Below are 57,671 nucleotides of genomic sequence, written 5' to 3'. Positions count from 1 at the left end.
ATGGTGAAAGGCTGATTGGCTTGTCGTCGGCCGAACTGGACCGCGATGCCGGAAATGCCGAAATGACCGATTTTGCCGTACTGCCCGAATACCGGGGACAAAACCTGGCCGGCCTGCTGCTCGAAACAATGGAAGAAGACATGGCAAAGCTCTCTTTCAAAACGCTTTACACCATTGCCCGCCTCAACAATCCCGGCATGAACAAAACCTTCATTAAGCAAGGGTATCATTATTCGGGCTTGCTGAAGAACAATACCAATATTTCGGGACAGATTGAAAGTATGACTGTATTTTATAAAAACCTGATGTTATGAACGAACTCAGACACTTGGGCAAGCTATGCCCCTATGCAGGCGAATGCCCGGTTTACCAAGAGGAAATCCTGATTGGAAAGATTTCGCCCTTCCTGATAAAAAATGTGTTCTGCAACCGGGGAATAAAGGGTTGGAAAAATTGCGAACGATTTAAACTGGCCGAAACCGGACAGGCCATTCCGGCAACAGCCACACCATATCAACAACAATAATACGTATGAGAGAAAAAATTAAACTGGAAAAAATTGACAATGACACGGAGCGCGACATCATCCTTCTGTTAAAGGAAAAAGAAAAATGTATGATGGGCGATATTTTGATGAACCTCCGCTTGAGTTACCGCCGGGGCAAACAACATATCAACTCGCTCCTCAGCAAAAACTGGATCAGCAATAAGGAAAAAGCGCCCTATTTCACCCTTCTCATCGACCTGGACTGACACGCTGGATGAACCTGGGAAATTTCACGATCTGACTATCCTTGCAGGCTTGGCGTGGGTTTCTTCTTTCTAACAAAAAAAAAAAACGACCACCGGTAACTTAGAAACTGTTTAAATTTTGCTCATTTTGATTTTTCGGATTACCCCGGACCCTAGAGGGAGCCCGAAAAATCAAAAAATCACCCTTCAGAGGCGGGGTAAATTTTTTGATTTTGGGCGTGACTTTAAATTTTAAACAGTTTCTTTTTCGTGGTGAATGCCCAAAATTCAGCCGGTAAAATATATTTTTTGACAGCAGATTTATCCCTACTTTTGCCCCTCGAAATTACCTGGGGAAAATGAAAAACAAAACCACTCAATACTACGGGGCAGCGCTGCTGGCCATGTTCTTCTGGAGCTTTTCCTTCGTGTGGTTCAAAGTGGCCTACAAAGCCTACGACCCCATGACGGTGGTGCTTTTCCGGCTGTCGCTGTCAACAGCCATCATGTTCGTTTTCGCCAAATTGATTGGCAAGCTGCAACCATTGAAAAAGAGTGATTTTGGATTGATGGTGCTGCTTTCGTTTTTCGAGCCGTTCCTGTACTTTATGGGCGAAAGTTACGGGCTGAAATATGTGTCGCCAACAGTTGCTTCGGTGATTGTAGCAACCATTCCGCTGTTCACCCCAATGGCCGCCTGGTATTTTCACAAGGAAAAAATCAGCTGGGCCAACTTTGCCGGCCTGACCATTTCATTTTTAGGCGTGTCGCTGGTAGTGTTCGACCGCACGCTGGGGTTCACGGCGTCGCCGTTGGGAGTGTCGCTCGAATTTGTGGCTGTGTTGTCAACCATCGGGTATGCCATTCTACTGAAACGCCTGACAAACCACTATAACGGTTACACCATTATCAGTTACCAAAACCTGTTTGGCTCGTTCATGTTTCTGCCCTTCTGGTCGGTTTTCGAAGCCGAAAAGACCTTTCAAACCCCTTTCCATCCCGAAGCATTTGGCGCCATTGTTAAGCTGGCCATTTTCGCTTCTATTCTGGGATTCATCTTTTTCACGTACAGCATTCGCCACCTTGGCATCAACAAGTCGAACATGTTCATCAACGTGATGCCGGTGTTCGTGGTCATTTTTTCCTATTTCATTTTAGGGGATGAGATTAATGCGCAAAAGATTATTGGGGTAACCGTCGTAATTGCCGGCCTGTTTCTGGCACAGTTGAAACGAAGAAAACGCAAAAATGGAGACTATCCGGTATTTCAAACCTGACGAACTAAAAGCCATGACGGCCAACCGCAAGCAGGAGTTCTCTGCTTTGTTTCAAAAACTGAAAAAGAAAAAGCCGAAAAACCTGGATGATGTGGTCCACCGCCTGCACCGGGAAGCGTTTGAACAGTTCGACTGTTTGGATTGCGCCAACTGCTGCTCCACCATCAGCCCGATTGTGACGGACAAGGATGCCGAACGCCTGGCCAAAAGCCAGAAAATGAAACCAGCCGATTTTATTGGCCGTTACTTGTATGTGGATGAAGACCACGATTACGTTTTTCAGCAAACGCCCTGCCCGTTTTTGATGGCCGACAACTATTGCTGTGTGTATGAAAACCGGCCGCGCGCCTGCCGCGAATATCCGCATACCGACCGCAACCGCTTCTACCAAATCCTGAACCTGACCCAAAAAAACTGCGAAGTTTGCCCCATCGTCTTCTCCATTACCAGCGAGCTTACAAAGATGGAGTGGTAATTAGTCATTGGTTATTCAGATTTTTGCTGCCGGAAATAACCGGCGATTTGAATATCACCGCACCCAAAAAGCGCTTTTGGGATTGAAATAAACCCATAACTTTGGGAGCCCAATAAAAGTGGATTTTTGCAGCATGAAGCTCATCTACCTCATTTTATTTGTTTCACTGATAACGACCACGGAAGCCACAGCGCAAATTGGCGGAGAATCGACCTACGAATTCCTCAACCTGGTGAACTCGGCCCGCATGGCGGCGCTTGGAGGCAACCAAATTGCCATCAACGACTCCACCGACCTGAACGTGGCTTACAACAATCCGGCGCTGCTTGCCCCAACTATGCACAACAAACTGTTGATGAACTATGTGGCTTACTTCAGCGGGATCAATTACGGTTATGCTGCTTTTGCCCATAATTTGAAGGAAAAAGGAACCCTGGGTGTGGGCGTTCACTACATCAACTACGGCGAATTTATTCAGGCCAGTGCCACCGGACAAAAAGAAGGCACTTTTACAGCTGCTGAATATTCGCTAAACCTGAACTGGGCAAAAAGGTATGGCAGGTGGCAGGTGGGCGCTACGCTAAAACCCATCCTGTCGTCCTTCGAATCGTACCAATCGGTTGGCCTGGCCGCCGACTTGGGGTTAAATTATGCCAGCCGGGACCAGCTGACCAACTATGCCCTGGTCATCCGGAACATCGGCGCCCAACTTACTACTTACTACGAAAACGGACAGCGGGAAAGCCTCCCTTTCGATCTGCAGCTGGGCTTTTCGAAACGACTGGCCCATGCGCCGCTGCGGCTGTCGGCCACCCTGCAACACTTGCAGCGCTGGAACCTTTCGCAGCCTGACGAAAACGAAACAGCAACAAAAACCATTTCGGAAGAAGAGGGATTTGGAAAGCTATTTCTGCGGCACCTTCTTCTGGGAGTAGAGCTGCTTGCTTCGGAAAACTTCACCGTCCGCGCCGGGTACAACTATCAGCGCCGCCAGGAACTGATGTTTGACGACAAGGCCTCCACCGTGGGCTTCTCCTGGGGTTTCGGCTTCAAAATCAACCGTTTTCATTTCGATTACGGTTCGGCACGCTATCACCTCGCCGCCTCCAGCAACCACATTTCGGTGGCTATCCGGCTGGGAACCGGCTATTAGTAAACCACCAACGGGTTAACCGGACGTTTCTGCCAGCTGATTCCCAAAAAACGGGCGGGTTACGATCAAAAACAATATATTTGTTGACATGAATGAGACGACGAACCCAAAAATAGTGATTGCCATCGACGGGCATTCTTCCTGCGGAAAAAGTACCGTGGCCAAAGAACTGGCCAAAGCATTGGGATACATCTACCTGGACAGCGGCGCCATGTACCGCGCCGTAACCCTGTTTGCCCTGAAAAACGGGCTGGCAGCAAACGGACAGGTAAACGAACCTGAATTAATAGCCCGGCTTCCCGAAATTACCATTGAGTTCCGGCTAAACCCGGCTTCCCGACAAAACGAGACCTACCTGAACGGTGAAAACGTGGAAGAAGAAATCCGCCGGTTGCCGGTTTCCACCCACGTGAGCCCGGTGGCCACCATCCGCGAGGTACGCGAGGCGACGGTAAAACAACAACAGGCAATGGGTAAAAACAAAGGCATCGTGATGGATGGCCGCGATATTGGCACAGCTGTCTTTCCCGAAGCCGAGCTGAAAATTTTCATGACGGCCAGCCCCGAAGTGCGGGCACAACGCCGTTACGATGAGCTGATTGGCAAAGGTCAACAGGTGAGTTTCGAAGAGATTCTGCACAATGTTGAAGAACGCGACCGTATCGACTCGGGCAGGGAAGTCAGTCCTCTTCGCAAAGCTGACGATGCGCTGATCCTGGACAATTCCTACCTGAACCGCGACGAACAACTCGATTGGGCGCTGCAGAAAGCCCGGGAAGTGATCCGTAATTTAGGGGTTGTGAATATTGAATGATGAAAGAGGATTGGTCATTGAGTCATTGACGGTCATTTGTTGTCAGTTGGAAATGGATAACCGACAACCCGAAACTTGAAATTTGAAACTTAGCGAATGGCACATTTTAATTACGAAGATGTTGGTCTGAAAGACTATCAGGAATGCTGGGACTACCAGGAAGAAATTCTGGCCGCGGTGCAAAACGACAAAAAAGAAAAAAAGGCTCCTACAGAAATGAACCGCTTTCTGCTGGTGGAGCACCCGCATGTTTATACACTTGGGAAAAGCGGTGACGAACACAACCTGTTGGTTCACGGCGAATTTTTGAAAAAGATTGAAGCCACCTTCTATAAAATAAACCGGGGCGGCGACATTACTTACCACGGTCCCGGCCAACTGGTGGGCTATCCCATCATCGACCTGGAATATTACCACATCGGAGTGCGCGAATACATCGAAAAAATGGAAGACGCCATCATTGCCACGCTTGCTCATTACGGACTGACCGGCGGACGCAAGGAAGGCGCAACAGGCGTTTGGCTTGATGCCAACATTCCGGCCAAAGCCCGGAAAATTTGTGCGATCGGCGTGCGCGTGAGCCGCTACGTAACCATGCACGGTTTTGCACTGAACGTGAATACCGACATGCGCTACTTCAACTACATCAATCCCTGCGGGTTCCTCACTTATGGGGTCACTTCGCTCGAACGCGAATTGGGGCGCCCGGTGGATATGAACGAAGTAAAAGAAATCGTGAAAACAAAGTTCAATGAAATGTATTGAAATATACAAGTGCATGAGTCCATATGTTCATAAGTTAGTGGATTGATTTCATTCTCACGCTTATGTACCTGTGAACTTTAAACTTATATACTTTCCTGAAAACAATTCAGAAAAAACAAATTATAAAAAAAATGCCATGATTGATTTGGATACTCTCGATGAAAAATTCAGCATTGAAGGCGAAGTTGGCTTTGCCGAGCTGGAAAACGATTTGGTTTTCCTCACTATTTCGAACAAATATGCCGATGCCGACATTTGCTTGTACGGCGGACATGTAACCAGTTTCCGTCCGCACAAAACAATGGATTTGCTGTGGATGAGCCCCGATAGTATGTTCGAAGTGGGGAAACCCATCCGCGGCGGCATCCCCGTTTGCTTTCCCTGGTTTGGCCCCCACAAAAGCGACCCACAAAAACCACAACACGGCTTTGCCCGCCTGATGTATTGGAACGTAGCAGAAACCGCTACCACGCCAACCGGTGAAACCCGCGTCAGGCTGCAACTGTCCTCTTCCGAAGAAACCAAAAATTACTGGCCTTTTGATTTCGAAGCCGAGCTGGACATTACCGTTGGTTCCAAATTGAATGTCTTACTCAAAGTGACCAACACCTCCAACGAATCCTTTGAGTTTGGCAGCGCCCTGCACACGTACTTTTACCTGTCCGGGATCGAAAATATTGGCATTGAAGGATTGCAGGGAACCACCTATTACAACCAGCTTAACCCGGGAAATGAAGTGCAGGAAGAAGCAGTACTGCATATTCGCGAAGCATTGACCCGTCATTATCTGGATACAGAAGCAGCCGTTGTGATTTCTGATCCGGTTTTCCGGCGCCGCATCCTGGTGGAGAAAACCGGCAGCAAGGTTACGACCGTGTGGAACCCCGGGAAAGAAGCTTGCGCCACTATTGGGGATCTTCCGGATGATGGCTACGAAAGCTTTGTTTGCGTGGAAGCTGTAAATGCTTTCAACAACCTGATCTGCCTGGCGCCCGGCGCAACGCACGAAACCTCGGCCATCATCGGATTGGAAGCATAGCAATCCAGTCGCCGAAGATTTGAAATTGGTGAATGATCGCTGGAGAACCGGTCATCCGGTCATTAATTGTCATTTATGGAGATTGATGACCGATCACTTGGCAGTGGACAACTTGAAACTTGGAACCTGGAACTTGAAACTTCTTCATGAACATTTTTGCTGAAAAAAATATTGCGCAGGCCTATGATGCTTACTACCAGAGTGAGCAAGGCCGCGCTATTGATGAGTTGGAAAAACAAGCTATCCGCCAATTGCTGGAGCCGGTTACGCCGGGCGAAATGTTGGAAATTGGCTGCGGAACGGGCCACTGGACCGCGTTTTTCAGCGAGCTTGATTTCCGCGTTACGGCAACCGACGTGGCCGACGAGATGATGAATTTGGCAAAAGAAAAAGCCCTGCCTAACGTTCGGTTCATGACAGCCGACGTCAGGCAGCTGCCCTTTGCAGACTGCACATTCGACCAAGTGGCCGTCATTACAGCACTGGAGTTTTGCGGTGATGTGGAAAAGGCCTTTTCCGAGATAAAACGTGTACTGAAACCCGGTGGCTGGCTGATTACCGGTTGTCTGAATGCCGCATCCACACTCGGCAAAACCAAGCACCACGATCCGGTGTTCCAACATGGCGATTTCATGACAAGCGACCAGTTGACCAAACACTTACTGAAAATCGGCGAACCAACCGTTTTGGAGTGCGTACACTTATCTGCCGATTTCAGACTATTGGATGAAACAGATGAAAAACACACGGCGCCTGGTGTTTTTCTGGCCGCCGCCGTACAAAAACGAAACTGATGCAAATTACTGTTGAAATAAGCTATTACGCACTGATCGATCAGTATGATAAGCCGGTGCTGGAACTGCTGGAGCTCTTAAAAAACCAATCGGGCATCCGGGTGGAAGTTGGAACCATGAGCACCTTACTTTCGGGCGACTACGAGTCGGTAATGACCTTGGTAAACAGCCACATGAAAACCATGATGAAGCAATACCCCTCGGTGTTTAACCTGAAAATTGCAAATGCATGTGCGCTTAAAATTGGTTGATCTTAACTGATTTTTTCCATCGCCTGGCTGACCAACCGTTTCAGTCGGGCGTTTCCGTTCAAGACGCCAACAGAAACCGATAACAGGATAATTGGGTTGGCAATTTTGAAAAAATCCAGCCAGTAGAAACCATTCAGCCACGAAAACATCAGTCCAATTGTAATCCCAAACACCCAGCACACCACGATATGCTTTAGATAACTAATGCAACAAATTAACAGTCCGGGAGAATTCTCATCCAAATAGATCTGGCCGGTAGTAAGCGACCGGAACAATTCAACTAAAATTTGAAACCGCGAAGCAACAGGTGAAATTTTTCGTTTAAAAAGCAACCGGTCCCCGGTCCGTTCGGTTCCATACCGACGTTGGTTCAGCTCCAGTTCAAGCAGCGAAAGTAAATCGTCAGTCATTAATTCGCGGGGGATTTTCTGTCGGAAGGTATAGTTCATAAGGTCCGGTTTGGTATATTTTGAGCTCAGCATATGCAACGGTGTGTATCCGAAAAATCCGTCCCGAACAGATATAATAACGAACATCTAAAGGAAGGATCTGCTGTTTTCTGTTAATCACAGCCGGTGTGAATTCTGTTGCAACCGATTATGCGTTTCGAGTACAGCCCAATATAATAATCAAAAGTCAATAATTCACCAAGATGCCATCATTTTTCCAACACAAAAGTAGTTGGAATTTCTCAATGGGTTTCCTGACGAGTGAACTCCTACGATTGAAAAAATACCAAAGGCAGCTGCAAATATATTTTTACCGGTTGTCGATTTTCTCCGGGTTCAGGTCGTGATTTTGCAGGCGATACCAAGCCAACTGTTCATATTTGGTGCCGGGTTGCCCGTAGTTGGCATACGGATCGATGCTGAGGCCACCTCGCGGCAGAAATTTCCCCCACACTTCGATGTATTTAGGCTCCATCAGTTTTACCAAATCTTTCAGGATGATATTGATGCAATCCTCGTGAAAAGCGCCGTGGTTACGGAAACTAAACAAGTACAATTTCAGCGATTTGCTTTCCACCATTTTTTTCCCGGGCATGTAACTGATATAAATGGTCGCAAAATCGGGCTGTCCGGTAATGGGGCACAAACTGGTAAACTCGGGTGAGTTGAACTTCACCCAGTAATCATTTTCAGGATGTTTATTGTCGAAAGTTTCCAATACATCCGGCGTGTAATCAAACAAATAGTTGGTTTCGCCTCCAAGATGTTTTAAGTTGTCCATATCTGTTAAATTCCAGGTTTCAAATTCCAAATTTTCATGATCGACATTGAAGGCACAATCATAACCTGATTAAAAGCCACCAATCCCCTCACCCATTCCCCAATTTTCTGTCTTTTAAATAATGCCCCAGCCCGTTGCGGCGCAATTTGCAGGCCGGACAATGGCCACAGCCGTCGCCAACGATGCCATTGTAGCAGGTGAGCGTTTCGTTGCGCACCAGATCGAATACCCCCAACTCATCGGCCAGTTGCCAAATTTGCATTTTATTTTTCCACATCAATGGCGTATGGATTTCGTACGGATAATCCATCGACAGGTTCAGCGTTTGGTTGAGCGAACGAATAAACTCGTCGCGGCAATCGGGATAGCCACTGTAATCTGCCTGTCCCACCCCGGTTACCAAATGATGGATGCCTTTCGATTTGGCATACACCGCCGCATAGGTCAGAAACAACATATTGCGGCCCTCCACCAGCGTATTGGGCGGACGGTCAGCAGGTTTGTCTTCCTCCACCTCCATATCGGCATTGGTAAGCGCGTTGCTGGTAATTTGTCCCAGCAAATCCAGTTTATATACATGAAACGGCACGTTGGCTTTTACGGCAATTGCTTCGGCCACCTGCAATTCCAGCTGGTGCTTCTGTCCGTAGTCGAACGAGATGGCCTCAACCTCATCAAATTGCTGTTTTGCCCAAAACAGGCAGGTCGTCGAATCCTGCCCTCCCGAAAACACAACCAACGCTTTTTTGACTTCCTTCATTCTTACGGGAAAAAATATCAGATCTGATTTAAACGGAACGGATTGTACGAAACGTCCTCATCAAACGTATCCACGCCTTCAATTTCCTTTACCTTTTTCACCACCAGCATGGTGAATGGAAGGATGATGATCTCGTAAGCCGTTTTCAACAAGGCCTGTGTCACGATCATCCCAAGGATAACCGGCAGCGGGAAAATACCGGCAAAAGCAACGGTGATGAAGATTAGCGAATCGGCGCCCTCGCCGGCCAGGGTGGAAACCACTGCCCTTAACGAAAAACCTTTGCCACGGGTGAGCAGCTTGAATTTGCTCATCACGAAAGCATTCAGGAACGAGCCCACCAGGTAAGCAGTCAAACTGGCAAACACGATACGCACCGAGCTGCCCACAATCATTTGAAAGGCTTCCTCCCCTTCATAAAACGGAGCCGCAGGCATAGCAATAGCCAGCATGAAGAACAGGGCGGCCATTAAATTCACGCCAAAACCGGCCCAGATAATCAGCCGCGCTTTGGCATAGCCCCACACTTCGGCAATCACATCGTTGATGATGTAGGCGACAGGAAAGATCAGCACACCCGCCGGGGCCGACCACGGTCCGATCATGATAATTTTGGATGCTAAAATGTTGGCGATTAGCAGGGAGGCAGCAAAAAGCACTCCCGTCAACAGGAATAATACTGAAACTTGATTTTTCATTTCACTTGTTTTTTACGTGGTTACCAAGCACACGATGTTAATAATGGCGCAAAGATAATATTTTTTTGAGTTTCAAGTTTCGGGTTTAAAGTTTCCAGACGCACAATTGACAACGAACGCCCCATTAACTAATCGTCAACAACCCCATAACCATTCGCAGGCAACGAAAAACCACAAATGATCCACATCACGTTTTCTGCCGAAAAAATGTTACTTTTGTGGCATTAAAACAGATAGAGCATCTCCCGCGAAAGGTAAGCTTCTCTTTTCGAAAATTAGAAATACATCCACTCACAATATGAAGTTTTACGAATTTGATTTACACGATGATATCCTGGATGCCCTACATGATATGGGTTTTGATGAAGCGACCGAGGTCCAGGAAAACACCATCCCTATAATACTCGAAGGCCACGACCTGATTGCCTGTGCCCAGACTGGCACCGGGAAGACTGCTGCATTTATGTTGCCAATCATTGAAAAGGTTTCGGCCATGCCTTCGGGACAAACCCACGCGCTGATTATTGTTCCCACCCGCGAGCTGGCCATCCAGATCGAGCAGCAGGTGCAAGGATTTTCATACTATGCCGGCACCACCTCCATCTCGCTGTATGGCGGCGGCGATGGCAAAGAATGGGAAGTGCAACGCAAAGCGCTGGAAAGCGGCGTGGACATTATCGTCGCCACTCCCGGCAAACTAATTTCCTTTATCGATAACGATATTGCAAAACTGGGACATGTAAGCCACGTGGTTTTGGACGAAGCGGACCGCATGCTCGACATCGGTTTCTACGACGACATCATCCGCATCTTCAGCAACCTGCCTGCCCACCGGCAAACCGTCATGTTCAGCGCCACGATGCCGCCCAAAATCAAAACACTGGCTTCCAAAGTTCTCACCAACCCGAAAGAATTCAGCACGGCCATCAGCAAACCGGCCGAAGGTGTTTTGCAGGCCGCTTATGTGTGCCACGAATCGCAGAAAATTCCGCTCATCCAAAGCCTGATTACCGGGAAAGACGACTGCCAAAGCATCATCATTTTCAGTTCGACCAAAAGGAAAGTAACGCAAATTGTACGCGCCCTGCAAAAAAAGAAGCTCGATGCGCAAGGCATTTCGTCGGACCTGGAACAAAAAGAACGCGAAGAAGTGCTCATGAAATTCCGTGCCCGCCAAACGCGCATCCTGGTGGCCACTGACGTTCTCAGTCGCGGAATCGACATCAAGGACATTAACCTGGTGGTGAATTTCGACGTGCCCGGCGATGCAGAAGATTATGTACACCGTGTTGGACGTACGGCCCGCGCCAATGCCACCGGCATCGCACTCACCTTCATCAATGAAGATGATATGTACAAATTTCAGCAAATTGAAGCGCTGATCGAAAACGAGGTATATAAGGCTCCCCTCCCCGCTGAACTTGGCCCCGGCCCTGAATGGAAAGTATCGACCCGAAAAAAAGGCGGCTACAAAAAGAACTTCAATCGCAAACCCAACGGTAACCGAAAAAAAGCCCCGCGGACGTAAAAAATCGATTGCCCCAATATATTTCGCGGGTGCTTTCCGGATGTGCCGGATTTCTTAACTTTGAAATGTCTCATGAAGTCACCCGGAGCATCCATACAAATCAAACAAAAAGCCCGCGAACTGGGCTTTCTGAACTGTGGCATTTCAAAGGCGGATTTTTTGGCCGACGAAAAAAACCGACTGGAAAGCTGGATATCACATGGGATGAACGGCGAAATGGATTACATGACCCGCAACCTCGACAAACGCCTCGACCCGCGATTATTGTTCGACGACGCAAAATCGGTCATCTCGGTACTGCTCAACTACTTCCCTTCTCAAAAACAGGAAGATCCCGATGCTCCGGTGCTCTCGAAATATGCCTACGGCACCGATTATCACTTTGTATTGAAAGACAAGCTGAACGAGTTGCTTTCATTCATCCAAACTGAAATTGCCCCGTGCAACGGACGCGCTTTTGTGGATTCGGCGCCGGTACTCGACAAAGCCTGGGCCGCCAAAGCCGGATTGGGGTGGATCGGCAAAAATACCAACCTCATTTCGGTGGAACACGGTAGTTTCTTCTTTATCGGCGAACTGATCGTTGATCTGGAACTGGAACCCGACGACAAAATCGTTCGCAACCATTGCGGTAACTGCACCCGCTGCATCGATGCCTGCCCCACTAAAGCCATTGTCGCCCCCTATGTGGTCGATGCCCGGCGCTGCATCTCGTACCAAACCATCGAGCTGAAAGGCGAACTGGATGAAAACCTAAAAGGAAAATTTGATAACCGGGTGTTTGGCTGTGACATTTGCCAGGATGTTTGTCCCTGGAACCTGAAGTCGGAACCGCACCACGAGCCAGCATTTGAGTCTCACCCTAAATTGTTAAAGCTTTCGCACCGGGAATGGCAGGAAATGAATCAGCCGCTCTTTAATGAACTCTTCCGCAAATCAGCCGTTAAACGAACCAAATACAGCGGCTTAAAACGGAATTTGCAGTTTTTGTACAACACAAACGAAACAAAGGACTATGCATCTGCCGATCAACAATTACCGGAGGAATAAAACCAGATCATAAAAATACATGCAACCCAAACGCTTTCAATACAAAACCAATTTATTTTCAATGAAACGCGGCACGAACGGAGTTTGGGCTGGATTTCCGTTTGATGTGCGCACTGAATTTGGCACAGGTGGTCCTGTACGAATCCAATGCTGGTTTAATGGAGCAAAAAAGACATGCAGCCTTGTACCTATCGGAAACGGCGAACACGCCATCTCTATCCGAAAAGAAATACGGGAAGCAATTGGTAAAGAAGAAGGTGATGAGGTAGAGGTTGTAGTGGAGCAAGATCTTTCTCCGCGAGAATTAGTCATCCCCGACGATTTTCAATGGCTACTGAACGAAGACCCGGAATTGAACAAGCGCTTCGATCGGCTTTCTTTCTCCAATAAAAGCGCCATTATCAACTACATCAATGAAGCGAAACGGCCCGAAACCCGTGCAAAACGAATCCATCTTTTCATTCAGCGTATCCTGGCCGGCTTTTTTCCGGGACAAAAATTGTGAGTGGCTTAAAAATTTTAACCAACAGATTTGAAAATATATTACATTTGCCCGTACAAAATCAACGCGGGAGTAGCTCAGGGGTAGAGCATCAGCTTCCCAAGCTGAGGGTCGTGGGTTCGAATCCCATTTCCCGCTCACTGAAAGCCAGTAGTCATACAATTAGTTGACTGCTGGTTTTTGCTTTTATGATACTTGAACCTATTGGTAGCTCAGCCCAAACCCAAACGGGAAAAGCGGTTTTTCTGAATCATACGGAACATCTTCTTTTTGTCGCAAAACGGCATCCATCGATGAGGGAATTTCGAAAGGCAACCTGGCCCCGGGGTTAAACTCACCGAAAACAACATCCAGTACGGCATCATCCTCAGCGCCAAAATCCACCAGCAAGCCTTTGCTAAGCGCCTTTATTTCGGGAATAACAGCCGGGCGATCCATATACATACACACCACTGTTGGTTTCTGCGCCATCATATTCACCAAGCGGCTGAGTTCCGGCTCCTGAAAATCGAGATATCCCTGATGAAAGAGGCTTTCCATAAAATCACCCGACCGAGGCTCAAATGGGGTTTGCAGGCGAAATAAAGCCACATCGGCTTCCTGCAAGCGGTCCACCACCGTGGCATACCGTGCCAATTCAACCTTATCCAAATTTTCAGCGTAGACTTTTATACCCTTTGATAAAGGTAAAAAGAACTGTCCGTTCTGTTGTTGCTGGTTTTTCAGCAATACGATGGATTTTCGTTGGGCCAGCTTTCCTGTGGCTTCAAACTCCTTGTTATTGACAATCCTGACGGCTTCATCCGGGTCGACAAACGGGTTATCAAACAAACCCAGTTTAAATTTAAGTCGAAGCAACCTGCGCGCCGATTCATTGATCCGGCTTTCAGAAATATCTCCCCGGCGCAACAATCTTAGCAACTGTGCCGTGTTTGTATTGCCTCCAAACTGGTCGATCCCAGCTTCAAGCGCTTTCCGGATCCGCTCTTCCACCGGGAGCTTTTCCAAGCCCCAGTTTTTTGCGCCCATAACTTCATACCCCAGGAATGAAAATCCTTCAATAATCCCCCAGTCGGAGCAAACGACACCATCGTAACCATATTTTTCACGAAGAAGTTCTGTTATAATTTTCCGGTTGAAGCCCATGCCCACGTTCTCGCTGGTCTGATCATGTGCAATGCCGTAATAGGGCATCATCATGGCGGTGTTTGCTTTCATGGCCGCTTCAAACGGGATTAAATGATAATTGAAATTATTGCCGGGATAGCTTTGGTTCTTGCCATAACTGAAGTGCGCATCTTCACCGTTTTCCTGTGGTCCTGCTCCTGGCCAGTGTTTGGTCATACATGCCACACTGCCTGAATCAAGCTTATCGCCCTGAAAACCGTAAATATACGCAGCAACCATTTTTGCCGCGAGGTGGGCATCTTCGCCAAACGTACCGTTAATTCGCGCCCAGCGAGGTTCGGTTGCCAAATCGGCCATGGGGTGCAAGGCCGTATGGATGCCCACTGCCCGGTATTCTTGCCGGGCAATACGGCCAAAATCAACCACCAACGCGGAATCGCCGGCAGCCGCCAAGCCTATCGGCTCGGGCCATTTCGACCAGTTTCCGCCCAACATGCCGGCACCGATAAAATTCGTCAGTCCATGCCGCGGATCGGTACTAATCGTCACCGGGATGCCCAATCGGGTCTGCTCGGCCAGCTTTTGAAGTTGGTTCGACCAGTTGGCCAATTCCCGTGTGCCCGGCACCGTAAACAAATTAAAATGCGTAATCCGCTTATTGATCAGCAATGCAAAGGTTGATGACGGGCTCATCATTCCGGGTTTTCCTTGTAGGCCTCCCCCCGGCTCAATGCCGATGGGCGGATGCCACATCAACCCTACTTTTTCGTCGATTGTCATTTGCGAAAGCAGATCTTCCACGCGGATATCAACCGGCTGTCTGAAATCTTCGTATGGATCGAGTTTCCCGTTCTTGTTGAGATCGCGAAACTCAAAACCGTCATCAACCACCAGCAGTGTTTCCCGAAGCTGCTTTTTTGCCTTATTATTTAATGTCCGGTAGTATGCATTAAAAACAAAAACAGCAATCAGGATCAACGCAAACACTACTATTAAAAAGTAAAACAGGGAGTGGAAGATATTTTTCATGGCAGAAACAGTTGTGGTTTCATTCAACCCAAAAGATAGACTGAATTTGTTGCTTCGGGAAATTATCAGGACTGTTTTACAGAACAAGCCGCAAATTTTATGTTTGTGTGAAGCTGTTATAAATTATTTATGAAATGATTTGATTTTCGGGTGAAAGCTGCAAGCAATTCTTTATCTTTAAAAGAAAAGCTTTGCTCAATGGAACTACCAAAACTTATACAGAACGATGCCTGGCTCGAACCTTACGCATCTATCATCCTATCAAGACATAACGCAGCCCGGCAAAAAGAAGCCGAGCTTACCCAAGGAAGAACACTGAAAGATTTTTCCTGCGGTCATCTCTGGTTTGGCCTGCATAAAACCGATGATGGCTGGGTAATCCGCGACTGGGCGCCCAATGCAACGGCCATTTATTTGATTGGCGATTTCAACCAATGGAAAGAAGAAGAAACGTACCGGCTCAAGGCCATTAACAATGGGAACTGGGAATTATACCTGCATGAAAATCAATTGAAACATGGCGATTTATATGCCTTTTCGATGCACTGGCCGGGTGGGAACGGGAAACGGATCCCTGCCTGGGCAAACAGTGTAACCCAGGACGAGAAAACACTGATTTTCAATGCACAGGTTTGGAACCCCGAAAAAAAGCATCAGTGGCAACATCCTGAATTTAACCGGGGAACGGAAGCCCCCCTCATTTACGAAAGCCATATTGGCATGGCCGGCGAGGAAGAACGGGTACACACCTACAACGAGTTTCGCGAAAACATTCTTCCGCGAATTAAAGAAGCTGGATATAACACAGTGCAAATCATGGCCATCCCGGAGCATCCCTATTATGGAAGTTTTGGGTACCATGTGTCCAGCTTTTTCGCCCCTTCGTCACGGTTTGGCACCCCCGACGAACTAAAAGCGCTCATCGATGCGGCACACGGCATGGGATTGGCCGTCATCATCGACCTTGTACATTCACACGCCGTGAAAAATGAATTGGAAGGCTTGGGCAAGTACGATGGTACACGCTACCAGTTTTTTCATGATGGCGGACGCGGCGAACATCCGGCATGGGATTCGTACTGTTTCAATTACGGCAAAAATGAAGTACTGCATTTCTTGCTGTCCAATATCCGTTACTGGCTCGAAGAATTTAAGTTCGACGGCTACCGTTTCGACGGCGTCACCAGCATGCTTTATCTGGATCATGGACTGGGAAAGGCATTTACCAGCTACAGTGATTATTTCAACCCGAATGTGGACGACGAGGCTGTCAGCTATTTCTACCTGGCCAATAAACTTATACACGAAATAAACCCGAACGCGCTCTCCATTGCCGAAGAAATGAGTGGCATGCCCGGGCTGGCTACCAGCATGGACGATGGAGGGTTGGGTTTCGACTACCGAATGGCCATGGGCGTTCCTGATTTCTGGATCAAACTGATCAAAGAAGTGGCCGACGAAAATTGGGACATGGGACAAATATTTTACGAACTGACCTCCAAACGGCTGGATGAAAAGGTGGTTAGCTATGCCGAATCGCACGACCAGGCCCTGGTAGGCGATAAAACCATCATCTTCAGGCTGATCGACAAGGAAATGTATTTCAGCATGCGCAAGGACCAGCCAAACCTGACTGTTGACCGGGGAATCGCCCTCCATAAAATGATCCGGTTGGCAACAGCCAGCAGTGCCGGCGGGGCTTACCTTAACTTTATGGGCAACGAATTCGGACATCCCGAATGGATTGATTTTCCGCGATTGGGAAATAACTGGTCCTACAAACACGCACGGCGCTTGTGGAGCATTGCCGACAACCCAGACTTGAGGTACCATTGGCTGTCTGACTTCGACCGCACGATGATGCAGTGGATCCGCGATGCGCAGCTGTTGGAAATCCCGGAAGTATATCACCGGTTCGACAACAAACCCGATCAGATACTGGCGTTTCAACGCGGTGATTACCTCATTGTTTTCAACTTCAATCCCACCCGATCGTTCACCGGTTATGGCATTCCGCTGGAGCCATCAAAATACAAAGTGCTGTTTGATACCGACGAAAGCCGCTTTGGAGGGCATGACAGGATTGACCGGAGAATGACCTATTACACCCGCCCATCTGCCGGACTTAGCAGCCAGCATTACCTAAACCTGTACCTTCCGGCACGCACCGGCATGGTCTTAAAAAAGGAACCTTTCAAACGAATTCGATAATGGATCGATACTTTACAAAAGTTGAAATACCCGATATTGGTTGGCGCATCGGCTACCAGGACAAACTGATGCTGATAGGTTCGTGCTTTGCCGAAAACATCGGCGAAAAACTTCAACGCCTGAAATTTCAGGTTGACCTGAACCCCTTTGGCATCCTATACAACCCGATGTCGGTATGTAAAAGTATCCGCCGTCTTATATCAGGGCAAGTTTATCAGAAAGAAGATCTTTTTGAACTGAATGGAATTTGGGGGAGCTTTGCACATCACGGGCAATTTTCCTCCCAATCACCCACCGAAACGCTGGAGAATATCAACCACCAACTACAAACATCCCATCAATTTCTGAAAGAGGCCCACTACCTGATTATCACCTTTGGCACAGCCTGGGTTTACGAGTTGAAAGAAACAGGCGAGGTGGTTTCGAACTGTCACAAGTTTCCGGCTGACAATTTTAAACGGTTTCGTCTCTCTCCGGGTGAAATTGTTGACGAATTCAGAGATTTACTTTCAGAACTCTGGAAATTTAACAGTCATTTAAGAATTCTGTTTTCAGTCAGCCCCATTCGTCACTGGAAAGATGGGGCAACAGGAAATCAACTAAGTAAAGCAACCCTTTTGTTGGCGATTGACCGACTGATTTGCGGTTTCGGAAAGGAGCGATGTGCCTATTGCCCTTCCTACGAAATTGTGATGGACGAATTGCGCGACTACCGCTTCTATGCGCCGGATTTACTACACATCAGTCCGGTAGCCGTTGATCATATTTGGGACAGGTTCAGCCAGTTAATGATCGACAAACCCAGCTTAAAATTGACCAATTATATTATGAAAATAATTAGGGCTTCCGAGCATAAAGTATTCCATCCAAACTCGGATGAACACATAAAGTTTCTGTTATATAACCTAAATGAAATCGAGAAATTAACAATTAATTTCCCTTATCTTAACTTTGAAAATGAAAAAAGACACTTCGAAGAGGAACTGCGAGGAAGCCAATAAGTTCAGCCAAACAAAATGAATATAGTTTCATTATTTTTGCTGACAAATATCATCTAAACCAATCCTAAGCTTTTCTTCCCGAAGTTGATTTTAGGCCTAAAGTCTGAACGGTATGAGCTATTTAAAATTTGACAAAAGTAGTTTGGTTAACCTGGAGTATTCCCTCTCACGCGAGGTCCTCCGGTCGAACAGGGCTGGTTCTTATATGAGTACCACCCTTGCGGGCTGTAATACCCGTAAGTATCACGGGCTTCTTGTTTGCCCTGTCCCCCAGCTGGGCGGAGGCAAACACGTGCTGGTTTCCTCACTGGATGAAACCGTCATTCAGCATGGCGCCGAATTCAACCTGGGCATCCATCAATACGAAGGGGACCACTATGAACCGAAGGGGCATAAATACATCCGCGATTACGAAATGGAAACGGTTCCCAAAACTACCTGGCGGGTGGGAGGTGTCATTCTGACCAAGGAGAGGTTGCTGGTAGAAAACGAAGAGCAGGCACTTGTACGCTACACGCTGGAAGATGCCCATTCGCCAACCACCTTGCGATTTAAACCATTTTTGGCGTTCCGCAGTATACACGAGCTGAGCAAGGCCAACATGTACGCCAACACGAAATTCACCCCGGTTCCCAATGGAATAAAAATGCAACTGTATGAAGGATATCCGGTCCTGCACATGCAATTTTCCAAGGAAGCTGAATTTATTCCGGCACCGGACTGGTACAAAAAGATTGAATACTCAAAAGAACAAGAACGTGGCTATGACTACCGGGAAGATCTGTTTGTGCCCGGTTATTTTGAGGTAGCTATAAAGAAAGGGGAAAGCATTGTTTTTTCGGCTTCAACGTTTGAAGTAAAAACTGCGTCATTAAAGACAAAATTCACCAGGGAACAGAATAAGCGGACCCCACGTAGCTCGTTCCTGAATTGTTTGGCCAACTCGGCCCAGCAATTTATCATGCGCCACGGAAACCAAACCGACATCATTGCCGGATTTCCCTGGTACAACGGAAACACCCGGCAAACCTTCGTCGCACTGCCCGGCCTAACACTGGCTCTGGACGATAAGCAAACATTTGAGGATGTTTTGGATACCCAACTAACCCGACTTAAAGATGGCCTTTTCACGAAAATGGGGAATACCCCGGGCAGTGGGTACGATTCGATGGATGCCCCCTTGTGGTTTTTTTGGGCACTGCAACAATTGGCTTGTAAGCACAACTTATGTGATCAAATCTGGGAGAAATACAGCCCGGCAATGAAACAGATATTGGCGGCCTACAAAAACGGCACTGCCTACAATATAAAAATGATGGAAAACGGATTAATCCGTTCGGATGCCGAAAATGTGGCCCTTACCTGGATGGATTCGTATATCGACGGTAAGCCTGTGGTCAAACGCGATGGCATGCCAGTAGAAACAAATGCCCTTTGGTACAATGCCGTTTGCTTTGCCCTGGAACTGGCCTATACCCAGAACGACAAGTCATTCATTGCAGAATGGGAACCATGGCCTTCGATCATTGCCAAATCTTTCATTCAAACCTTTTGGTGCGAAGAACGTGGCTACCTGGCCGATTGTGTGAAAGACGGACAACGGGACCTTACCGTTCGGCCAAACATGGTAATAGCAGCTGCCCTGGATTATACCCCTCTCGACCGGGAAAAGCAAAAATCCATTCTGAGCATGGCAAAAAAACAGCTGCTCACCCCCCGTGGGTTACGGTCGCTTACTCCCGACAGCCCACATTACGAAGGGCTGTGCGATGGCAGTGTGGCTGCACGTGAAAAAGCCGTCCACCAGGGAACCGTTTGGCCCTGGCTGATCCAGTTTTATGTTGAAGGGTACCTGAAGATACATCAACGAGGAGGATTGCCCCACCTCCGCCAGATTGTTGAGGGTTTTGAACGCGATATGACGGAACATTGTATTGGCACCATCGCCGAAATGTACAACGGGAATCCGCCACACAACGCAAAGGGAGCCATCTCGCAAGCATGGAGCGTAGCTGCTGTGATCAGGGCATTTAAATTACTGGTCAAGTTTGAAGCATAAACACTAATAAAAGAGCGGTATATGAAAGTTTTGATGTTTGGTTGGGAATTTCCTCCTCACATATCCGGCGGGCTGGGGACAGCCTGCTACGGATTAACGAAAGGATTGGCAGAGTTTAACGATGTTGAAGTTATTTTTGTGGTCCCCAAAGCCTACGGGGACGAAGATCAATCAAGCATGCAGCTGATCGGGGCAAATGACGTCCCCATAACCAGAAAAACTGTTCAGTTTGCCGATTTGCAGAAAAAGATTGAATACTATGAAGTGGAATCGGGCATGATTCCCTATGTTGACCCCGAGGAATTCTGGAAGCTAAGCAGTAAAAAATATTCGGAAAAGACCCGGTTCATCGAAACAGACGAAGAAGGGAAATTGGAATTCTCGGGGAAATATGACCAGAATTTGTTGCACGAAATCTATAAATATTCGCTGGTAGCCGAAGTGATTGCCCGCGACAATGATTTCGACATTATCCACGCCCACGACTGGCTAGCTTATCCGGCCGGTATTGCCGCTAAAGAAATTTCCGGTAAACCCCTGGTCATACACGTTCATGCTACCGATTTCGACCGAAGTGGAGGGAGTGTCAACCCGCAGGTTTACGAAATCGAAAAACGGGGAATGGATGCTGCTGACCAAATTATTACCGTGAGCAACCTGACCCGCAAAATTGTCATTGAACGATACGGAATTGACCCGGAAAAGGTCACCACCGTTTACAACGCTGTTGAACCGCTCAGCCAGGAAGAAAAAATCAGGCTAAAAAAAGGTGTAAACGAAAAGATTGTGACTTTTCTTGGGCGCATTACCATGCAAAAAGGCCCGGAATATTTTATCGAGGCAGCCAACCTGGTGCTCAAAAAAATGAACAACGTTCGTTTTGTCATGGCCGGCAGTGGCGATATGATGAACGCCATGGTAAAACGTGCCGCCGCCCTGAAAATCACAGACCGATTTCATTTTACCGGATTCCTGAAGGGGGATGATGTATTCGACATGTTTCGCATGAGCGACGTTTTCGTCATGCCTTCTGTATCTGAACCATTTGGTATTGTGCCGCTGGAAGCCATGCAAACCAATGTGCCTGTCATTATTTCCAACCAATCCGGCGTGTCCGAAATTCTAAAATATGCAGTAAAAATAGATTATTGGGACACCCACGCCATGGCCGATGCCATTTATGGCCTGTTGAATTACCCTTCGATGTGGAACATGTTTATGAAATACGGCAAAGAAGAGGTCGATAACCTGAAATGGAAAAACTCGGCCAAAAATGTCCGCGAAGTTTATGAAAAAGCTATGATTTAACCAGAAAAAACACAAACGATATGAGAGCCATTTGTTTTAATTTCCAGGTACATCAACCTTTCCGATTCCGCAGATACCGTTTCTTTGATATTGGTAACGACCATTACTACTACGACGACTTTTCAAACGAAACCACCCTGCGCAAAGTGGCTGATCATTGCTATTTGCCTGCCAATAACCTTTTGCTTGAATTGATAAAGAAACATAAGGGTAAATTTAAAGTGAGCTTTTCCATAACTGGAACAGCCTTGGATCAGTTCGAACTTTATGCCCCCGAAGTACTTGACTCGTTCCAGGATCTGGCCGAAACCGGGCAGGTAGAGTTCCTGTCCGAAACCTATTCTCACTCGTTGGTGTCGCTGAAATGCAAAGAACTATTTGCTGCGCAGGTAAAAAAACACGACGACCTGATTGAAAGGTATTTTGGCCAACGGCCCAAAGTATTCCGAAATACAGAGATGGTCTATTCTGACGAAATCGGATCCATGGTGGCTGAAATGGGCTTTAAAGCGATGCTAACCGAAGGACCCAAACATATCCTTGGCTGGAAATCGCCCAACTACTTATATTGCAATGCAATAAATCCAAGATTAAAAGTATTGATGCGCAATTTCAGGTTAAGCGACGACCTTTCGTTCCGCTTTTCCAACCAAGCCTGGAACGAATATCCATTGACCCCTACGAAATTCATTAACTGGATGAATGCCAATCCAAAAGATGAAACCATCAACCTTTTTATGGATTATGAAACCTTAGGTGAACGACAACGCGAGTCAACCGGTATTTTCAAATTTCTGGAGGAATTTCCGGCTGCCGTATTTAAACAATCTGATTTGAAATTTGCCACCCCCTCCGAAATAGCAGAGCAATTTCAGCCCATTTCGATGGTCAGCGTTCCTTACCCCATCTCCTGGGCCGATGAAGAACGCGACCTGACTGCCTGGCTGGGAAATGAAATGCAGCAGGAAGCCTTCAATAAGCTGTACGATTTGCATTCACGGATGAACCGCGTAACCGACGAAGAACTGAACAAAGACTGGAACTACCTTCAGGTAAGCGACCATTTCTATTACATGAGCACCAAATTCTTCTCCGACGGAGCAATCCATAATCATGTAAACCCGTATGAAAGTCCCTATGAAGCCTTCATCAATTACATGAACGTGCTCAGCGACTTTGAACTTCGGCTCAATAACTTTGTTCCTGAAAGCAAAGCTGACAAAGATATTGCCGCCCTCACCAAATTACTGGAAGAGAAAGAAGAAAAACTACGTAAATATCAATTGGAAATAAAAAACCTGCAAACGAAAAAAACCACATCCACTAAACGGACTAAAACCGCAACTAAACCTGCAAGGAAAGATTAAGTTAAGCCTAAGTTTATCTTAATTTCAACTGCTGCCATCAAGTTTATGTCGATTTTTTTACTTGATTTACATCTGTTTTAGAAACAGGACCTTGCACTTCATTCCGGACGCGGACTACCTGCTGGCTGTGCAAGAATTAGAATAATATGGTATTGGATAACTAAAAACAATTTGTTGTGGAATTACCGAATTGGAAGAAACTGTTTGTCGAATCAAACATACCCGAAAAACTAGCTCCTCTGAAAGAGTTGAGCAAAAACCTGTGGTGGGTTTGGAACACTGAAGCCCGGGAGCTTTTTCAAAGCATTGATGAGGAAATTTGGGAAGAATGTGCCCATAATCCGGTCGTACTGCTCGAAAAAGTAAGCTACCAGCGCTTTCTCGAACTGGAGGAAGATAAATCATTCATGGCCAGGCTGGATATGGTAACCGGACTGCTAAAGAAATACCTGAAAGATCGTTCAACGCTTCCTGCCCCACAAATCGCCTATTTCAGCATGGAATACGGATTACACGACAGCCTGAAGATATTTTCAGGTGGTTTGGGCATCCTGGCGGGCGATTACCTGAAAGAGGCCAGCGACTCAAAAGTTAACCTGATTGCAGTTGGCTTATTGTACCGCTATGGCTATTTCAAGCAGACTATTTCGATACAGGGTGATCAGATGGCCAACTATGAAGCCGAAGAGTTTTCAAAAATCATGGTGCAACCTGCATTCGACAAGGAAGGAAATTGGGTGGAAGTGGAAGTTGATTTCCCCGGCCGTACTCTTACCGCGCGTGTTTGGGAAGCCAAAATTGGAAGTGTAAGCCTGTATTTGCTGGATGCCGATTATGAAGCCAACCGCGACGAAGATCGATTTGTCACCCACCACTTGTATGGTGGCGACAACGAAAACCGCTTAAAACAGGAAATGCTGCTTGGCCTGGGCGGTATCCGCGCCCTGAAAAAGCTGGGCTACCAGTCCGACATTTACCATTGCAACGAAGGCCATGCTGCGATGATCGGTCTGGAACGTATTAAAGATTTCATGACCGACAAGCAACTTTCCTATGCTGAGGCGAAGGAAGTTGTCCGGGCATCCACGCTATTCACGACACACACCCCAGTCCCTGCGGGCCACGACTCATTCCATCAGGATATGTTCCGCGCCTATATGGAACATTTTACAGGGTGGCTAAACATTGGCTGGGATGAGTTTGTGATGCTGGGGAAAACCAACCCTGCTGAAGATCACTTCAACATGAGCTACCTGGCCGCCAACCTGTCACAGGGAACCAATGGAGTGAGTATGTTGCACGGAGAAGTTTCGAAAGATATCTTAAAACATTTATATGAAGGATTTCTTCCCGAAGAATTGAACATTGGTTACGTAACCAACGGGGTACACTACCCTACCTGGGCAGCCAAGGAATGGAAAGAACTTCACCTGAAATATTTTGGGAAAGATTTTGTGGACAATGAGCTGGATTTTGACCTGTGGGACAAAATTTACAAAGTGCCCGACGAAGAAATCTGGAACCTGAAAAAACAGCTTAAATTAAAGCTGATCGACTACATCAAGCATCGGTTTGCCGATAGCTGGATTAAACGGCACGAAAACCCGAAACTGATTTCGGAGGTAACGAACAAACTCAACCCCAATGCACTGACCATTGGTTTTGCGCGGCGTTTTGCCACCTACAAAAGGGCTCACCTGCTGTTCCGCAACCTGGACCGACTTTCCCGCATCGTAAACAATCCGGAAAAACCGGTCCAATTTATATTTGCAGGAAAAGCCCATCCGGCCGATAAAGCAGGCCAGGATTTAATTAAATATATAGTTGAAATTTCCAAACGTCCTGAATTCCTCGGAAAAATCTTGTTTGTTCAAAATTACGACATGAACCTGGCAAAAATGCTGCTACAGGGTGTTGATATTTGGCTAAACACGCCTACCCGTCCACTGGAAGCCTCAGGCACCAGCGGCGAAAAAGGCGTGATGAACGGGACCATCCACTTCTCGGTACTGGATGGCTGGTGGGTAGAAGGCTACAAGGAGAATGCCGGCTGGGCCCTCCCACTCGAACGTACTTACGACGTGCAAGACTTCCAGGACGAACTGGATGCAGAAACGATCTACAATATCTTCGAAGATGAAATCATTCCGGCTTACTACGATCGGAACGAAAAAGGAATCTCCGAGAAATGGGTTTCTTACGTAAAAAATACAATTGCCCAGGTAGCACCAAACTTCACCACCAGCCGCATGATCCGCGACTATCAGGAACGGTTCTATTACCCTCAGGCCGAACGCACAGCCCGGTTAGTTGCCAATAATTTTGCCCTGGCACGTGAAATGACCATTTGGAAAGCCAAGATATCCAAAGCCTGGGACGCCATCGAAGTAAAAGAAATTCAAATTACCGATGGCCTTACCAATGTACTCCGTATCGGCGAAGAATATCCGGCTAAAGTGGTACTCGATTTAAAAGAATTGTCACCGGAAGAGGTTGGACTGGAAATGGTAATTACCGAAACCAATTCCACCGGCGAACCACTCCTGGTTGAATCACTGGAATTTAAAGTCGATCAGCAGGAAGGCACCCAGTGTACCTACCAGTTGAATTTGCACTTAATGGATCCGGGTGCTTACGGTTATGGATTACGCATATTCCCCAAAAACGAGAATCTGCCCCACCGGCAAGATTTTAAGTTGATGAATTGGATCTAACACAAAGCCTCATAAATTGAAAAGCAGCTCTTTCCGGGCTGCTTTTTTTATTTATGATCACAGATCTACTTTATTTTTCCTGGCAATTTTTGACTCACGCTTAAAACATTACCATTAATAGCGTGTAGTGCCTGCATCCGTTTTTCATCAAATCAAAAACTATTTTTTTCAAATATTTTGCTCCGAAAGCTCCCGGCACACATTTGGGGTCTATCAAAATAAAATTAAATTTGTCGTTCACCATAAGAAAACCGACATGGCTGTTGAAAAAAACCTTGGATCAAAAATCAAGCAAATACGGATATCCAAACAGGTAAGCCCGGAACAACTGGCAGAACGGACCAACTTGGATGTTAAGCTGATCAAAAAAATTGAAGATGAAAAAGTTGTTCCCTCACTGGCTCCCCTCATCAAGATTGCCCGCGCGTTAGGCGTACGGCTGGGTACTTTTTTGGACGACAGCGACCAACTCGGGCCAGCCATTGTTCGTTCAGGCGGTCAGGAAAAAGGTGTCCGTTTCACCTCACAGGGAAGTGAAGCCCGGGAGCACCTGAACTTTTTCTCACTTGCATTCGACAAGGCCGGACGACACATGGAACCTTTCATCGTCGAAATTGAACCCTCTGAACAATCCGACTACATGCTTTCATCGCATGAAGGCGAAGAATTTATTTATGTTCTGGAAGGCCAAATCGAAATCAACTACGGGAAGGATGTCTATTTACTGAACCCCGGAGACAGTATCTACATGGACTCCATCGTTTCGCACAACGTCCATGCGGCCAATAAGCAACCGGCAAAAATACTGGCCGTGGTTTATGCCCCATTTTAACACAACAAGAACCGAAAACCATGCAGTTACTCGATTATACCCTCGGCGGAATCCTGGAAAAATACGCCTTCGAAACGCCCGATCAGGAATTTATGGTTTATCCCGACCGGAACCTACGGTTCACCTACAGTGAATTCAACGAACGGGTAAACAAGCTGGCCAAAGGACTTATGTACATAGGTGTTGGCGAAGGCGACAAGGTAGGCATCTGGGCCAACAATGTACCCGACTGGCTTACCTTTATGTTTGCTTCGGCTAAAATTGGCGCTGTCCTGGTGACTATCAACACGAATTACAAGCTGGCCGAACTGGAGTATTTGGTTAACAATGCCGATCTACATACCTTATGTCTCATTGGCAATTTCCGCGACAGCGATTATGTAAACATGGTTTTCGAACTGGTGCCCGAGCTGAAAAGCCAGCCCCGCGGAAACCTGCGCTCGGCCAAATTTCCGGAACTGAGAAACGTGGTATTCATCGGCCAGGAGAAGCACCGCGGTATGTACAATACAGCCGAGCTGATCTTGCTGGGCTCGCACCTGGATGATCTGGAGCTGGAAGAAGCAAAAAGCAAAGTAAACACCCACGATGTGGTGAACATGCAATATACCTCAGGGACCACCGGATTCCCCAAAGGGGTGATGCTCTCGCACCACAACATCCTGAACAACGGCTTTGCTACCGGCGAATGTTTACGTTACACCGCTGCCGACCGTCTGCTGGTTTGTGTCCCCTTCTTCCATTGTTTTGGCTGTGTGCTAGCCCTTTGCGCCATTATCACTCACGGCGCAACAATGGTCATCACCGAAGATTTCGACCCGCTGATGGTACTGGCCTCCATCGAAAAAGAAAAGTGCACGGCCCTCTACGGTGTGCCCACCATGTTTATCGCCGAACTGAACCACCCGATGTTCGACATGTTCGACCTGTCGAGCCTTCGGACAGGTATTATGGCCGGGGCGCTTTGCCCCATCGAAACCATGAAGCAGGTGATGACCAAAATGCACTGCAAAGACATTATCAGCGTGTATGGCCTTACCGAAACCTCACCCGGCATGACTGCCACCCGGACGCACAACCCGCCTGAGGTACGGGCTACAACCGTTGGTTTTGAATACCCTAACGTGGAAGTGAAAATTTTTGATCCGGAAACCGGCGAAGAATGCCCCGACAATGTGCAGGGAGAAGTGTGTTGCCGCGGCTACAATGTAATGAAGGGCTACTACAAAAACGAAGAAGCGACCCGAAAAGCCATCGATGCTGAGGGTTGGCTCCACTCGGGCGACCTGGGCGTTCGCAACGAAGACGGATTTTACCGCATCACCGGCCGGATCAAGGACATGATCATCCGCGGAGGCGAAAACATCTATCCGCGAGAAATTGAAAACTACCTGTTCCAACTGCCGCAGATTGAAGCAGTGGAAGTGGCCGGCATCCCCAGCCCCAAGTACGGCGAACAGGTGGGCGCCTTTATTAAACTTAAAAAAGGTCAAATCCTCACAGAAGAAGAAGTACAGGAATACTGCCGCGGACAAATTGCCCGCTACAAAATCCCGAAATATGTTTTCTTTGTGGATGGCTTCCCCATGACCGCCAGTGGCAAAATTCAGAAATATAAACTAAAAGACCTCGGCCTTCAACTCCTGAAAGAACAAGGGATTGACGTGATTTGACACCCTAGTCCTTATATAATTCAGATAATACACCCAGACGATACAAATCACAAAAGCCTGACCGCAATGATCAGGCTTTCATATTTTCAATAAATATTTCATTTCCTCAAAAAAACGGATACAACTAAAAGAAACCCAGCTCCAGGCGGGCTTCTTCGCTCATCATCGATTTATCCCAGGGCGGCTCGAAGGTAAGTTCCACCTCGGCATCGGCAACCCCTTCAACCGAGAGGGCAGCCTGCCGGGCATCTTCCACCAGCATATCGGCCACCGGGCACCCCGGCGCAGTAAGTGTCATGATGATGCTGGCCTTGTTGTTTTCGTCCACATCCACATTATAAATAAGGCCCAGATCATAAATATTTACCGGGATTTCCGGATCATACACATCTTTCAGTTTCTCAATAATCAGGTCTATTCTGTTATCCATCTTAGTTCCTCCTTATCCTGCAATTCTGTTGTATGCAACAGCGTAAAGTTTAATTTGTTTAATCATGGCCACCAGTCCGTTAGACCGGGTCGGCGACAAATGTTGTTTCAATCCGATATCATCCACGAAATGCAGATCGCTCTCCATAATTTCCTGCGGTGTATGGCCCGAAACAACGCGTAACAACAAAGCAACCAAACCTTTAACAATAACAGCATCGCTCTCTCCCTGGAAATAAATCTTTCCATCCTTAAATTCGGGGACCAACCACACGCGCGATTGACACCCTTTAATCAGGTGCTGATCATTTTTCAATTTCGGGTCCAGTTCCTTCAGGTCGTTACCCAATTCAATCAGGTAGCTGTATTTATCCATCCAATCTTCAAATGCCGAAAACTCTTCATTTATTTCGGCCTGTACCGTTTCAATCGTCATGTCTTCTCCTTTATAAGGACACAAAGGTCGCAAAATTTTTATGAAAGACTCGTCATTTGCCACCCCGAGATAGCAAAATTTAAGAAAAAGACAATTCCTTTCCTGTGTTTTGAATGATTCTAAATTTATGACCGCCTCCCGTTTTTACCCCCGGTTTCATTATCTTCAAGCAGCGAACAATAAATACCACCTTAAATTTTGAAGATATGTATTCAATAGCAGGATCACAAACCGAGAAAAATTTGCTGAAAGCATTTGCCGGCGAGTCACAAGCGAAAAACCGTTACGAGTTTTTTGCCAAGCAGGCCCGTAAAGAAGGCCTGGAACAAATAGCTGCCCTTTTTGAGGAAACAGCACTAAACGAAAAAGCTCATGCCAAACGTTTCTTCAATTTTCTGGAAGGCGGAATGGTTGAAATTACGGCCAGCTACCCGGCAGGCATGGTAGGCTCCACACTGGAAAACCTGCAAGCCGCGGCAGATGGTGAGAACGAAGAATGGACCGAATTATATCCGGAATTTGCCCGCGTGGCCGAAGAAGAAGGGTTTAAGCAAATTGCCGTGGTTTTTAAAACCATCGCTAAAATTGAGCAACACCACGAGGCCCGTTACCGCAAACTTTATCAAAACCTGGAAGAAGGAAAGGTTTTTGAGCGCGAAGGAAAAGTAACCTGGAAATGCCGCGTGTGCGGGTTCCTCCACGAATCGGCCAAACCACCGAAAAAATGCCCGGCATGCGAACACGAACAGGCCTACTTTGAACTGGAGGCTACAAACTATTAACCACCAGCATAAAATCTTCGGTTAATTCTCTACCCTGAACTTATCCTGATGTTTATCAACAACATCAAAACAGAAGGGATAAGTTCAGGTTAAGTTTTTCTGAATCTTTCCGAAAACTGTATTTCTTTCATAATACTTGCTATTTTTGCAGTCATATTATGGAGCAGATCAACCACTTATTATCCCAACGATTTCCGTTTTTCGAAGACGAACTGCGGGATGAAATTGAGCAATATGGCCAGGTGCAGGAAATCGGCAAAGACGATGAGATCCTGCGTGAAGGCCAGTACATTAAATCGTTCCCGATGGTGCTGGAAGGCAGCCTGCGGGTTATCCGCCATGACGACGAAGGTAACGAATTACTGCTTTATTTCCTGAAACCGGGAGATGTATGCAGCATGGCGCTCACTTGCTGCATGGGTCAGCAACAAAGCAACATTTCGGCCCTGGCCGATGAAAATAGTGTGCTTCTGCGCATCCCGATCGAATGCCTGGACAAATGGATGATGCAATACCCATCCTGGAAAACTTACATGATGTATGCCTACCGAAAACGTTTCGACGAGCTGCTCGAAACCATTGATGCCATTGCCTTTATGGACCTGGATCAGCGTTTGGAACTGTTTCTCCGGTCACGTTTTAAGGCAACCGGCGAAAAAATATTTTCAGGTACCCACCAGGACATTGCCTACCAGCTAAACACGTCGCGCGAAGTGGTTTCACGCCTGCTGAAAAAAATGGAAGAAAAAGGTCTGGTAAAACTCGGACGCGCTGAAATCGACTTTTCAGGACTGATAGCCAGGGAACTTTAATACGGGGGACAACTTCTGCCCAGCCACAAAAAAACCGGAAATTCCGTGGTTGGTTTTCCGGTCTTTGCCGTTAGGCTGCTTTCAACAGTTCAATACATAAACCCCGTTTCATTAACATTACTGATTACGAAAGATAAATCAGGATCAATAACAGTAGCAACAGTAAACCTACTGCAAAAGCAATCAAATTTCCCTGTTTCTGAGATTTTTCAGCTTTGCCCATATCGTGCCGGTATTTTAGTATTTAGACGTTTGTTTTACGCATAGTAACCGGTTTGAGATTGAAATTTTCGCCACTATTTTTTCACCTCTCCTGATGTCATTATCTAAAGAAACACCGTAAAGATTGAAGCCAAAAGCAACTTCATATATTCAGGCAAACAAAATGCAATCGATTGCAGAGGATCTTATTTGATTTCAATCTTAATTTCCAGAAAAACAGGTATAAAAACCCACCCTTCATGTTTTACAGCATGAAATATTTTTACCTTTGCGCCCGAAAAACTTAAGGGCACTTATGGCTTATTTAAACAACGTGATGATTATCCGGCACGAGCTGATGGCCCGGCTGGTAAAAATGTTTCAGGCAGGCGAACTCGAATCAAAAATCAACGCGCTCCCGGTAGAGCTCTACCCGAAAGACCGGACTCCTCGTGGCCGTTGCTGTATCTACAAAGAAAGGGCAATCACCCGCTACAAAATGCTGCCATTGCTGGGCTTCGAAGTTCCGCAAGACGATATTGACCTGTACTCACTGGAAAAATATGCACACGAAGCACTAGCGCGCGAAAAGCAGTCGGACACCATCCTGACGGTGGTTGACGAAGCCTGTACCGGATGCGTGCAGGCAAACTACGTGGTAACCAACTTATGTCGTGGTTGCGTGGCCAGTCCGTGTGTTATGAATTGCCCGAAAAACGCCATTCGCTTTACACCCAGCGGCCAAACCGAAATTAAGGCCGACCAATGTATCAACTGCGGACTGTGCCAAAAAGCCTGTCCTTACCACGCCATCATTTACATGCCTATTCCTTGCGAGGAGGCCTGCCCGGTTGGAGCCATTAAAAAGAATGAGCGCGGGTTGGAAGAAATTGATCCAGACAAATGTGTTTACTGCGGAAAGTGCATCACCGCTTGTCCGTTTGGGGCCATCTTTGAGCTGTCGTCCATTATTGATGTATTACGTGCCATCGAAAATAAAAAGCAGGTAATTGCCATGGTTGCCCCGTCCATTCTGGCACAATATGCCGAAACGCCCGGAAAAGTGTTTGCCGCCATTCAACAAATTGGGTTCAGCCAAGTGGTTGAAGTGGCCCGCGGCGCCGAAAAAACAGCTCGCCACGAAGCCGAAGAGCTAAAAGAAAAACTGGAACAAGGCGAATCGTTCATGACCACATCCTGCTGCCCGTCGTATGTCGAAACGGTTCGCAAACATGTGCCCGGCTTGCTGCCCCATGTTTCGCACACACCGTCACCCATGGCCTACACTGCCGAAGAATTGCGCGAAAAATACCCGGATGCCAAACTGGTATTTATTGGCCCCTGCGTTGCCAAACGAAAAGAAGCCCGAGATTTGGGTTCGGTTGATTTTGTGCTGAGTTTCGAAGAGCTGGATGCTATTCTGCTCGGAATGCAAATTGAACCCGAGAAGATGGAGGGCATCGCGGTGGACAATTACACGAAAGAATCGCGCGGGTTTGCTCAAAGCGGCGGCGTTTTGGGGGCTGTACTGGCCGAAAAGAAAATCGAAAATTTCAGCTACGAGCAAATTGACGGTATCGACCGGGCCTCCATCAGAACCTTAAAAATGATGGAAAAAGGAAAAGCAAATTCCCAGTTCTACGAAGTGATGGCCTGCGAAGGCGGATGTATTTCCGGGCCAGGCGCCTACATAAAATCAGCCAAAGCCAAAAAGAATTTCATCAACTCGATGAAATCGTTGTAAACTGAAATTAACGTACTTATAACGTACAAAAGCAGCAAGGCCGGAAGATCCCGTTTGAATTCCGGCCTTGCTGCATTCAGAACCGGATACAAATCAGCGGGTGCACCGGCAAGGCTCTGAAAATAGCCCTGGCCTCGGCCTCGGAGATATGAACCCGGATTTCAGGCTGATATTCGGGAATTTCAAACTGAACCGTTTGCCGAAGATCTTGCGTTATCTTATGTAAGTCTTGCCAAAACCAAAATTTCCGTCCAACCCACCAGTTGCTTTTCAGGTATTGGTCAGTCCCTTCAATTTTAAAAAGAACACCATTATCCAGGGTCAGCATCCAATGTACGGCTTCAACTTTTGCCGAATCGATTTTGGCAACCACCTCAGTGCGCACCTCGCTGGTATCTTTTGGCGCTTTCTTGATGGTGATCGGCGCCTTCACGATCGTTGAGTAATTACTGCCCCCTTGGGCCTGTGTGCCAAATAAATGATGATAGGCTCCCGGATTAAGCTGATAAAAAAACGCGTCGGCGGCAAAATCAATGATCTTGACGGATTTCAACACCACCCCCTTCAACTCCAGCTGTAAGACACTGTCTTTCAGGTTGACCGACAAACTGATCGAATCGGTCCGGGCAATCTGAACGCGGGTTTCCAGCCAGGCTTTTTCCTTATACAATTCAAACCAGGCCGAATCGACCGGCTGCGTATTGACAGCCGATAATTTGACATCCACCTGTTCGTTGATCGCTTCCATCTTCTGACGAACAGCCAACACCGACAAAACGGCATACTGAAGCGCAATCACGATAAAACCGAACAGGATCAGAACCAACACATAATTTTGGAAGGGAACTGGTTTCCTCCGGGTATATTCCTGTAAATCCATATCAATAAATAAATACTTTTGCCCCTATGGGCAAGGTTTGGTAAACAGCTTCCAAATCTTCATCATTCATCCGAATGCAACCATGCGTAACCGGCTGCCCGAGAAAACGTTTATACAGCGTTCCGTGGATCAGGTACCCGCTGCCGAGGCTGAGCGCATAATCTCCCAGCACGCCATACTCGTACCGCGAGGGATCGTTGGCCGAAGGGACAGGCAGCCCTTCTTCCACAAAGGCCCAATCGGGCTTTCGCCACACCGGCGAGGTTATTTTTCCTTTTATGGTGAACACGCCTTTGGGGGTTTCGAATACCCAGTTCTTTTCGTCGTTCAGTTCGAGCTTGACATAGCTTCCGGTTGAACAGAGCCCATTGCGAATTAATTTTTTATCCTTGTACAAAAAGAAAGTATTGTCCGAGGTGTTCACGATCAGGTAAACGCCTCCGGGGGTCATGCGATCAATCTTTTTTTGCAGGCGGCCAATGTCGGCCTTTAAGTCCTTCAAATCAGCAATTTCCTGTCCGACGGGTTGTTCCTCTTTTTCTTCCTTCGCGAAAATTAGGTTGCTATTTTTTAACCACGGAACAGCCACTAACATCCACCAAGCAAATAACAGCATCGCCCCCGCAAGAATCAACCAAAAAGCAATTCTCCCTTTTCTCGTTTTTGCAGCAGGCAATCCCGGATCCTTTTTTATTGAGCCAGTTTCTTCTTCCATCATCCTTCTGTTAATTTCAGTAAATCTCACTTAACGGTTTAAGTGATCCAACAATAATAACCGGCGTTCCCACAGCCACTAACCGGAACAAGGCATCCATATTCTCATTGGTCAAGGCAATGCAGCCATCGGTCCAATCCACTCCTTTTCCTCCGTGACCATGAATCTCGATTAATCCGCCGATAGCCGCACCGGCCGGAAGGCTCCCGTTCTTTTTCCCGGCAGCAAAACGTCGCTTATCATTATCGTTCGGATAGTCTAACAACAAAGCCCGGTGAAATTTGGTACGGGCTCCTTCTTTCTTTTGGGTTACCCGGTAAATGCCTTCGGGTGTAGCTTTATCGCCTTTTCGCCGTTTATCCCCCATCCAGTTTATTCCAAGTTCGGCTTCAAATTGCCGGATCGCTTTGCCGTTTTGATAAACCACACACTGATGGGCCAGCTTATCCACCAAAATGACTTTTTTCCCCCCTTTTGACAAACGGATGGCCTCAGCGCCGTCTTTCTTCCACTGAGGATAATGGGCAAACCAGGCTTTCAGTAGCGATTCTGCCCGTTCATTCGAGCTTTTTATCAATTTTTCAGCCTGTTGGCAATGCGTTTTTGCCTCTTTGTAGCGGCCACTTTCATCAGCGATTTTGGCTTCCGCCAATTTCATCTTTCCCTTATTATGCTCATTGATCACACTCCGGGAGAGTGGCAATTTTTTGTAAACGCGTTCATAGTGCAACACCTGTTTCCCCAGTTCAGCAATGCTATTTTTCACCTGGCTGTTGGTGTTTTTCACCTGGTGTACAGAATGCGCCGCCGCATCAGCTGCCTTTTCAGAAGAAAGCATTGCAAATTGTTGCACCTGGCTAAAATCGCGGTTTAAGAAAAACCGTTCGTTTTGCCGGGACCAGTTTACCATGGCCGAATCGTATAGTTGGCGGGCTTCGTTATAAACCGAAGGGGCATACACTTCGGCTTGGGCCTTTTGGGCAGTGTTCAGCGCTTCACGGGCAAGCCTCAATTCATGCCGGGGAGGTTCCGGCGCCAGCAAGATGGCCACTCCACCGGCAGCAAGCAGAACTATCAACACCCCCAGAATCCACCAATACTGCTTTCTTCGTTTCTTACCCATATCCTAAGCACATGACAAAAAATCCCCGGAGAGGCAAACTCCGGGGAATCTTTTCTGGTTATAGCTTATGTTCGAACTTCTATTAACGTCTGCTTTTTGCGTATTTGGCAATCACCTCGTTCAACTCGGTATTGATGGCCACTGCTTTTTCTTTGGCAGCCTTCACTTTGTCCAACGCAGGAATCAGATTATCATTGGCAACCAAAGTAGCCACTTCGCCAACTGAAGTTTCGATCAGGCTGATGTCGCTTTTAATTGCTTCCAAAGCAGCAGCGCCTTCTTTCCCTTTCGGAGCTTTGGTAACCAAATCGTTGTTTTCCAACAGAATTGAACTTACTTCAGCTTGCAGCGCTTCAATTTCCAGCTTCACTTCAGCTTTGCGGGTTTCAGCCTTGGCCTGAGTTTCAACGGCCATTTGGTTAACCACCACCAATTGCTCTGTTACTTTGCTGAAATTTTTGAAAAGTTTTGCATTTTGTGCTTCAACATTTTCATTTACAGCATTCATCGAATCCTGAAGAGCTGCAAAATCCTCAGCAACATACACATCAGCACCTGCTGCTTTCGCAGCTTCAATAGCAGCGTTGGCTGCATCAATTTCGGCTTGCGGAGCTTTTCCGCAGCTACTGAACACGACAGCAATACATACAGCTGTCACAACAAGCATCAACTTTTTTTTCATCGTTAACTAGTAAAATTTGTTTTTTTATTTTTATTCCAATCGCATTGATTATTTTCGTTTCAGTAAGATCAAATGTGGTTGAAATCTTCATTTAGACGGAGCAATGTGACGAAGTAACGCGGGCAACAAAAAATTTTAGAAAAATTTCAATTTCAGCTAAGATTCAGTCTGTCAATAAACCGAAATGCATAAAGAAGAACGAAATAAGATCACTGACGAAGAACTCATCCGGCTGATCGTTCAGGAAAAAGAGACCGGACTGTATGAAGTGCTTTACCACCGGTACTTTCACAAGGTGATGGACAAATGCCACAGTTTTATCAAAGACCGGGGACAAGCAGAAGATTTTGCCAATGATATTTTATCGAAGGCTTACGAGAAGCTGCCCGGCTTTAAAGGAAACGCCTCATTCTCGTCCTGGCTTTACGCGATCACCTACAACTATTCGATTGATTATTTGAGACTGAAAAAGAAACTTCACTATCCAAACTGGAACAGCCAACACGAAATTCCTGACATTATTGATGAATCAGAAGCTGACCTGCAAGATTTGAGCTACGACAACCTGATGAAAATACTGGAAATGATCCACCCCGAAGAAAAAGCCCTGCTGTTGATGAAGTACCAGGACAACCTTCCGGGAAAAAAAATTGCCCAAACCCTCCGGATTAGTGAAGATGCGGTAAAGATGCGCCTCAAACGGGCCAGGACCCGTGTAATTTACCTGTACAAAGTTCAGTTCGAAAAAGATTTGTAATGAAGTTTTGTTACTATTTCGGAGTTGAACGTCCATATTGAAAACAATTTACGCAACAAACGGAAACAATGGATATAAAAAATTTCTTTCATAAAATACTGAGCGGCAATAAAGCCATAGTGGTGCCAACAACGATAAAAGAAGCCTTCTCGGGCCGGTTTAACAGTCCGCTAAATACAGAATGGGCCAAAGTTGGCGACCAATATGAGGCCGTTTTTTACAAAGACGAGCTGGAACACATTGCCCGGTACAATGTCGCCGGGGTATTACAAAGCCTGAAAGTAAACCTGCAGCTCGACACCGTCCCGCAACCCATTCGCGAAACAGCCCGACAGCATGGCGAACTGATGAATGCCATCACCATTCAACGTGCGAATGAAACGACCTACGAATTGATTGTACGCGATGATCAGCTAACCCGATTTACCCTGCTTTTAAATTCGAACGGGGAAGTAATTGAAAAAGAAAAGCTTTAAATCTGCACCTAAAAAATTACCGGCAAACTTAAAAAAATGCTTGCAGGGATTTCAAATAAAATACTATATTTGCACCCGCAAGCAAAATGGTGGTTATAGCTCAGTTGGTTAGAGCGTCGGATTGTGGTTCCGAAGGTCGCCGGTTCGAGCCCGGTTTTCCACCCTGAAAGGATGTCAGCAACGGCATCCTTTTTTTATGCCCAAATTTGGCTTCATGCCTAAAGACCTGTTCCTCCCCCATTCAAAACCGGATAAATTTTGCGAAGTTTGCAACACGATGTCAACCGATCTGTACGCCGATGTCATATTACCCCTGCCCCTTGGTGATCAGTTTACCTACCGGGTGCCGCCCGAATTTCAGGCCAGCATCAAAGTTGGCATCCGGGTGATTGTACAATTTGGGGCCCGCAAGTTTTTCTCAGCACTGGTTTACAGGCTGCACACCAACATGCCCGTCGGCTCGTTCGACATCAAAGATATTGACGCCGTTCTGGACCAGGAGCCCATTGTAACCCAAGCCCAACTGATTCTTTGGGAATGGCTGGTGGATTATTATTGCTGCACCCTGGGCGAAGTTTACAAAGCGGCGCTGCCATCGGCACTGAAATTGGAAAGCCAGACAAAAATCAGCTTTAATCCCCACTACGACATGCCGGTTGACCTCTCGGGAGAGGAAGAAGCGCTTTTACTGATGCTGCAAGGGCACGGACAGGCCAACATTCAGGACATCAACCGGTTTATAGGAAAGCGGTCGGCCTTTTCCACGCTAAAAATCCTGCTTGAAAAGAACGCCATCCTGGTAGAAGAAAAAGTAGAAGAAAACTACCGGCCCAAAACGGCGCCGTTTATCTTCCTGCATGCCAATGTCCTTACCGAATCCGCTATTGCCCAAACACTGGAAAGCTTGAAAAAAGCCAGGAAACAACTAACGTTGTTTGAGTTTTTCCTGTCGGAAACGCTTTATCATGCCGAGCCAAAAGCCAGCATGGAAAAGAAAGAACTGCTGGAACGAAGCCAATCGGGCGAAGGCATTTTGAGGGCGCTGATCGATAAAAACATCCTGCGCACCGAAGAGATTGAAATTGGCCGTCTGGATTTTTCGCACGATCAGGAACCGGTTATTTTCGATCTGAACGAGGCACAGGAAGTGGCACTGGAGCAAATCGGCCAACAACTGCGGGGCCTGAAACCGGTGTTGCTTCACGGCATCACCTCCAGCGGAAAAACCGAAATTTACATCAAACTGATTGAGGAACAACTGGCAAAGGGAAACCAGGTGTTGTACCTGGTTCCCGAGATTGGCCTGACCACGCAGCTGATCACCCGCATGAAACGTGCCTTTGGCGACAGGGCCGGCATATACCACTCCAAGTTCAACGACGCCGAACGCGTTGAAATTTGGTTCAACACACTGCACGACAAAGAGCAGTCGTTTCAACTGGTGCTGGGCGCACGCTCGGCCGTTTTCCTGCCCTTCCGCAAGCTGGGACTGATTATCGTGGATGAGGAGCACGAAAACAGCTACAAGCAGTTCGACCCGGCACCCCGTTACCATGCGCGGGATGTAGCCGTTGTGCTCGGTCAAATCCACCATGCCCCGGTAATTTTGGGCACAGCCACCCCTTCGTTCGAAAGTTATTTCAACGCAAAAACGGGGAAGTACGCGCTGGTTGAGCTTACCGAGCGCTATAAAAACATCAGCCTGCCCGAAATGGTGATTGCCGATGTGCGGGAGGCCACGCGCCGCAAACAAATGAAATCGCTGCTCACACCCGAGTTGTTCGAGCAAATCAACACGGCGCTGGCAAACGACGAGCAGGTAATCTTGTTTCAGAACCGGCGCGGCTTCGCCCCCTACCTGCAATGCGCCACCTGCGGCTGGATTCCCAAATGCCGCCATTGCGACGTAAGCCTGACCTACCACAAACACCGTGGGGCAATGATTTGCCACTACTGCGGACATACGGAATCCTTGTCCGGAAAATGCGGGGAGTGCCACTCGGAAGAAATACGTACCCGTGGGTTTGGAACCGAGAAAATTGAGGAAGAACTCAGCCTGTTGTTCCCCGAAGCAAAAGTAGCCCGCATGGATTTGGATACGACCCGGGCAAAAAAAGGCTACGAGCGATTGATCTATCAATTTGAAAATAAACAGATCGACATCCTGGTTGGAACGCAAATGGTAACCAAAGGACTTGATTTTGACAACGTCAGCGTGGTGGGCATTTTGAATGCAGACCAGTTGCTGAATTATCCTGATTTCCGTTCATATGAACGTTCGTTTCAACTGATCACGCAGGTTAGCGGTCGCGCCGGACGAAAAAACAAACAGGGACGGGTAGTCGTCCAAACCACGCAGCCGAAGCACCCGGTGTTGCACGAAGTGGTTGCCAACAACTTCACGCAACTGTTTAACCGGCAAATGGCCGAACGAAAACTGTTTAAATATCCGCCGTATTTCCGGCTGGTCAAGATCGTCATCAAACACAAAAACCAGGAACGCCTCAATCTGGCAGCCAGCCAGCTGGCAACCCTGCTGCGGAAAAATTTCGGCTTTAACATCCTTGGGCCCGAATACCCGGTCATCAGCCGCATCCAAAACTGGTTTCAGAAAGAAATCTGGGTGAAACTGGAACGCGACAGCAAGCTCGGCCAGTCGAAAAAACAAATCATGGGCGCTGTCAGCCAAATAAAATCAATGCCCAATCACGGGAACCTGATCATCCACGCGGATGTAGATCCCATGTAAGTTTAGGCTTTCGGCAAACTCCCCACGCTGATTGTTCCCGTTGAAAATTTACTATTTTTGCACCACGAAAACAGAAACAATGTACTGAATTGAGGAGGCAAACTAATACGAAAACAATCAATGCATTAGCCTGAATTCCAATATAAATTTTCAACATTGAAATCATTTTCTGCATAAAATATTAACTTTGGAACTCAGCAAAAATCAGGATTAAACATATGGGAAAAGTTATTGCACTCGCGAATCAAAAAGGAGGGGTCGGGAAAACAACCACAGCCATCAACCTGGCTGCCAGTTTGGCTGTTTTAGAAAAGAAGGTATTGATCATTGACGCTGATCCGCAGGCAAATGCCACTTCCGGAATCGGGTTTGATGTCAAAAACGTAAAAACGAGCATCTACGAATGTATTGTAGATGATCTCGACCCGCGGAAAATCATTCTCAACTCCGAAATCAACGGACTGGACCTGATCCCTTCGCACATCGATCTGGTTGGCGCCGAAATTGAAATGCTCAACCTGCCCAACCGCGAGAAAGTGCTTGGAACGGTCATCGAAAAAATACGAGATGATTATGATTTCATCCTGATTGACTGTTCGCCGTCGCTGGGGCTGATTACCGTCAACGCCCTCACGGCTGCCGACTCGATCATCATCCCCGTGCAGTGCGAATATTTTGCGCTCGAAGGGTTGGGAAAATTGCTGAACACAATTAAAATCATTCAGACCCGTTTAAACCCTGAACTGGAAATTGAAGGATTTTTGCTTACGATGTACGATTCACGCCTGAACCTGTCGAACCAGGTATTGGAAGAAGTAAGGACCCACTTTGGGGATATGGTGTTTGATACGCTGATCAGCCGCAACATCAAACTGAGCGAAGCGCCCAGCTATGGTTTGCCGGCCGTACTTTACGATGCCAGCTCCAAAGGGGCCAGCAGCTATATGGAACTAGCCCGCGAACTCCTTCAAAAGAACGATTTGACCATCCTAAAAAATTCAGAAAAAGTAATCGAATAATAAGACCAGGAACAATTATGGCTAAAAGGAATGCATTGGGCAGAGGTTTAGGAGCATTGATTGATGATGCAGCAAACCAGAACGAACATGGTTCGTCCATCAATGAAATTGCTGTTGAGAATATTGAGGCCAATCCCTTTCAACCACGAACAAATTTTGACGAAACAGCGCTGAGCGAGCTGGCTGCCTCCATCAAGGAACTCGGCATTATACAGCCTATTACATTGCGCAAAGTCCACGATGGGAAATACCAGATTATTGCTGGTGAACGGCGTTTCCGGGCGTCGAAGCTGGCCGGGCTGAAAACCGTTCCGGCCTACGTGCGCCTGGCCGAGGATGAAGGCATGCTCGAAATGGCACTGGTTGAAAACATCCAGCGCGAGGACCTGGACGCCATTGAAGTGGCCCTGTCGTACCAGCGACTGATTGAAGAATGCCAGCTGACCCAGGAAACCCTCAGCGAACGCGTTGGCAAAAAACGTTCGACCATTTCCAACTACCTGCGCCTGTTGAAACTGCCCACCCTCATTCAAAAAGGCATCATCGACAAAACGATTTCCATGGGCCATGCCCGTGCGCTGGTCAATGTCCCGAATACCGAAGACCAGTTATCGATTTACGAACTGATTCTCACGGACGACCTGTCGGTACGCAAAGTGGAAGAGTTGGTCCGCAACCTGGAAAACAAGCAGGAAGAACCCGACGAAAAAGCGCCGAAACCTGCTAAACCCAAATACCCGGCCGAGTTCGGCGAATTGAAAGAACACCTGGGCAAGTTTTTCAACACCAAAGTTGATTTTTCACTCAACGAAAAAGGAAAAGGCAAGATCGTTATCCCATTTGGATCAACCAAAGACCTGGAACGGATCATGGGCATTCTGGACAAACTCAATGGCTAAACGATTGCAAACAAACAGAAACTTGAAACCGTTACAAATAGGTGCATTGCTCCTCCTGTTGCTGACAACAGGATTTTGTGCTTCGGCCCAGGAACAGCAGGTTGCCGACAGTTTGGTCAGTTCGCTCGAAGAACCGGCACACTCCCCGCGCAAAGCAACCATCTACTCGGCAGTATTGCCCGGACTGGGACAGGTGTATAACAAAAAATACTGGAAGGTGCCGCTGATTTATGCCGGTTTCGCCGGTTTTATTTATGCCATCGACTGGAACAACGATTACTTTGTGCTTTACCGGCAAGCGTATGCCGACATTTTGGATGACGATCCCAACACCAATTCATTTTTGGACCTGGATATTGAAGGACACTGGGATTTTACCAATGCCAGCCAGGTGCAGCAATTTGCCACCCGGCTGAAACGGGCCAAAGATTACTCGCGCCGCAACCGCGACCTGGTAATCATTGCAACGGCTGCTTTTTATGCGATTAACATCATCGATGCAACGGTAGATGCGCATTTTTTTAATTTTGACATCAGTGATGATTTGACCATGAACTGGGCTCCCGGCCCCATGTTTTGCAGCGGTCAGCCACTGGCAGGAATTCATGTAAGTATTAGATTTTAAAGAAGGATTAGAATGAGAAAGATTCAACTAGCACTGGCAATAATCGCCCTGACAACCGGACAGGTACTTGCCGGAAAATTACCCAAAGATAGCGTCCCTAAAATTAAGCGAATCGAAGTAGTGGCACTGGACACCCTAAATGGCTACCAGTCGGTTTATGCCTCGCCGGATGAAAACCTGAACGACCTGTTTGGCGCTCAAATCGACAGCCTGGCCAATACATGGTATATCCAAAACACGTTCAACATCGACTTTGATGTGGACCCCGAACTGTCGGAGCTGGTTTCGCTTCCCGATTCCATTTACATCCAACGCTTGCAAAGCATCGAATCATACATTGATCTGTCGTACAACAAAACCGTAAAGAACTTTATCGAACTTTACACCCAGCGCAAACGCGACCTGACAGAGATGATGCTCGGGTTATCAGCTTATTACTTCCCGATGATGGAAGAAAAACTGGACAAGTACGATTTGCCGTTGGAATTGAAATACATGGCCATTATCGAATCGGCACTGAACCCGACCGCCCGCTCGCGTGCCAATGCCGTAGGATTGTGGCAGTTTATGTACGGTACGGGCAAAATGTACAAGCTGGAAATCGGTACTTTTGTTGACGAACGCCGCGACCCGGAAAAAGCCACCGAAGCCGCTGCGAAATACCTGAGCGATTTGTATAAAATTTATCAGAACTGGCACTTGGTGATCGCTGCTTACAATTGCGGCCCGGGGAATGTAAACAAGGCCATCCGCCGCTCGGGTGGTGCTCGCGATTATTGGTCAATCTACTACTATCTCCCGCGCGAAACCCGCGGTTACGTGCCGGCTTTCATCGCTGCAGCCTACGTGATGAACCACTTCGCACAACATAAAATACAACCCCGATTTCCTGATTTCCCGATTGTTACCGACACCATTCATGTACAGGACTACCTGCATTTCAAACAGGTTTCTGAAGTAATTGGAATTTCTACCGAAGAGTTGCAGGCGTTGAACCCACAATACCGGATGGACATTATCCCCGGAAAGCCGGGCAAGCGCTACGTGTTGCGCATTCCTGCCGAACGCGTGGGCGATTACATCGACAACGAAGAACAAATTTTTGCTTACAACCGGACGACTTATTTCCCAAACAACGAAATCCTGGTTCCCAAGGAACGCAGCTCCCACCACCCGTCTGACATACAGGGAAAAGATAAAATTTTATATACCGTAAAATCGGGCGACAACCTGGGATACATTTCGCAATGGTTCCGCGTCAGGGTGACCGATTTGCGCTATTGGAACAACATCTACAAGAACCTGATCCGTGTGGGGCAAAAACTGGCTGTTTATGTACCCCAAGGCCAGGCCGACCATTATGCCAATATCAACAGCATGTCGTTCAGCCAGAAACAGGAATTTGCCAAGCAGACACCGGTCACCAAAGCCGTCAGCGCCAGCGCCAATGTAAGTTACGATGGATCCGGCCTGGTACATTACACTGTTCGACGGGGTGATACGCTGTGGTCAATTGCACGTCAGTTCCCCGGGGTTTCCAACCAGGACATCATGCGGCTGAATAATATGAAAAATGGTAACATCCTGAAAGTAGGCCAGAAACTGAAAATACAGCCCAAAAGCTAGGCGCCGCCAGAGAAATCGCTTTTAGGAATTAAATGCCATTCTTTGTATTAGAAGATGTTAAACTGCTCTTTTTAGGTCGTCACCAGCCGTCCGGCCACTGCATACCGTGGCCTTACACGCCGGATAAAATCCGAAACGCCCTAAAACGGGAAAGCCACGTACGGTCACGACACGTCGTGACCTCGTGACCAACATGCCATAACCAAGAGGAAAGCCCACATTAGCTTATCCTGCGCCTACCGGAAATGCCTCAGGCATTGGAAGCTTTTGAGGCACATGTGTATGGAAAGGGTGAACTATATTTTAAAAGCGATTTCCCTGTAAGCGCCGCCTGTCATTTGCAGATGCCCGAATTTAGCCTTACTTTTAGAAGTGGCTAAACTAATTTTGCATGAAACCTGCCCGGGCATTCTTTTTCCTTTTCTCGGTTCTGTCCTTGTTCATCCTGCTTTCGTGGCTGATCAACGACTTGCGCAAGCCCGTTATCGTTCCGGCACATCCTGAAATTGCAGATCTTTCCCCGCCCCCGGCCCCGGCAATGTCAGACTCAAGCCAGACTGTCGTGCCAGCGCGCCAGGATTCAACCGTTGAGCAAAACGGGAAAAGCCCGCTTCCGGAGCATACGGATGGCTTTCTCTTTTCGGCAGATGATACCGTCCGCCTTCAGCCTTTCCGGAAGAAATTGAAAGACCTTCAACACGAACAGCAGCCGGTGCGGGTATTGTACTTCGGTGATTCGCAAATTGAAGGAGACCGCATCACCGCTACGTTACGCGACCAATTTCAAGGCCGCTTTGGAGGGGCAGGTCCCGGCTTAATAGCTGCCGACAAGTATTACCATACAGGGCACCAACTCATCATGAACCGGTCGGATAATTGGAAATTAGCCGATTTTATGGACCGCGAAGAACTCAATCCAAGCTTGCTGTTTCGACACGCCAGACTAACCGCAGGCGATGGCGAAGGCTGGTTTCGGATCAACCGCCTCAAATTTTCAAAATCCAAGCCGGATTTTTCGGTGCTGAAATTGTTTTTCCTGTCCACCGGGCTTTGTCACATCAACATCGAAGCAGACGGTGTACCGACCGACACGGTGATTTCCAACACCCCGAACCAGCTACAGTGCATACGGATTCCTTTTCAACAAACCCCCAACGATCTGCGAATCCGCTTTTCACCCAGCGACAGCCTGACGGTCACCTCACTGTCACTGGAAAGTCCGACCGGACTGCTTGTTGACAACATATCGCTCCGGGGGCTCTCCTACCCTACGTTCACCCGTTCGGACAGGCAAGCCCTGAAAAACATGCTGGACGAAATGAATCCCGGCTTGTTCATCCTGCATTTTGGCGTAAACCTGGTACCCTGGCCATCCGAAGATTATGCGCTCTTCCGACGAAGTTTCACCCGCCAAATCCGATTTCTAAAGGAGCATTGCCCTTCGGCCCCCATTCTCATCATCGGCGTATCGGATATGTCCCAACGGGTGGAAGGGGCTTTTGTTTCGTACCCCAACATTCAACAGATCAAACAACTTCAACACGAAATAGCTGCTGAAACCCATTGTGTTTTCTTTGATCTGGAAGCCTATATGGGAGGCCCGGGCAGTATGGTTGACTGGGTAACTGCCCAGCCCCCGCTTGCCCGCACAGACTACACCCACTTCACCGGCGAAGGCGCTAAAAAAATAGGACTGGAACTGGCCCGTCTTCTGCTGGAAGAACGAGAACAGGAACAGGAGCAACATACGACAACATGGAACAGCAGGTAAAAAATATACTGGAAAGCCTGCTGTATTACCAGCCGGATAAGCCGCTGTTTTACACCGGGCTCGCGTTCTGGCTGGCCTTCACGGCCTTCGTGGGGCTGTATGCTTTCATCTACCGAAAAAACCGGCTGCGGAACAGTTACCTACTGGCCATCAGCTGGTTTATCTACTACCGGATGAACGGCGCCTTTTTGCTGTTGCTCCTGTTTTCGTGCCTGGCCAACTACGGTTTTGCCCGGATTATAGGTCAAACACAAAGGAAGAAGCTTTGGCTCGTGCTTTCCGTTTCCTTCAACCTGCTTTTGCTGGGCTATTTCAAATATGCTTACTTCTTTACCGAAACGGCCAACCAGCTATTCAACACCGAATTGCAGGTCGTTAACTGGCTGGGGTGGTGCCTGAACCAGGTGGTAGCCGGTTTTGCCGATACGCACACCATCTTGCTGCCCATTGGCATCTCGTTTTACACCTTTCAGGCCATCAGCTACCTGGTGGATGTGTTTACCAAAAAGGTCGAGGCGGTGCGCAATCCACTCGATTTCAGTTTTTACCTCAGCTTCTTCCCGCAACTGGTGGCAGGCCCCATTGTCCGCGCGGCCTCCTTCATTCCCCAATTGTATCAACAGTACCGGCTCACAAAGGCTGAATTCGGCCATGCTGTTTACCTGATTACCAAAGGGATGTTCAAGAAGCTAGTGATTGCCGATTTTCTGGCCCTCAACTACATTGACCGGGTATTCGATGCGCCGCTCTCCTTCTCGGGGCTTGAAAACCTGCTGGCCGTGTATGCCTATTCGATCCAGATATATTGCGACTTTTCGGGATACACCGACATCGCCATTGGCCTGGCCCTGATGCTGGGGTTCAAAATCCCCGTCAACTTTAACGCACCCTACCAGGCCACCAGCCTGACCGACTTCTGGCACCGCTGGCACATCTCGCTGTCGCTCTGGCTGAAAGACTACCTCTACATTCCGCTGGGAGGCAACCGGCAAGGGATCGCAAATACCTACCTCAACCTAATGGTTACCATGATTCTGGGAGGACTGTGGCACGGCGCCAACCTGCGCTTCCTGATTTGGGGGGCCATCCACGGAGCAGGCTTGGTCGTTGAAAAAATCATCCGGAAACTTTTCCCGGCAGGAAGTAAAAATGCCCGCTGGAAAAAAGCCGTTGCCATTTTCCTGACCTTCCAACTGGTTAGTTTTGCCTGGATCTTCTTCCGGGCCAACAACCAGATGGGCATCGCCCAATTCTTCTACCAACTGAGCCACCATTTTACGCCACAGGTTTCAGCTGACGGCCTGCAAGCCTACGCGCCAACAATTGGTATTTTTCTGCTCGGGCTGATCCTAATCTGGTTTCCCTGGCAGTGGAAAGAGCAAATACGCGGGCGTTTTATCCGGTTGGCGCTCGCCTGGCAGATCATCGCTGTAGTAATCATATTACTCATCATCTCACAAGTCGCTCAATCCGCACTTCAGCCCTTTATTTACTTTCGTTTTTGAGCCACGAAGAAATATTTCACCGGAACATAAAATATCAGGTCAAAAGAGCATCAGCAATCCAACAATTTGCTAGATTTGGCGCGCTCAACCAAACTAATTTTGGTGATCACCCCCCTATGTACCGGAAAGTTCAACGCGTGCAAAAAGTTTTAAACGACGTTGTTTTGCACACTGAAAAGTTCAGCAAGTCAGGAGGCCTGTCGTGTCCGTCAGGCTGTCACTTGTGTTGTTTGAAGAAGGACATTTCGGCCACGCCGCTCGAATTTTTGCCGCTGGCCTATCACCTGTTCCGAAACGGGCAGGCCGAAGCGTTTTACGACCGCTTGGAGCAACTACCGAATGATAACCTGTGTTCCCTTTTTTCGGCCTTGGGACAAACAAACGGAGGATGCAGCCAGTACCGCTTCCGGGGACTAATTTGCCGCCTGTTTGGCTACTCGGCCAACCTCGACAAGCAAAGCCAAACCCGGCTGGTGACCTGCAAAACCATTAAAGAATCGGAAAGTTATCGTCAACTGAAACCGGCACAACTGACCAAAGCGCCCAAAGCCACCGATTATTACATGCGGCTGGCGGCTATAGATTTTTCGCTGGCCAACGAACATCGCCAAATCAACGAGGCGATCCGTCGCGCGCTGGAAATTGTCATGACCTACTACCAATACCGGGCCAGACGCCGCCGCGCCTGATCAAATAGAAATCCTTGGATCGCATAGTCCGGCTGTGAGTAACTCCCGTAAAACGGTTTCCGTCATCTCACTTTTAAACAGAAACCCGGCTCATCCGAATTCGCAGAAACATCATTCAACGCAGCTGAATCGGCAATCCGATCCAGCCAACCGACGACGTTGGCAGATACGGAAGAGCAGAGGTTTGCTTTATTTCGGAATTCACCTGGCGACTTCGAGTCACCTGGTGAATAAGAGTCCCTGTCCTTCTCTTGTTTGAGCAAAGCGGTAACAAGGAAGGTCGCTGTTGCCCTTTCAGGGCAGTACTCCACTTTTCATATCGACTTACACGGCGTTGCCGCGGGCTGTTGCTTGCAGGCCGTTGGCCTGACCAGCCCGCTGCTTTTCTGCTTCTCCGCACCAAAGGTGCAACAGCACTAAGGCAGGGCAACGCCCTGTTATTACAGCATGACGCGTTTACCAAAGCCTTGAAAGGGCAGGAGCATGAAAAGATAAAATATTATTCAGCTCATTAGGATTGTAAATCCATCATTAACAAGGAGAAAGCTCTTTGACAAAGCTTTGAATGGAGCGTTGGCTCGTGGGGCTTTGGCAATGTGCTTACAAAATGCGTAGGCTCTTAAATCGGTGGTAAACCCAACTCTTTCAAAAATTCATTGTGTTTATCTGTGTTCGTTTTTATACTCTCATTTATTGATTTCAATTTCTCGTTTATCGCTTTCAAATCAATTTTCTCTTCAACTTCTGCTGTACTTACATATCTTGAAATATTCAAATTATAATTATTCTTTTCAATTTCTTCCATCGAAACCTTACGGGCATAACGTCTTATTTTATCAGGACGATATTTATAGGTTTCAATGATTCTTTCAATATGTTTTTCATCCAGAGTATTTTGTCTCTTGTCCTTAACAAAATCTTCGCTTGCATTTATAAAAAGTACATCATCTTCCTTTTTACATTTTTTCAAAACCAAAATACAAACAGGGATTCCTGTTGAATAGAATAAATTTGCTGGCAAACCTATTATTGTATCAATATTATTGTCTTTTAATAGTTTAGTGCGGATTTTTTCTTCGGTACCGCCACGGAATAAAACACCATGAGGTAAAATAATAGCCATTGTGCCATCATTACTTAGAAAATGAAATCCATGTAATAGGAAAGCAAAATCGGCTGCTGATTTTGGAGCTAACCCAAAACTTTTAAAACGAAAATCTTCGACTAAAGTGTCATTAGGTTCCCAACGCAAACTAAACGGTGGATTAGCTACAATTGCATCAAATTCAATTTTCTTTGATGGGTTCATTTCGTTTAGCAAATTCCACTGATTAAGCAACGTGTCACCATGAAAAATCTCAAATTCGGTATCTTTCATCCCATGCAACAGCATGTTCATTCGGGCAAGGTTGTAAGTGGTAATATTCTTTTCCTGACCATAAATTTTACCAATGCTGCCGTTATTCTCTTTAATTCGTTTACGTACATTTAATAATAGAGAACCCGAACCACAGGCAAAATCTAAAATTTTATTTAGTTTCTTTTTAGGCCCGGTTGGGCTTGCGGGATTATGACTGTCTAAAGTTACTATTTCTGAAAGGATGGTGGAAACTTGCTGAGGGGTATAGAATTCACCTGCTTTTTTGCCTGAACCTGCTGCAAACTGACCAATCAAATATTCATAAGCATCGCCGAGAGAATCACTACTTGTGGGAAATTCGGATATACCTAAAGCAATGGTCTGAATAATGGAACAGAGTTTATCGTTTCTATCGGATTCGCTTTTGCCTAATTTCTCTGAATTTAAGTTTATTTCTGAAAATAAGCCCTGAAAAGAATCATCGAAGGAATAATCCTCAATGTAACGGAAACCCCTTTCTAAAGTTTTTAAAAGGTCTGGATTTTGAGTTCGTGCCAGTTCGGTTATATTACTCCACAAATGCTGTGGTTTAATAACGTAGTGAACCTTTTTGCGCATTTGTTTCTCAAATTCTTCTATATCGTCTTTGTTTTCATCATACCATGTTTGTAATGGTGGCGGCACAAATCCGTCAAGTTTTTTATGTTCCGGTTTGCTTTCAGGGTAATCTTTGCCTAATTCCTTTTTTGCAGATTCCTCGTAATTGAAGGATAAATATCTTAAAAACAGGAATGAAAGCATATAATCACGAAAATCATCTGCATTCATTGCACCACGAAGCTGGTCGGCTATTCTCCAAAGGGTTTTCCCCAATTGTTGATGGTCGTTTTTTATCATTCTCACTAAAATTTGAAATTATATTTAACCAACAGCTTGTCAAAAACTTCCTCGAAAGTTTTTATCTCAAAATCATTCATTTCACTAATTTGCGGGAAAAATACTTTTTTGTGAGACAATGAATTAAGCATCGTTATTGTTTCTTCGGGCTTATCAACTTTAATTTCTTCAAGTACAAACTTGATTTGGCTTTTCCCTAAAAATGATACAATGTTTTCTAATAGTTGACGCAAAAGGACGAAATGAAATGTGTACAGTTGTGTCTTTTTTGCTTCGTCCAAGACTTGAAAAAGATGCAAATGAAATAGAAACACCTCTTTTTTGAATTCATTCAACTCTAACTTACCATCGTGCCTTTTTAACATGAACGATTTGGAATTTTTCTTATATCTATCGCTTTTTTCACCATTATTCAAACGGTCAAAAAGTATAGAGAATAAACCAATATGATGAGTGGTAACAATAATTTTCTTTTTACTGCCAAAATTCTCCTCCGCTAATCGGAAAATAGTATCTGCGGTCAGAAAAATGTTGTTATCATCCAAACTTGATACAGGGTCATCAATAAAGAAATGTGCATTTTGCACATCAGCCCAACCCTCTACTTTAAATAATGCCAAGAAAAAACACCAGATAAAAATCCTTTCTTCTCCTCTTGAAATTTTAATAGTTTTATCTTCATCGCCAACAAGGAAAAAGGAGACTGACTCTATACCAATTTCAGGGTCAGTATGCTGATTAAATTTAAAGTCATAATAAGGATTATATTGCAACAATTCTTCTTTTACATTGTCCTCAGTAAGCAGACTGTAGAACTTATTAAGACTACTTGGTTTAATATCTAATTTTATGTTTTCATTGTCGTTTTCCTCATCATTATCCCAAACAAAAAGGTCTTCGCTAAAGGCATTGTAATAAACACCAGCGTGATTTCCTTTGTTTTCAGCTTTAGTAACGTCTTTATAGGCTACCGATAATCGTGTTTTTCCTGTAGCGTTAAATGCGTAGATAATAGTTATATACTCATTGACATCTTTTAACTGCTTTGCGACTTCTTTAATATTGCTCATTTTTTACTTTATTTTTTGGAAATAACCCTTGCATTAAACCTTTTTTATGTAATTCCAATTGTTCTACCTTATCAGATTGAGCAACAATTAAATCATCTATAGTTAAAATACACGAGGAAATTTTTTGCTCTTCAGCTTTTGAAGGAGGAACTTTTACAAAAAGCGTTTCAAAAAAATCTGTAACAGAAACATTTAATAAACCGTGATTACGGGCTCCCTCTTGTGCAATTCTTTCTATTTCCTCATTAAAAACCCCTGATTCAAAGAAATGCTCAAAATATTCATGGCTAAAACCTTGTTGACATTTAAAACATATATAAAGTGTCGATACCACACCTAGTTCATATTTATTTAATTTTTTTATTGCACCCATTGGATAATCTTTCGAATAACTTTTGTTATATGCAAATTCATCCTTCTTAATCAAGTAATAATTTGAAACATCTCTAGACGCAATATTTTTGCTAAAAAAGTCTTCTTGATTTACCAACCCTTTTTGTGCGGAAATTGTAAGAATATTTTTATTGTTTGCAACATTTTTACGAGTTACTCTTTGAAATGCTTTGTTAAAAGGTATTTCTTTCCAATCAGAAGAGTTCCTAAATTCATCAAATCGTAATTTTGGTGTTTTTTGACCTACTTGTGGAAAAAGATTTTGCATAAGACCTTTCTTATACTCCTTAAGAACTTGGAGTTTTTCTTTTTGAACATCCATAAGCTTATCTAAAGTATAAAGACAAAATGCTATTTTTTGCTGTTCTTTTAACTCCGGATATAAAACAGGAATCTCCATTAAAATAGAATCCGTTATGCTAATTCTATCATATCGAGCACCAGTATTTGCAACTTTTCTTATAGATTCATACCAATGATTTGACTTAAAATAGTATTCGTAAAATGAGTTTTCTTTCTCATTAAATCTAAAAACTGTATATAAAGGAGACATTGCTCCTGTAATATTTAAATTGTTTTTGGAAATAGGACCAACAGGTGCAACAACAGAAATTCGGGGATTGTAAACATAGTCACCTGGCTCAACCACATAATAATTTTCTAAATTGTTTTTATCAGCAATATCCTTATCAAAATATTCTCTTTGGTCAACTATTCCATCAATTGCAGAATTCGTAAAAACTTTTGTAATTAAACTGCCAGTGTTTTTTTTCACTATCCTTTCTGCCAGATTTTTAAGAGCTGTTTCAGACCAAGGCTTTGCATTCTTGAATTCGGGAAATCGCAATTCGGGTACTATTTTATTCTCTTTATTCATACGCTGCTAATCCAGATATTTCACGCCCTTGGGCTAATTTCCTTAATTCTTTCACCAAATCTTTCATCAAAGCGGCTTCTGCTTTACTACGTTGTTTCCATCCCAATTCCAATGGTTCCATAAGGTCGGTCAATTTTTCACCATCGAAAATCATTCGACTCATAATGTCTTCTACAAATGCCTTTAGGTCTGCTGTTTGCAAACCATGCTCATTAGCGATTTTTGCCAATTCTTTATCGTGTTTTTTTATTTTAAAAGCATCGTAACCTTTATGCAGTATTTCAACCTCGTGACCTATTGTCCAATCGAGACTATTTATATAATCAGTTAAATCCTCCTGTTCATCCATCAAGTTAGCATTTGCACAAAGCAAGCGAATAACCTGCTCTTTCGTCATTTTCTGTGTAGCAGGTTTCTGTTGGGTACTGTCGGCAATCAGATTCATTATATAGTCGTAATCAATAACAGCCGAAGCAAAAAGCACAAATTCAAAATCGAGCTGTTGAATATCAGGTGGAGCATTATCCCCTTCTATTTGCTGTATTTCCCTTAATTGTTTTGCTGTTTCGATATATGAACTTTTAAATTCAAGCAAGCTTTCTTTAGGCAGTATTGCTTCAATTTTTTCTTTTTGAACTTCGTCCAAATCGGTGTATTGGTCAAGTTGGGTTTTTAGACGTTGTACCTCTTTAAAACTTTTTACAAAAGCAATACGAGCCGCATCGCCTTTCAGGTTATAGACAGCTTGTGGTTCGTTCACTAAATTATTTTCAGTCATAAAGATACCAAGTGCTTCAACTGCTTTTTGGTATTTTTCAATTACAACAGGTGCCGGGTCAACTAACCAAACAGTAACAGCTTTATCAGCTTCTTTGCCAGAAAAAAGCGTAATCGCTTGATTTACGGCCTCCTGTTGCGAACGGAAATCTAAAATATTTCCGTAAGGCTTAGTATCATTCAACACACGGTTGGTACGTGAAAAGGCTTGAATCAATCCATGAAATTTGAGTTTTTTGTCAACATACAGCGTATTAAGGTACTTTGAATCGAACCCGGTAAGCAACATATCCACTACAATAGTAACGTCAATTTTATTTTTGTGTGGATAATCTTTATTGCTATATTTTTGGTCTTTAATACGGCTTTGTACATCCTGATAATATCCATCAAATTCATAAATAGTGTGATTCGTGCGATATTGCTTATTATAATCAGCTATAATTGATTTTAATGCCTCCTTTTTCTCTTCGGGGTTCTGTTTGTTATCCTCTTTTTCTTGTGTTAAGTCCTCTTGTATTTGTTGAATATCCTTGTTTCCTTCGGCTGGTGGTGAGAATACACAGGCGACATTTAGGGGAGTGTAGTCAGGATTTGCAATTTGCTTCTGTTGTTGTATTTCTTTGAAAAGCTGATAATACTTAATTGCATCGTTAATTGAAGCTGTTGCTAAAATGGCATTGAACCTTCGCTGATTAGTAGCTGCATCATGTTTTTCAATGATTGCTTCAACCACTGCTTGCTGTGCAATTTGTTCGCCTGGTTTTGGATTTTGATTGCCTTTGCCTTTAAAGTAATCAATGTGAAATTTTAAAACATTCCTATCCTCAATTGCATTTGTTATAGTATAAGGATGCAAAAGCTTTTCAAAAATAGAATCTGTCGTTTTGAAGGTTGCATATTCACCTTCCCTGATATTGTAGGTAGCATTTTCTTCAAATATTGGTGTACCTGTAAAACCGAATAACTGGGCATTCGGAAAGAAATCTTTGATTGCTTTGTGATTCTCTCCAAACTGCGAACGGTGGCATTCATCGAAAATAAAAACAACACGTTTTTTACTCAACGGTTCTAAACGCTCTTTATAGTTACGAGCATTGGTCCCATCCAATGCCAGTGCAAGTTTTTGTATAGTAGTAACAATTACCTTATCGGCATAGTCGGTAGAAAGTAATCGCCGTACCAATGTTTCGGTATTGGTATTTTCTTCCACACTGCCTTCCTGAAATTTATTGAACTCTTCACGAGTTTGTCGGTCAAGGTCTTTTCTGTCAACTACAAACAGGCATTTTTCAATATCTGGATTATCTTTAAGTAATGTAGATGCCTTGAATGAGGTCAATGTTTTGCCACTACCAGTGGTATGCCAGATATATCCATTCCCTCTGTTTTGATGAATACAATCAACAATAGACTTTACTGCATAAATTTGGTAAGGTCGCATCATGAGAATTCTCTGTTCACTTTCGACCAAAACCATATATTTGCTAATCATCTCACCAAGCGTACATTTGGGAAGAAATTTCTGAGCAAATGTTTCCAGATGAGTTATTTTATTATTGTTCTCATCTGCCAATTGATATATTGGTAAAAATTGTTCATCGGCGTTAAATGCAAAATGTTGATTCTTATTATTGGCGAAATAATAAGTGTTTGTTTTATTACTCACAATGAATAACTGCATGAAGCATAATAGAGAATTACTATATCCATTACCCGCTTCATTTTTATAATCAACAATCTGCTGCATGGCTTTTCGTGGCGAAATATCCAAATTCTTTAGCTCAATTTGCACCACAGGTAAGCCATTAATCAATAAAATTACATCATATCGTTGATGGCTATTTTCAGTATTGATTCGCAATTGTCTAATAACCTCATAGTCATTTTTACACCAGTCTTTGATATTTACCAAAGTGTAATGCAACGGCGAACCATCTTCCCTTTGAAAGTAATGTCTTTCACGCAGCAGTTTTGATGCAGTAAAAACATCAGGATTGATGATTTCATCACGTAGTCGTAGAAACTCACTTTCAGTCAGATGAACACGGTTGAGGGATTCAAATTTAGATTTGAAGTTTTGCTCAAGTGTTTTCCTATCAACTATGTCTGGTCGATAGTTATACTTAAGTTCCTCTGTGAGTTGAGTAACTAAATTTATTTCTATTTGATTTTCTTTTGTCATTAATCTTCTTTCAATAAATCTTTAGGATTCACATCTAATATTTTTGCTATCTCATAAAGTACTTCAAGTCTTGGTTGTTGTCTGTTTTGCACATAAGAGTTCACCATATTATAACTCTTGCCCAACTTCTCAGCTAACCAAGTCTGCTTGATGCCTTTTTCTTCAAGCACTTCTTTAATTCGATTCATTTCTATCAAATTATTTTCAGCTAAAATATATATTTATCTCAAAAATCAAGATAAAATTATCAAGTTGTTCGTTGTGGGTAAGCAAAATTGCACTCTTTGGCAAAGCTTTGTTCTCAGCGTTGGCTCGTGGGGCTTTGTCAATGTGTGCAATGTGGGTGGGATTTCCTTCTTATCTAATCGAGAACCTGTTCTTATTCCCACGTCACCGCTCTGCTAAGACGAGAAGGTGGTCGCTTCCAATCCGTCGTCTGACAGACTGTCTTTCGTCTATCTTTAGGCCATCTTTCACACGGTAAAGTAGCGGTCGTTGGAATAAGCCGAGCCATCAGCGCGCTGAAAATACAGGTAGAGGTGGAGTTGCCTGTCGCCCCAGTCGGTGGGTAAATCGAGGCTTGCAACACCGTCGGCACGTGAAGCTCCCGTGTTTAACGGAGATTTGTACCCCGGATTGTAGGCAAAAACCATTAGCTTATCGCTGGCCATTTCAGCCTGGCTAAGCCGATTGGTACTCCAGCGGAACTGTACCTGTGCCGGATTCTCCGGGTTTCGTTCCACGGTCAGGTTTTGGGGAAGCGGCACCGGCCCGGTTGAGAAATGCAGCAGGCTGTAATCGCTCACTTTTCCGGTTTGATCAAAAGCAGGCATATTGGCCTGTACAAACAGGTTAAAACCCGTGTGCCTCACCGTGGCTGACAAGTTCCAGATGGGCACCACTACCGTTTCCTTGTACCACCGGTAATGCCAGGTTACCGCCCGAAACCGGACCCGCTGACTTTGCTGTTTACTACTCCAGCTATCCTTTTTCCGGGGTGATGGAGCCATCCGGACAATCATCTCGTCGCCATAGCGAACAAATACGAGCGTATCACCCAGCTTGCCGCTAAGTTGAAGCCCTCCCAGTGTTTTTGCCTTTGCCATACTGTTCCTTTACAGATCGGTTACTAATCCTTTGCAATAATTACTACTAAATTTCATCATTTATACAGTATTTCTCCTTTAAAAGTTATAATAAGCTAGGAGAAATGTAGGAGAAAATCAGGAAAAATAGCAATGGATCTGTATAGGATCCCTGTATCATCTCCGTTAGCAGATGCTTGCACAACGTTTTGGAGGATGCCGGAGGCATCAAATGTTTATAGGAAAAAGGGGGCTGGCTTCCGGTTCGACCCCCGCGGGGTCGCATGTCTTCTATCGATGGATTTGCTATAAACATGTAATCCCTGCCGGGATTATACGGACGTAAACGTTGTTGCCTTTTCCTCTCCCTTGTTTGAGCGAAGCGGGAACAAAGAAGAGTTGGAGGATGCCGGAGGCATCAAATGTTTATAGCAAGAAGGGTCCAGCTTTCGGTTCGACCCCTGCGGGGTCGCATGTCCTTCATCAATGGATTTGCTATAAACATGCAATCCCTGCCGGGATTATACGAACGTAAACGTTGTTGCTTAGTACTGGTCTGATTCTATTATTTGGAATTTTTTCTATCCCTCGTCACCGCTTCGCTAAGAGGCGGGAGAGATCCGCTGGCGCGATTTTGTAACGCGGGTCCGCAGGCGGGGCGGTCATGCTGAACTTGTTTCAGCATCTATGGCCATTTGCCGCTTCTGCAATTCCCGA

Annotated in this window: 52 protein-coding genes and 2 tRNA genes (1 of these 54 running past the window's edge); 37 read left to right on the top strand and 17 right to left on the bottom strand. The window is 45.9% G+C overall.

Annotation, left to right across the window (positions count from 1 at the left end):
* The 11 genes from ablB to N2K84_RS11760 form a co-directional block, all read left to right on the top strand.
* Positions 1 to 314, top strand: the end of a protein-coding gene (ablB, locus tag N2K84_RS11810) for a putative beta-lysine N-acetyltransferase (protein ID WP_282592022.1). Its footprint begins 547 nt before the window's first position; 314 of the gene's 861 nt are visible here — the last part of the coding sequence; its start codon lies off the left edge, out of view; its stop codon occupies positions 312 to 314.
* Positions 311 to 526 carry a hypothetical protein gene (locus N2K84_RS11805; RefSeq protein WP_282592021.1) on the top strand — a complete coding sequence of 72 codons (216 nt, stop codon included), beginning with the start codon at positions 311 to 313 and terminating at the stop codon, positions 524 to 526. Before ablB ends, N2K84_RS11805 begins: the two co-directional genes overlap by 4 nt.
* Before the next feature lie 5 nt (positions 527 to 531).
* Positions 532 to 753, top strand: a complete 222-nt coding sequence (locus N2K84_RS11800; protein WP_282592020.1) for a hypothetical protein — start codon at positions 532 to 534, stop codon at positions 751 to 753.
* A 338-nt stretch (positions 754 to 1,091) separates the two neighbouring features.
* Positions 1,092 to 2,009: a DMT family transporter gene (locus tag N2K84_RS11795; RefSeq protein WP_282592019.1), complete on the top strand. Its 918-nt coding sequence runs from the start codon at positions 1,092 to 1,094 to the stop codon at positions 2,007 to 2,009.
* The gene (locus N2K84_RS11790; RefSeq protein ID WP_282592018.1) at positions 1,981 to 2,484 is read left to right on the top strand and encodes a YkgJ family cysteine cluster protein; all 504 of its coding nucleotides are present in this window, start codon (positions 1,981 to 1,983) and stop codon (positions 2,482 to 2,484) included. The genes N2K84_RS11795 and N2K84_RS11790 overlap by 29 nt, the downstream gene beginning before the upstream one ends.
* A gap of 133 nt (positions 2,485 to 2,617) precedes the next feature.
* Positions 2,618 to 3,637 (top strand): type IX secretion system protein PorQ, encoded by a 1,020-nt coding sequence (gene porQ / locus N2K84_RS11785; RefSeq protein WP_282592017.1) that lies wholly within the window; start codon positions 2,618 to 2,620, stop codon positions 3,635 to 3,637.
* 88 nt (positions 3,638 to 3,725) lie between these two features.
* Positions 3,726 to 4,451 carry a (d)CMP kinase gene (gene cmk, locus N2K84_RS11780; protein ID WP_282592016.1) on the top strand — a complete coding sequence of 242 codons (726 nt, stop codon included), beginning with the start codon at positions 3,726 to 3,728 and terminating at the stop codon, positions 4,449 to 4,451.
* A 96-nt stretch (positions 4,452 to 4,547) separates the two neighbouring features.
* Complete coding sequence (lipB, locus tag N2K84_RS11775) at positions 4,548 to 5,216, top strand: lipoyl(octanoyl) transferase LipB (protein WP_282592015.1); 669 nt, start codon at positions 4,548 to 4,550, stop codon at positions 5,214 to 5,216.
* Positions 5,217 to 5,352: 136 nt separating this feature from the next.
* Entirely contained in the window at positions 5,353 to 6,255 is a 903-nt protein-coding gene (locus tag N2K84_RS11770) for a D-hexose-6-phosphate mutarotase (protein ID WP_282592014.1), read from the top strand.
* 146 nt (positions 6,256 to 6,401) lie between these two features.
* Positions 6,402 to 7,049 (top strand): class I SAM-dependent methyltransferase, encoded by a 648-nt coding sequence (locus N2K84_RS11765; protein WP_282592013.1) that lies wholly within the window; start codon positions 6,402 to 6,404, stop codon positions 7,047 to 7,049.
* The gene (locus tag N2K84_RS11760; protein ID WP_282592012.1) at positions 7,049 to 7,300 is read left to right on the top strand and encodes a thiamine-binding protein; all 252 of its coding nucleotides are present in this window, start codon (positions 7,049 to 7,051) and stop codon (positions 7,298 to 7,300) included. Before N2K84_RS11765 ends, N2K84_RS11760 begins: the two co-directional genes overlap by 1 nt.
* A gap of 2 nt (positions 7,301 to 7,302) precedes the next feature.
* Here the strand turns inward: N2K84_RS11760 and N2K84_RS11755 are convergent, their stop codons facing one another.
* From N2K84_RS11755 to N2K84_RS11740, 4 genes are all read right to left on the bottom strand, one after another.
* Positions 7,303 to 7,749, bottom strand: a complete 447-nt coding sequence (locus N2K84_RS11755; protein WP_282592011.1) for a hypothetical protein — start codon at positions 7,747 to 7,749, stop codon at positions 7,303 to 7,305.
* A 310-nt stretch (positions 7,750 to 8,059) separates the two neighbouring features.
* Positions 8,060 to 8,530 (bottom strand): preQ(1) synthase, encoded by a 471-nt coding sequence (queF, locus tag N2K84_RS11750; protein ID WP_282592010.1) that lies wholly within the window; start codon positions 8,528 to 8,530, stop codon positions 8,060 to 8,062.
* 88 nt (positions 8,531 to 8,618) lie between these two features.
* Positions 8,619 to 9,290: a 7-cyano-7-deazaguanine synthase QueC gene (gene queC / locus N2K84_RS11745; RefSeq protein ID WP_282592009.1), complete on the bottom strand. Its 672-nt coding sequence runs from the start codon at positions 9,288 to 9,290 to the stop codon at positions 8,619 to 8,621.
* A gap of 17 nt (positions 9,291 to 9,307) precedes the next feature.
* Positions 9,308 to 9,988: a queuosine precursor transporter gene (locus N2K84_RS11740; RefSeq protein ID WP_282592008.1), complete on the bottom strand. Its 681-nt coding sequence runs from the start codon at positions 9,986 to 9,988 to the stop codon at positions 9,308 to 9,310.
* Positions 9,989 to 10,286: 298 nt separating this feature from the next.
* Here N2K84_RS11740 and N2K84_RS11735 point away from each other — a divergent pair, with 298 nt between their 5' ends.
* The 4 genes from N2K84_RS11735 to N2K84_RS11720 all read left to right on the top strand — a co-directional run bounded on the left by N2K84_RS11735 (position 10,287) and on the right by N2K84_RS11720 (position 13,206).
* Positions 10,287 to 11,516 carry a DEAD/DEAH box helicase gene (locus tag N2K84_RS11735; protein ID WP_282592007.1) on the top strand — a complete coding sequence of 410 codons (1,230 nt, stop codon included), beginning with the start codon at positions 10,287 to 10,289 and terminating at the stop codon, positions 11,514 to 11,516.
* Positions 11,517 to 11,588: 72 nt separating this feature from the next.
* On the top strand, positions 11,589 to 12,566 hold the full coding sequence (gene queG / locus N2K84_RS11730; protein WP_282592006.1) for a tRNA epoxyqueuosine(34) reductase QueG: 978 nt from the start codon (positions 11,589 to 11,591) through the stop codon (positions 12,564 to 12,566).
* Positions 12,567 to 12,627: 61 nt separating this feature from the next.
* Entirely contained in the window at positions 12,628 to 13,071 is a 444-nt protein-coding gene (locus N2K84_RS11725) for a YdeI/OmpD-associated family protein (protein WP_282592005.1), read from the top strand.
* A 63-nt stretch (positions 13,072 to 13,134) separates the two neighbouring features.
* Positions 13,135 to 13,206: transfer RNA gene (locus N2K84_RS11720), tRNA-Gly, on the top strand.
* A gap of 63 nt (positions 13,207 to 13,269) precedes the next feature.
* On the opposite strand, the gene N2K84_RS11715 is transcribed toward N2K84_RS11720, so the two are convergent.
* Positions 13,270 to 15,225, bottom strand: a complete 1,956-nt coding sequence (locus N2K84_RS11715) for a glycoside hydrolase family 3 protein (RefSeq protein ID WP_282592004.1) — start codon at positions 15,223 to 15,225, stop codon at positions 13,270 to 13,272.
* A gap of 198 nt (positions 15,226 to 15,423) precedes the next feature.
* On the opposite strand from N2K84_RS11715, the gene N2K84_RS11710 reads away from it, so the two are divergent.
* The 8 genes from N2K84_RS11710 to N2K84_RS11675 all read left to right on the top strand — a co-directional run bounded on the left by N2K84_RS11710 (position 15,424) and on the right by N2K84_RS11675 (position 28,390).
* Positions 15,424 to 17,436, top strand: coding sequence for an alpha amylase C-terminal domain-containing protein (locus N2K84_RS11710; RefSeq protein ID WP_282592003.1), 2,013 nt, complete (start codon positions 15,424 to 15,426; stop codon positions 17,434 to 17,436).
* Positions 17,436 to 18,437 carry a GSCFA domain-containing protein gene (locus N2K84_RS11705; RefSeq protein WP_282592002.1) on the top strand — a complete coding sequence of 334 codons (1,002 nt, stop codon included), beginning with the start codon at positions 17,436 to 17,438 and terminating at the stop codon, positions 18,435 to 18,437. Before N2K84_RS11710 ends, N2K84_RS11705 begins: the two co-directional genes overlap by 1 nt.
* Before the next feature lie 112 nt (positions 18,438 to 18,549).
* A complete protein-coding gene (locus tag N2K84_RS11700; protein ID WP_282592001.1) occupies positions 18,550 to 20,496 on the top strand; it encodes an amylo-alpha-1,6-glucosidase in 1,947 nt (648 codons plus the stop codon).
* A 21-nt stretch (positions 20,497 to 20,517) separates the two neighbouring features.
* Positions 20,518 to 21,804 carry a glycosyltransferase family 4 protein gene (locus N2K84_RS11695; RefSeq protein WP_282592000.1) on the top strand — a complete coding sequence of 429 codons (1,287 nt, stop codon included), beginning with the start codon at positions 20,518 to 20,520 and terminating at the stop codon, positions 21,802 to 21,804.
* A 20-nt stretch (positions 21,805 to 21,824) separates the two neighbouring features.
* Positions 21,825 to 23,171 (top strand): glycoside hydrolase family 57 protein, encoded by a 1,347-nt coding sequence (locus tag N2K84_RS11690; RefSeq protein WP_282591999.1) that lies wholly within the window; start codon positions 21,825 to 21,827, stop codon positions 23,169 to 23,171.
* A gap of 176 nt (positions 23,172 to 23,347) precedes the next feature.
* Positions 23,348 to 25,885 carry an alpha-glucan family phosphorylase gene (glgP, locus tag N2K84_RS11685; RefSeq protein WP_282591998.1) on the top strand — a complete coding sequence of 846 codons (2,538 nt, stop codon included), beginning with the start codon at positions 23,348 to 23,350 and terminating at the stop codon, positions 25,883 to 25,885.
* A 256-nt stretch (positions 25,886 to 26,141) separates the two neighbouring features.
* Positions 26,142 to 26,717: a helix-turn-helix domain-containing protein gene (locus N2K84_RS11680; RefSeq protein WP_282591997.1), complete on the top strand. Its 576-nt coding sequence runs from the start codon at positions 26,142 to 26,144 to the stop codon at positions 26,715 to 26,717.
* A gap of 20 nt (positions 26,718 to 26,737) precedes the next feature.
* A complete protein-coding gene (locus N2K84_RS11675; protein WP_282591996.1) occupies positions 26,738 to 28,390 on the top strand; it encodes an AMP-binding protein in 1,653 nt (550 codons plus the stop codon).
* A 124-nt stretch (positions 28,391 to 28,514) separates the two neighbouring features.
* Here N2K84_RS11675 and N2K84_RS11670 read toward each other — a convergent pair whose 3' ends face one another.
* Positions 28,515 to 28,820, bottom strand: coding sequence for an iron-sulfur cluster assembly protein (locus N2K84_RS11670; RefSeq protein WP_282591995.1), 306 nt, complete (start codon positions 28,818 to 28,820; stop codon positions 28,515 to 28,517).
* 12 nt (positions 28,821 to 28,832) lie between these two features.
* Positions 28,833 to 29,255 carry a SufE family protein gene (locus N2K84_RS11665; RefSeq protein ID WP_282591994.1) on the bottom strand — a complete coding sequence of 141 codons (423 nt, stop codon included), beginning with the start codon at positions 29,253 to 29,255 and terminating at the stop codon, positions 28,833 to 28,835.
* Positions 29,256 to 29,461: 206 nt separating this feature from the next.
* On the opposite strand from N2K84_RS11665, the gene rbr reads away from it, so the two are divergent.
* From rbr to N2K84_RS11650, 3 genes are all read left to right on the top strand, one after another.
* Positions 29,462 to 30,037 (top strand): rubrerythrin, encoded by a 576-nt coding sequence (rbr, locus tag N2K84_RS11660; protein WP_282591993.1) that lies wholly within the window; start codon positions 29,462 to 29,464, stop codon positions 30,035 to 30,037.
* A 158-nt stretch (positions 30,038 to 30,195) separates the two neighbouring features.
* Positions 30,196 to 30,849, top strand: a complete 654-nt coding sequence (locus tag N2K84_RS11655) for a Crp/Fnr family transcriptional regulator (RefSeq protein WP_282591992.1) — start codon at positions 30,196 to 30,198, stop codon at positions 30,847 to 30,849.
* A gap of 517 nt (positions 30,850 to 31,366) precedes the next feature.
* Positions 31,367 to 32,794, top strand: coding sequence for a monomeric [FeFe] hydrogenase (locus N2K84_RS11650; RefSeq protein ID WP_282591991.1), 1,428 nt, complete (start codon positions 31,367 to 31,369; stop codon positions 32,792 to 32,794).
* Between the two features lie 76 nt (positions 32,795 to 32,870).
* Here N2K84_RS11650 and N2K84_RS11645 read toward each other — a convergent pair whose 3' ends face one another.
* The 4 genes from N2K84_RS11645 to N2K84_RS11630 form a co-directional block, all read right to left on the bottom strand.
* Entirely contained in the window at positions 32,871 to 33,674 is an 804-nt protein-coding gene (locus N2K84_RS11645; protein WP_282591990.1) for a hypothetical protein, read from the bottom strand.
* A 1-nt stretch (position 33,675) separates the two neighbouring features.
* Positions 33,676 to 34,392 (bottom strand): L,D-transpeptidase, encoded by a 717-nt coding sequence (locus N2K84_RS11640; RefSeq protein ID WP_282591989.1) that lies wholly within the window; start codon positions 34,390 to 34,392, stop codon positions 33,676 to 33,678.
* Positions 34,393 to 34,405: 13 nt separating this feature from the next.
* Positions 34,406 to 35,512 carry a L,D-transpeptidase family protein gene (locus N2K84_RS11635; protein ID WP_282591988.1) on the bottom strand — a complete coding sequence of 369 codons (1,107 nt, stop codon included), beginning with the start codon at positions 35,510 to 35,512 and terminating at the stop codon, positions 34,406 to 34,408.
* Positions 35,513 to 35,594: 82 nt separating this feature from the next.
* Positions 35,595 to 36,194: a hypothetical protein gene (locus N2K84_RS11630; protein WP_282591987.1), complete on the bottom strand. Its 600-nt coding sequence runs from the start codon at positions 36,192 to 36,194 to the stop codon at positions 35,595 to 35,597.
* Positions 36,195 to 36,378: 184 nt separating this feature from the next.
* On the opposite strand from N2K84_RS11630, the gene N2K84_RS11625 reads away from it, so the two are divergent.
* The 11 genes from N2K84_RS11625 (at position 36,379) to N2K84_RS11575 (ending at position 48,310) form a co-directional block, all read left to right on the top strand.
* Positions 36,379 to 36,951, top strand: coding sequence for an RNA polymerase sigma factor (locus N2K84_RS11625; protein WP_282591986.1), 573 nt, complete (start codon positions 36,379 to 36,381; stop codon positions 36,949 to 36,951).
* Between the two features lie 68 nt (positions 36,952 to 37,019).
* On the top strand, positions 37,020 to 37,427 hold the full coding sequence (locus tag N2K84_RS11620; protein ID WP_282591985.1) for a hypothetical protein: 408 nt from the start codon (positions 37,020 to 37,022) through the stop codon (positions 37,425 to 37,427).
* Between the two features lie 88 nt (positions 37,428 to 37,515).
* Positions 37,516 to 37,591 (top strand) — tRNA-His (locus N2K84_RS11615).
* Positions 37,592 to 37,641: 50 nt separating this feature from the next.
* The gene (gene priA, locus N2K84_RS11610; RefSeq protein ID WP_282591984.1) at positions 37,642 to 40,176 is read left to right on the top strand and encodes a replication restart helicase PriA; all 2,535 of its coding nucleotides are present in this window, start codon (positions 37,642 to 37,644) and stop codon (positions 40,174 to 40,176) included.
* Positions 40,177 to 40,394: 218 nt separating this feature from the next.
* Positions 40,395 to 41,195: a ParA family protein gene (locus tag N2K84_RS11605; protein WP_282591983.1), complete on the top strand. Its 801-nt coding sequence runs from the start codon at positions 40,395 to 40,397 to the stop codon at positions 41,193 to 41,195.
* Between the two features lie 17 nt (positions 41,196 to 41,212).
* A complete protein-coding gene (locus N2K84_RS11600; protein ID WP_282591982.1) occupies positions 41,213 to 42,094 on the top strand; it encodes a ParB/RepB/Spo0J family partition protein in 882 nt (293 codons plus the stop codon).
* A 22-nt stretch (positions 42,095 to 42,116) separates the two neighbouring features.
* On the top strand, positions 42,117 to 42,719 hold the full coding sequence (locus tag N2K84_RS11595) for a DUF5683 domain-containing protein (protein ID WP_282591981.1): 603 nt from the start codon (positions 42,117 to 42,119) through the stop codon (positions 42,717 to 42,719).
* A 12-nt stretch (positions 42,720 to 42,731) separates the two neighbouring features.
* Entirely contained in the window at positions 42,732 to 44,345 is a 1,614-nt protein-coding gene (locus N2K84_RS11590; protein WP_282591980.1) for a lytic transglycosylase domain-containing protein, read from the top strand.
* Positions 44,346 to 44,736: 391 nt separating this feature from the next.
* Entirely contained in the window at positions 44,737 to 46,116 is a 1,380-nt protein-coding gene (locus N2K84_RS11585) for an SGNH/GDSL hydrolase family protein (RefSeq protein WP_282591979.1), read from the top strand.
* The gene (locus N2K84_RS11580) at positions 46,101 to 47,621 is read left to right on the top strand and encodes an MBOAT family O-acyltransferase (RefSeq protein ID WP_282591978.1); all 1,521 of its coding nucleotides are present in this window, start codon (positions 46,101 to 46,103) and stop codon (positions 47,619 to 47,621) included. Before N2K84_RS11585 ends, N2K84_RS11580 begins: the two co-directional genes overlap by 16 nt.
* A 137-nt stretch (positions 47,622 to 47,758) precedes the next feature.
* On the top strand, positions 47,759 to 48,310 hold the full coding sequence (locus N2K84_RS11575; RefSeq protein WP_282591977.1) for a YkgJ family cysteine cluster protein: 552 nt from the start codon (positions 47,759 to 47,761) through the stop codon (positions 48,308 to 48,310).
* Positions 48,311 to 48,929: 619 nt separating this feature from the next.
* Here N2K84_RS11575 and N2K84_RS11570 read toward each other — a convergent pair.
* The 6 genes from N2K84_RS11570 to N2K84_RS11545 form a co-directional block, all read right to left on the bottom strand.
* A complete protein-coding gene (locus N2K84_RS11570; protein ID WP_282591976.1) occupies positions 48,930 to 50,567 on the bottom strand; it encodes a type I restriction-modification system subunit M in 1,638 nt (545 codons plus the stop codon).
* 5 nt (positions 50,568 to 50,572) lie between these two features.
* Positions 50,573 to 51,637, bottom strand: a complete 1,065-nt coding sequence (locus tag N2K84_RS11565; RefSeq protein ID WP_282591975.1) for an AAA family ATPase — start codon at positions 51,635 to 51,637, stop codon at positions 50,573 to 50,575.
* Positions 51,624 to 52,907, bottom strand: coding sequence for a restriction endonuclease subunit S (locus N2K84_RS11560; protein ID WP_282591974.1), 1,284 nt, complete (start codon positions 52,905 to 52,907; stop codon positions 51,624 to 51,626). Before N2K84_RS11560 ends, N2K84_RS11565 begins: the two co-directional genes overlap by 14 nt.
* Complete coding sequence (locus N2K84_RS11555; protein WP_282591973.1) at positions 52,900 to 55,869, bottom strand: type I restriction endonuclease subunit R; 2,970 nt, start codon at positions 55,867 to 55,869, stop codon at positions 52,900 to 52,902. Before N2K84_RS11555 ends, N2K84_RS11560 begins: the two co-directional genes overlap by 8 nt.
* Positions 55,869 to 56,057 (bottom strand): helix-turn-helix domain-containing protein, encoded by a 189-nt coding sequence (locus N2K84_RS11550; RefSeq protein ID WP_282591972.1) that lies wholly within the window; start codon positions 56,055 to 56,057, stop codon positions 55,869 to 55,871. The genes N2K84_RS11555 and N2K84_RS11550 overlap by 1 nt, the downstream gene beginning before the upstream one ends.
* 285 nt (positions 56,058 to 56,342) lie before the next feature.
* The gene (locus N2K84_RS11545; protein ID WP_282591971.1) at positions 56,343 to 56,975 is read right to left on the bottom strand and encodes a DUF6266 family protein; all 633 of its coding nucleotides are present in this window, start codon (positions 56,973 to 56,975) and stop codon (positions 56,343 to 56,345) included.
* Positions 56,976 to 57,671 lie beyond the last annotated feature (696 nt).

The sequence above is a fragment of the Gaoshiqia sediminis genome (assembly GCF_025907915.1).
Lineage (GTDB): Bacteria > Bacteroidota > Bacteroidia > Bacteroidales > Prolixibacteraceae > Gaoshiqia > Gaoshiqia sediminis.
The sequence above is the reverse complement of the archived record's forward strand: the minus strand, read 5'-3'. Positions and strand labels throughout refer to the sequence as shown.

What these genes read in the sequence shown, in the direction of transcription:
- N2K84_RS11805 (WP_282592021.1), top strand. Translation starts at nt 311, where the DNA reads ATGAACGAACTCAGACACTTGGGCAAGCTATGCCCCTATGCAGGCGAA.
- N2K84_RS11800 (WP_282592020.1), top strand. Translation starts at nt 532, where the DNA reads ATGAGAGAAAAAATTAAACTGGAAAAAATTGACAATGACACGGAGCGC.
- N2K84_RS11795 (WP_282592019.1), top strand. Translation starts at nt 1,092, where the DNA reads ATGAAAAACAAAACCACTCAATACTACGGGGCAGCGCTGCTGGCCATG.
- N2K84_RS11790 (WP_282592018.1), top strand. Translation starts at nt 1,981, where the DNA reads ATGGAGACTATCCGGTATTTCAAACCTGACGAACTAAAAGCCATGACG.
- porQ (WP_282592017.1), top strand. Translation starts at nt 2,618, where the DNA reads ATGAAGCTCATCTACCTCATTTTATTTGTTTCACTGATAACGACCACG.
- cmk (WP_282592016.1), top strand. Translation starts at nt 3,726, where the DNA reads ATGAATGAGACGACGAACCCAAAAATAGTGATTGCCATCGACGGGCAT.
- lipB (WP_282592015.1), top strand. Translation starts at nt 4,548, where the DNA reads ATGGCACATTTTAATTACGAAGATGTTGGTCTGAAAGACTATCAGGAA.
- N2K84_RS11770 (WP_282592014.1), top strand. Translation starts at nt 5,353, where the DNA reads ATGATTGATTTGGATACTCTCGATGAAAAATTCAGCATTGAAGGCGAA.
- N2K84_RS11765 (WP_282592013.1), top strand. Translation starts at nt 6,402, where the DNA reads ATGAACATTTTTGCTGAAAAAAATATTGCGCAGGCCTATGATGCTTAC.
- N2K84_RS11760 (WP_282592012.1), top strand. Translation starts at nt 7,049, where the DNA reads ATGCAAATTACTGTTGAAATAAGCTATTACGCACTGATCGATCAGTAT.
- N2K84_RS11755 (WP_282592011.1), bottom strand. Translation starts at nt 7,749, where the DNA reads ATGAACTATACCTTCCGACAGAAAATCCCCCGCGAATTAATGACTGAC.
- queF (WP_282592010.1), bottom strand. Translation starts at nt 8,530, where the DNA reads ATGGACAACTTAAAACATCTTGGAGGCGAAACCAACTATTTGTTTGAT.
- queC (WP_282592009.1), bottom strand. Translation starts at nt 9,290, where the DNA reads ATGAAGGAAGTCAAAAAAGCGTTGGTTGTGTTTTCGGGAGGGCAGGAT.
- N2K84_RS11740 (WP_282592008.1), bottom strand. Translation starts at nt 9,988, where the DNA reads ATGAAAAATCAAGTTTCAGTATTATTCCTGTTGACGGGAGTGCTTTTT.
- N2K84_RS11735 (WP_282592007.1), top strand. Translation starts at nt 10,287, where the DNA reads ATGAAGTTTTACGAATTTGATTTACACGATGATATCCTGGATGCCCTA.
- queG (WP_282592006.1), top strand. Translation starts at nt 11,589, where the DNA reads ATGAAGTCACCCGGAGCATCCATACAAATCAAACAAAAAGCCCGCGAA.
- N2K84_RS11725 (WP_282592005.1), top strand. Translation starts at nt 12,628, where the DNA reads ATGAAACGCGGCACGAACGGAGTTTGGGCTGGATTTCCGTTTGATGTG.
- N2K84_RS11715 (WP_282592004.1), bottom strand. Translation starts at nt 15,225, where the DNA reads ATGAAAAATATCTTCCACTCCCTGTTTTACTTTTTAATAGTAGTGTTT.
- N2K84_RS11710 (WP_282592003.1), top strand. Translation starts at nt 15,424, where the DNA reads ATGGAACTACCAAAACTTATACAGAACGATGCCTGGCTCGAACCTTAC.
- N2K84_RS11705 (WP_282592002.1), top strand. Translation starts at nt 17,436, where the DNA reads ATGGATCGATACTTTACAAAAGTTGAAATACCCGATATTGGTTGGCGC.
- N2K84_RS11700 (WP_282592001.1), top strand. Translation starts at nt 18,550, where the DNA reads ATGAGCTATTTAAAATTTGACAAAAGTAGTTTGGTTAACCTGGAGTAT.
- N2K84_RS11695 (WP_282592000.1), top strand. Translation starts at nt 20,518, where the DNA reads ATGAAAGTTTTGATGTTTGGTTGGGAATTTCCTCCTCACATATCCGGC.
- N2K84_RS11690 (WP_282591999.1), top strand. Translation starts at nt 21,825, where the DNA reads ATGAGAGCCATTTGTTTTAATTTCCAGGTACATCAACCTTTCCGATTC.
- N2K84_RS11680 (WP_282591997.1), top strand. Translation starts at nt 26,142, where the DNA reads ATGGCTGTTGAAAAAAACCTTGGATCAAAAATCAAGCAAATACGGATA.
- N2K84_RS11675 (WP_282591996.1), top strand. Translation starts at nt 26,738, where the DNA reads ATGCAGTTACTCGATTATACCCTCGGCGGAATCCTGGAAAAATACGCC.
- N2K84_RS11670 (WP_282591995.1), bottom strand. Translation starts at nt 28,820, where the DNA reads ATGGATAACAGAATAGACCTGATTATTGAGAAACTGAAAGATGTGTAT.
- N2K84_RS11665 (WP_282591994.1), bottom strand. Translation starts at nt 29,255, where the DNA reads ATGACGATTGAAACGGTACAGGCCGAAATAAATGAAGAGTTTTCGGCA.
- rbr (WP_282591993.1), top strand. Translation starts at nt 29,462, where the DNA reads ATGTATTCAATAGCAGGATCACAAACCGAGAAAAATTTGCTGAAAGCA.
- N2K84_RS11655 (WP_282591992.1), top strand. Translation starts at nt 30,196, where the DNA reads ATGGAGCAGATCAACCACTTATTATCCCAACGATTTCCGTTTTTCGAA.
- N2K84_RS11650 (WP_282591991.1), top strand. Translation starts at nt 31,367, where the DNA reads ATGGCTTATTTAAACAACGTGATGATTATCCGGCACGAGCTGATGGCC.
- N2K84_RS11645 (WP_282591990.1), bottom strand. Translation starts at nt 33,674, where the DNA reads ATGGATTTACAGGAATATACCCGGAGGAAACCAGTTCCCTTCCAAAAT.
- N2K84_RS11640 (WP_282591989.1), bottom strand. Translation starts at nt 34,392, where the DNA reads ATGATGGAAGAAGAAACTGGCTCAATAAAAAAGGATCCGGGATTGCCT.
- N2K84_RS11635 (WP_282591988.1), bottom strand. Translation starts at nt 35,512, where the DNA reads ATGGGTAAGAAACGAAGAAAGCAGTATTGGTGGATTCTGGGGGTGTTG.
- N2K84_RS11630 (WP_282591987.1), bottom strand. Translation starts at nt 36,194, where the DNA reads ATGAAAAAAAAGTTGATGCTTGTTGTGACAGCTGTATGTATTGCTGTC.
- N2K84_RS11625 (WP_282591986.1), top strand. Translation starts at nt 36,379, where the DNA reads ATGCATAAAGAAGAACGAAATAAGATCACTGACGAAGAACTCATCCGG.
- N2K84_RS11620 (WP_282591985.1), top strand. Translation starts at nt 37,020, where the DNA reads ATGGATATAAAAAATTTCTTTCATAAAATACTGAGCGGCAATAAAGCC.
- priA (WP_282591984.1), top strand. Translation starts at nt 37,642, where the DNA reads ATGCCTAAAGACCTGTTCCTCCCCCATTCAAAACCGGATAAATTTTGC.
- N2K84_RS11605 (WP_282591983.1), top strand. Translation starts at nt 40,395, where the DNA reads ATGGGAAAAGTTATTGCACTCGCGAATCAAAAAGGAGGGGTCGGGAAA.
- N2K84_RS11600 (WP_282591982.1), top strand. Translation starts at nt 41,213, where the DNA reads ATGGCTAAAAGGAATGCATTGGGCAGAGGTTTAGGAGCATTGATTGAT.
- N2K84_RS11590 (WP_282591980.1), top strand. Translation starts at nt 42,732, where the DNA reads ATGAGAAAGATTCAACTAGCACTGGCAATAATCGCCCTGACAACCGGA.
- N2K84_RS11585 (WP_282591979.1), top strand. Translation starts at nt 44,737, where the DNA reads ATGAAACCTGCCCGGGCATTCTTTTTCCTTTTCTCGGTTCTGTCCTTG.
- N2K84_RS11580 (WP_282591978.1), top strand. Translation starts at nt 46,101, where the DNA reads ATGGAACAGCAGGTAAAAAATATACTGGAAAGCCTGCTGTATTACCAG.
- N2K84_RS11570 (WP_282591976.1), bottom strand. Translation starts at nt 50,567, where the DNA reads ATGATAAAAAACGACCATCAACAATTGGGGAAAACCCTTTGGAGAATA.
- N2K84_RS11565 (WP_282591975.1), bottom strand. Translation starts at nt 51,637, where the DNA reads ATGAGCAATATTAAAGAAGTCGCAAAGCAGTTAAAAGATGTCAATGAG.
- N2K84_RS11560 (WP_282591974.1), bottom strand. Translation starts at nt 52,907, where the DNA reads ATGAATAAAGAGAATAAAATAGTACCCGAATTGCGATTTCCCGAATTC.
- N2K84_RS11555 (WP_282591973.1), bottom strand. Translation starts at nt 55,869, where the DNA reads ATGACAAAAGAAAATCAAATAGAAATAAATTTAGTTACTCAACTCACA.
- N2K84_RS11550 (WP_282591972.1), bottom strand. Translation starts at nt 56,057, where the DNA reads ATGAATCGAATTAAAGAAGTGCTTGAAGAAAAAGGCATCAAGCAGACT.
- N2K84_RS11545 (WP_282591971.1), bottom strand. Translation starts at nt 56,975, where the DNA reads ATGGCAAAGGCAAAAACACTGGGAGGGCTTCAACTTAGCGGCAAGCTG.